Genomic DNA, 54,337 nt, shown 5'->3' with positions numbered 1-54,337 from the left:
GAAAATACCTGCGGGGTCTGTATCATCCACACTGTGCTTCTGTCCGGTGTTGTCTGAACGTACTCTTTTTCATCCGCGATTTTGATGGTGTCTTTGACCGGCATACCAACTACACATGCTTTTTCTTTCTGTACCTGCTCATACACACGCTCTATCATCTCCTCATCTACAAACGGCCTGGCACCATCGTGAATGAAGAGACAGCCTTTATTTTCTGCTGCCTGGATTCCATTCCAGACAGAAAGATAACGCTCTGCCCCTCCGGCAAGTATTTTTCTTACTTTTGTAAGCTGATATTTTTCTACAATCTCTTTCCGGCAGTATTCGATTTCCTGTTCTCCTGTCACTAACAGGATTTCGTCAATAAGAGGAGATTCCTGAAATGCGTGCAGGGAATAATAGAGGACCGGTTTTCCACACAGATCCAGATACTGTTTTTGTATTTTGGTCCCCATCCGCGTTCCTCTGCCTGCTGCCAGAACGATTGCTGTTACAAATTCTTTTTCTTTCATATCCTTTATCTTTCTCCGAGTTTCAGATTCGGAACTGCGTTTAGATCCAGCCCGTGCCTTGTTCCTGCCAGATATTCATAATATGCAGCCACTCCGATCATAGCTGCATTATCTGTACAGAAAATCGGTGACGGGTGATAAAATTTCACACCACGTTTTTCGCAAGCCTCCTGCATTGCCTGGCGAAGGGCGCTGTTGGATGCCACACCGCCTGCAATCGCAAACTTGTTCATTCCATATTTTTCTACTGCATGCATGGAGTTTTCTACCAAAACTTCCACAACCGCTTTCTGGAAGGATGCCGCAATATCTGCCGGATTATAGGACTCTCCTTTCATCTTGCATCCATTGATATAATTCAATACTGAAGATTTCAGACCGCTGAAGCTGAAATCATATTCTGAATCCATATGCGCCTTTGGGAACTGAATGGCATCCGGATTTCCTTCTTTTGCGATCCGGTCGATTTTAGGCCCGCCCGGATAACCAAGTCCGATTGCTCTCGCCACTTTATCGTAGGCTTCTCCCGCCGCATCATCACGGGTACGTCCCAGTATTTCATATTTTCCATATTCTTTCACACAGACCAGATGGGTATGTCCGCCGGATACCACAAGGCATAAAAACGGCGGCTCCAGGTCTGGATTTTCAATATAATTGGCGGAAATATGCCCCTCGATATGGTGCACCCCTACCAACGGAAGATTTTTTGCGTAGGCAATCGCTTTTGCCTCCGCCACACCGACAAGGAGAGCCCCCACAAGTCCCGGACCGTAAGTTACCCCGATTGCATCGATATCGTCCAATGTCACGTTTGCCTCTTTTAAAGCTTCCTCTATCACCTGATTGATCTTTTCAATATGCTTTCTGGATGCGATCTCCGGCACAACGCCCCCGTACAGTTTGTGCAGTTCAATCTGGGAAGAAATGACATTGGAGCGCACTTCTCTTCCGTTGTGGATCACTGCTGCCGCTGTTTCATCACAGGAGCTCTCGATCGCTAATATATTGATATCTCTGATTTCTTTCATACTGCAAACCTCTTTCTACTCAAATGCCAGTTCTCTGGACATTCTGTCTTTTCCTGCCTTGGCTTCCGGGAAGATCCGGCGCACTTCATCCATATACTCTTCCGGTCTTGTCAGGGACGGACTGTAATGTGTCAGCCACATCTCTTTCACCTGTGCGTCCTTTGCCAGATGCGCCGCTTCATAAAATGTCATGTGCTTGTATTCTACTGCTTTTGCTGCTTTTTCTTTTTCTCCATACATCCCTTCGCAGATAAACAAGTCAGAATCCTTCGCATTTTCCCGGATAGAGTTCGTCGGTCTCGTATCTGTTGTATACGTAAGTTTTAACCCTTTTCTCGGCGGTCCAAGCACCATATCCGGAGTCAGGATTCCATTTTCCGTCTCGATCGTTTCACCTTTTTGAAGATGCTTCCAATACTTCTGCGGAATTTCCTGTTCTTTTGCACGCTCCACATCAAATTTTCCTGCACGGTCGATCTCCATTGTATAACCATAGCAGAGAACGTTATGGTTCACCCGAAATGCTTTCAGACGATATCCGTTTAATTCGAAAGTCTGCTCTGCCCCTTCAATTTCTTTATAAATGATCGGAAACGGCAGTTCCGGAGCAATGACCCGCAGAGCAGATACCACACGCTCCAGCCCTTTTGGTCCGATCAAAGTCAGCGGTTCTTTCCGATCTGCATTTCCCATGGTGAGAAGAAGTCCAGGAAGCCCACTGATATGATCTCCGTGATAATGTGTAAAACAGATCACATCAATCGGCTTAAAGCTCCACCCTTTTTCTTTAATCGCAATCTGCGTTCCTTCCCCGCAGTCGATCAGCAGGCTGCTGCCGTTGAACCGTGTCATCAGCGACGTCAGCCAGCGATAAGGAAGCGGCATCATTCCGCCGCTTCCAAGCAAACATACATCTAACATATCATCCCTCTATTTCCACCGGTATCAGAAACGATTGGAGAAGTGCATCATAGCACGTTTCGCACAGATCAAAGGCATGTCTCTCTCCGTCTTTTTCTGAGAAATATCCCCACTCGTAGTCCACACGGAACACCCCTTTCATCTCATGTCCACCGGATACCGGAATTTCTTTTCCACATTTATTACAAATAATTTTACTGATTTCTTTTCGTTCTTTTAATTCATACTGGCGCATAAAATTTCCTCCTGTGATTTTCGGATTTTCTTTTTGCTACGCCTACATTATAGCCGGATATCGCCGCAATTCCTACTGGGAACTGCTTCCGGCACTTCCAGTGATTCTATAAGCATTCTTTTGAAATCCATCAGACATCTGCACCGAGCTGTCTGCTCATCAAAACCGCATCTTCAGACGGGTTAACATAAAATCCCTGTCGAATGCCATCCTCCACGAATCCGTTTTTCGTATAGAAGCTGCGCGCCGCCTCATTACTCTCCCTCACATCCAGAAGAAGCTTTTCCATCTTGTGTTCTTCACAATAGTGTTCAAGCGCCTGCATCAGTTTACCGGCAGCCCCTTGTCTGCGTGCTTCTTTCTGCACCGCAATTCTTGCGATCTCCGCTTCGTCCGCCGCATGATATGCAAGCAGATATCCCAAAAGATGTCCTGCTTTTTCCGCCGCAAAGCAAACAGACTGCTTCTGCTGCACAGTCTCCAACACGCTTTTTTCACTCCATGAATCCGAAAAAATCTGCTGCTCCATCTCCGCAACTGCCGCAGAATCTTCCACTTTCAACTCTCGTACTATAATCTCTGCTTCTTTCTCACGCTGAGCGCGTTCCCGCTCTGCCTGAGAAACACGCAGATAATCCGGACGATGCTCCTCTGCTGTCTCAAATTTTCCTGATTTGTAATACTGGATTGCCAAAGTTCCTACAACAGCAGCTCTCTGCCGGTTCATATACGCAGGTGCAAAAGAATACGGAACAGTCAGTTTTTCTGCCAGTACATTTTCATAGACCGGCACTCCGTCTCCCAAAAATACGACCGGACGGCGATAGCGGTTCAGCCGTTCTGCCAGTTCTTCAATAGAAACCGCCATCTGCATCTTGATCACCTGAAAAACCGGTTCTACCAGATTCCTCCCTTCTTTTTCTCCTGCTTTTTTTGAAAATGTATAAATTCCAGTATATACCTGATTACGTCTTGCATCCATGATCGGACAGATAATATCCTCACACCCGAACACATTATACGCAAGTCCATCCACAGTCGGCACATGGATCAATGGTTTATTCAGTGCAAGTCCCAGCCCTTTCGCTGTCGCAGAACCAATCCGAAGTCCGGTGAAAGATCCCGGTCCTCCTGCCACTGCAATCGCATCGATCGTACCCAGATCCAGCTCTGTCATCTTTACTACTTCATCGATCATAGGAAGCAATGTCTGTGAATGTGTCTTTTTATAATTGATCGTATATTCTGCAACAGTCTGAGTCTCTTCCACGACTGCAACAGTCGCAGTCAGCCCTGAACTGTCAATTGCCAATACCCGCATATTCTCTTTCCTTTCCTTTTCTTTTTTGTATCCTCTATGTTACCGTGTTTTTCTAAATTGTGCAAACAGATTTGCCTAAACTGTTTCCTCCACAGTAATTTTTCGATAATCAAACCCTTCTTCCAGATTCTTCTCGATCGTGATCTCCGTCCGTTTTTGGGGAAGTATCTCCTCAATTAAGTTTGCCCATTCGATCAGGGAAACACCTTCCCCCATCACATAATCTTCGAATCCCACTTCATCCATTTCTTCCACATCTCCAATGCGATATACGTCAAAATGATAAAACGGCAGTCTGCCTTCCTCATACACCTGTACGATCGTAAATGTCGGACTATTAACCGGCTCTGTAATTCCAAGACCGGCCGCAAAGCCCTGCGTAAACACAGTTTTCCCAACACCAAGATCTCCGGTCAGCGTAAACACCTGCCCCGGATATGCCTTCTCGCCCAGTTCTTTTCCAAGCTGAAATGTCTCCTGTGCGCTTCTTGTTTCTATTATCATCGCTTCTTCCCTCCATCAGACATCATTTATCTTCTATCATTTCTTATACAAAAAATCCGTATGCCGGGTACTTGAAATTTCCCCGTCATACGGATTTTACCACATTTTAGTGATGGAATAAACGAATTCCTGTAAATGCCATTGCCATTTTGTATTTATTACATGTTTCGATCACATTGTCATCTCTTACAGAACCGCCCGGCTGTGCGATATATTTAACACCGCTTCTGTGTGCACGTTCAATGTTATCCCCAAATGGGAAGAATGCATCTGAACCAAGTGCCACGTCTGTCATCTGATCCAGCCATGCTCTCTTTTCTTCTCTTGTGAATACTTCCGGTTTTACTTTGAAGATATTCTCCCATGCTCCATCTGCCAGAACATCCATGTAATCTTCTCCGATATACAGATCGATTGCGTTGTCTCTGTCCGCACGTTTGATTCCGTCTACAAACTGCAGCCCTAATACCTGCGGGCTCTGACGCAGGAACCAGTTGTCCGCTTTTGTTCCTGCCAGTCGTGTACAGTGGATTCTGGACTGCTGTCCTGCTCCGATTCCGATCGCCTGTCCGTCTTTTACATAGCATACAGAGTTAGACTGTGTATACTTCAGTGTGATCATAGAAATCGCCAGATCTCTTTTTGCTGCTTCCGGAATCTCTTTATTCTCTGTCACAACATTTGCAAATAATGCATCGTCGATCACCAGCTCATTTCTTCCCTGCTCAAACTGGATACCAAATACATCTTTGTGTTCGATCGGTGCCGGAACATAGTTTGGATCGATCTGGATCACATTATAATTTCCCTTTTTCTTCTCTTTGAGGATTTCCAGTGCCTCCGGCTCATATCCCGGTGCGATCACACCGTCAGATACTTCTCTTTTAATCAGCTTTGCAGTCGATACATCACACACATCAGAGAGTGCAATAAAATCTCCAAAGGAAGACATTCTGTCTGCACCTCTTGCTCTTGCATAAGCACATGCAAGCGGAGAAAGCTCTCCGAGATCATCCACCCAGTAGATTTTTGCAAGTGTATCGCTCAGAGGGAGTCCCACTGCTGCCCCTGCCGGGGATACGTGCTTGAAAGAAGTCGCCGCCGGAAGTCCGGTTGCTTTTTTCAGCTCGGATACCAGCTGCCATCCGTTAAATGCGTCCATGAAGTTGATATATCCCGGTCTTCCGCAGAGAACCTCGATTGGAAGGTCTCTTCCATCATTGACTGCGATCTTTGCCGGTTTCTGGTTCGGGTTACATCCATATTTTAATTCTAATTCTTTCATTTTCTTCTCCTTTATCCACACTCTGCCTCTGATTATTGATTTTTATTCACAATCTTTGTCTCGATATCCCCAGTTGCAATATCGATATAGCGAACGAACAGAGAAACCTTGTTCTCTTCATTCAGACTGTTCCACAGAAGATCTGTAAATTCTTCGATTCTGTTCGGTACAGAAATCAGTTTTGGCTCTCCTTCAAAACTCGGAAGCGGATTGCCGTCATGCATATATGTATGAATAAAGTGTCCTTCTCCGGCAACCGGGTTCTCGTATGCAAATGTGTAACGGTTGCAGGCATCCGGATTTCCGTTATTGCTCTTTAAGATGGACATTGCATAGTTGTATGTTCCATTCTCAAGATGCATAATTCCGGAAATACGAGGTGTATAGTTCGGACCATCCGGCTCAAACTCTCTGCTTCTGAGAGACTGTTCAAATGTCATCTGCTTGTCCATGCCCTCGTAGATTGTATCTGTCTGATCTCCGTTTGTCACGATCGTCTTATTGCCCAGTACACGAACCGGTGCATAAATGATCAGGCTCGGATCTGTCAGCTTGGAAGGATCAAATGCCTGTGTGCGGATTCCCTGTCCTTCTTCTACAAAAACACGATTGCGGCTGTTTTCGCTTCTTCCCATGATAAAATAAGCGGCAACCGCTTTTGTTCCATCTTCGCTTTTTCCAAGGATGATTCCTCTTCCCGGATAAGAATTACTTTTCAATTCCTGCTCGATTGATAACATTTTCATATAGATGGTCTCCTTTGATTACGAATTCTATTTATAAATACAGCCTTATTATAACTTTGAATTTATTAGAATTCAATATAAATCCACCTTTTCCAGAGCGTCTGTTACTTACTTTTCCTAATAATTACTTATTACTTTTCTGATACATGCCCCATGCACCTGGAAACATGTACCCTCGCAATGCGGTTATCTTTCACCTGTTCTACACGCAGCTGCCACTCACCTGCCAAAACAGAGGCCTGCTCATTTTCTTTTGGAATATATCCCAGATTTTCAATCATGTAGCCCGACAGTGTGTCATAGTTTTCCGAGAACAGAGACAACGGCAATTCCTCGTTCAAATCTTCCAGCAGGATACCTCCGTCTACCAGGTACTCTTCATCCGAAAGCTGCTGGATTTCCGGTTCTTCGACTTCATCTTCTTCGTGAATATCTCCCATGATTGCCTCCACCAGATCCTCTACTGTAATGATTCCGGAGAATCCACCATACTCATCCACCAACACCGCCATATGCCTTCTGGATGCCTGAAGTTCCCGAAACAGATCATCGGCATCTTTTGTATCCGGCACAAAAAACACATCTCTCAATAGCCCGCGGATCTCAATTTCTCCGGTCGTTTTTTTCCGCATTTCGATCATCACATCTTTGGCATGAAGAATTCCGATAATATTGTCCACAGTTTCTTCATAAACCGGAATTCTCGAATGTCTGGATTCCAGAACTGCATCCAGAATCTCCTCATCCGGATCCTCAATATCCACAGCAAACACTTCTCTTCTCGGCACCATCAGCTCTCTTGCGCTCTTATCGCCGAAAGAAAATACCGAGTTGATCATTTCCCGTTCGCTGTCTTCGACCGTACCGGATTCTGCTCCCATCTTCAGCATTGCTTTGATTTCTTCCTCTGTAACGATCTCTTCCTGATCTTCCGTCTTCATGCGGAGCAATTTTAACACTCCCTTTGTCGAGATAGAAAGCAGTTTGATAAACGGAGACAAAATCTTAGAAATATAATGGATCGGCATCACTGTGATCATACAGAACTGTTCTGCCTTCTGCAGCGCGATCCTCTTTGGCACAAGTTCTCCGAATACCAGATTAAAAAACATCAAAACAAGCGTCACTCCATTTGACGCAATCGCTGTACTATATGGAATTCCTCTTTGTTCCATCCATGCACTCAATACCGGTGAAATGCTCGACGCCGCTGAAGCACTGGAATAGAATCCGGCAAATGTAATTGCTACCTGAATCGTTGAAAGAAACTTCGTGGAATCTTCGAAAAGACCTTGGATAACGACTGCTTTTTTATTGCCCTCTGCGGCAAGACTGCGGATCCGGTTGTGATTCACGGAAACAACTGCCATCTCTGCTCCGGCGAAAAAAGCATTCATCAATGTGAAAAATAATAAGATACATAAGTCAAAAATAATCTTGTTCCCTGCAGGGTCTGCGTCCATAAAAATACTCCTCCTAAAAATCACTTCAAATTTTTAGGAGAAGTATATCACGAAAAAAATATGAAATCAAGAGGAAAGTTCCTCGTACCATTCCTGCACTTTCCCGGATTCTTCACTGTTGACAAAAACTGTATATTCCGGAAGTTTGATCTTTAAAACCGGTGTTTCTCCACGCCGGATATAAAACATCGCCTTTCCGGACTCTTCGCCTTTGAATTTTCCAAGAAGCTGGCGGCTGTCAGAAAGTCCGTTAATCCTCACAAAATCTTCTTCCGGCAAGTCTTCCAGAAGCTCTGCATCTTCTATCTCTTTCTTGTCAAAAGAAATCCCATATTCAGCACTTCTGACTGTCACCTGGTTTCCATCTATAGATAGCTGCGGACGGATAAAATCCATCCCAAAAAACACAACAACCAGCCACAAAACGCCGATGACGATCACACTCCCCAGTGCTCCTGTCAGATAACGGACACCCGGTTTTCCCATATTAAAAGAATAGTTCGAACTGCACATTCTGTCAGGAACCACCCAGCGTCTGTCCCGTGGATTGTTATACCAGCCATTTTTCCAGTAAATATCATCATCCACATAGGAAAGCGGCTCTTCTGTTTTCAAAAGCTCCTGCCGCTTTTTCATCATCCACAGGATTGCCGCAAGTATAAACAGACCGCCTGCCATGCTGAATATGACACAAATGATCGTATCCACAACATCCAGATATCCTTTACGGGAAATCTGCCAGAGAATTTCTCCCATACCGATCAGACTTGTATATGTTCCCACAAGCCAGATCCATGCCCACATTCTTCTCTCCCTGACATGGATCGCTGTATTGATCTGCGTATTTTCACTGTATGCGTCACACCGTCTGCGGTTGGTCCAGATGTGCAATACCCAGAATAAACCTGCCGTCAGCAGTGCCATTCCCGGAACCAGTATATTTGCTGCCTCTTCCTGTACCCATCTTCGCATCCCCGGCAAAAAACAAAGCCATGCCAGGATCACAACTGCAGGCAGATGCCAGACTGCCGGAATCCGCTTCTCCTCTGCCTTTGCACTTGCTCCGATATCGATCACAACGATGTCCGCACCTTCTGCTGCAAACCACTGATGCTTTACTTTGATGTCATAAAGTTTCCGATGATTCATACAGAGAAAGCCCATACTTCCGATCGTAAACTCAAAAATCCAGAACATCCATCCAAACATAAAGATGGAAGTATAGCTAAATGCCAGCAGACCTGACAGTACGGCACCTGCCACATTCCACCAGTAAAATTTTTTCATTCGAACTGCATACTGCTCCATCAATGACTGGACTTCCGGATCTTTCTGTGCTTCTTTTGGCATATGGATCCCAAAGAGCATACCGTTTTCATACTTCATCTTTGTTCCGTAAACCAGCGCAAAACATCCCACGACCAAGAGATTCACAAACAGAGCCATCACACACATCATAATCTCGTATCCCATACATCATGCACCGTCCTTCCCCTTATCCAAACTGGAGACTTCCGGTCTGCCCGGATAAATTCTCAAAAATTGTCTCACACAGCTGCAGAAACTCCTGCTCGTTCATTCCCTTTATTTTTGCCTCTGCACCCAGAAGTGCAAGCTCTCCTTCCAGTTTTTCCCGGAAAACTCCCGCCGTATCCTCCACCGGATTCACAACTGCACCTCTTCTTCTGTCAATCTCAATAAACCCTTCCGCCTTCAACAGCTGATAGGTTTTATTTACCGTCATGGTGTTGACTCCCGCATCTGCCGCCATCTGCCGAACAGTCGGAAGCTTTTCCCCGACCTTCAATGCACCCGTGCCGATTCCCATCACAATCTGATTGCGCAGCTGCACATAAATCGGAGTAGCACTTGCCATATCCAATCGAATCAACATCCCTGTAGTCCCCTTTCTTTTTATTTTTTCTTCTTTTTATCCAGATTTGCACAATAATCTGCGGCACCACAGTTCGGACACTTTAATTTATATTCTCCCCAGCTGTGTGTGGCAAGAAACAGATTTTTCCACTCTGTCCGAAACGTATGTCCGCAGTGACGACACTGAAATCTACTGCCCGATTCTCTGACTGCCTGGCGGTACAGCGCATAGCCGGTGAGCAATGCGCCTCCTAAAAAGATCACGATCCACATTTTTACGTTCCTCCGTTTCATTAAAAAAGTATCATTTGTATTATCTATTATAATACAAACGATACTTTTGTCAATCTATACGCCGCATCCATTCTAATATTGATTGAAGATATTTCGAATCTGTTTTACATCTTTTGTGATCGTCAGTGCAAGCATCAAAAGAACCCTCGCTTTCTGCCCGGACAACGTATTCGCTCCAATGCAGACATCCATCGGATCAAACACTCTGTCATCAAATACAATTCCCTGTGACACTCTGGATGCCCTGACAAACACTGTTCCTTTTTCTGCCAGTTTCTCCATCGTTTTCATCCATTTCCGGTTATAATTACCGCTGCCGGATCCCACGATCACGATCCCTTCATGGGTCTCTGCCAGATAATCCAGGATTTTCTCATCTGCGCCTGCATAAAAATAAACCACGGCTACTTTCGCCAGACTTTCCAGCCTGCGCAGAGCAAAAATAGACTGCATGGTATGTGTCTTAAAGCTTCTGGAAAAGAAATACGCAGTCTCATCCTGCATATATCCCAGGCAGCCGAATGCGTTCTGATCAAATGCATCTGTCTTGTAATTATTTACTTTCTGAATATCTCTTCCGGAATAGATTGTGTTGGAAAACACAGCCATCACACCCTGTCCTCTGGCATCATCGCTGGCCGCCAGACAGACTGCCTGATACAGATTAAACGGTCCGTCTGCACTGGTGGCTGTGGCCGGACGCATTGCTCCTGTAAGTACTACGGGCTTCTGTGTATATACTGTCAGATTTAAAAAATATGCGGTCTCATCCAGGGTATCTGTTCCATGTGTGACCACAATTCCATCGATATCCGGACGGGCTGCCAGCTCATTGAGCTGATTCGCCAGCGTGATCCACTTCTCTTCATCCATCTCATTGCTGTCCACATTAAACAACTGTACCGTCTCAATATCTGCAACATTCCGAATCATCGGGATTGTCTCCAGAATCGACTCCACATTCATCTCTCCCGCATGATAGACTGCCGTCTTTCCCGCTTCTCCGGTTCCGGCTATGGTCCCGCCGGTTGCTGCTATTGCAATTGTTTTTTTCTGTTTGATCGTCATTCTCTCTTTAGTCCTTCCTCTAGTGAAAATACTTTCTGTTCTGAGTATAACGTCAGTCAGAAAGATTTACAAGGAGGAAACAAAAACTGCAGTTTTAGAATATCACTGCATACGCAATATGAAATACGATTCCTGCTGCAAAAACAACAGATAAGGATCTGTGCAGAAACATCCAGACAGATTTTTTCATCCGGCTTTTCAGGCAGGCCGCAAGAAGCAGAACAAGCAATACCATCCATACCAGCTTGCCACTGATCATCCCCGGGTTCTTACCTGCCATAATCCCATGCATAAGTCCTATAACAAGCAGCAGCCAGCCATATAACACATGCGGCTTCAGCAGTATCCGAAGTCCTTTTATTTTCTGCCCTGCCTTTGTTTTTTTCAGCGGAGCTGCCAGACACAATATGCACAGTAAAACTGCTGCTGTACTTAATACTTTACCCAATACAAACATTTTTCATCTCCTTGAAATTACTTTCATTTAACTTTTATTAGTTCTGGCTAACTTATTATAACAAAAAATATTTGTTTGTAAAGAAAAATAGAGAAAAAAATGAAATTCACTTCCACTTTTCCTCTATTTCCAAAGTTTCTTTATTTCACAATGTAACCGAGTTCTCCTAACATCTGTATATCCCGCTCAATGGTGATTCCCGCAGTTGTCAGCATGTCTCCTGAAATTGCAGCATTTGCCCCGGATGTAAAGCAGGATCTTCCTTTATCCGGGAGAAGCCCTCTTCCTCCTGCAAGGCGAATCCATGCATCCGGAAGCAAAAACCGGAAAACTGCAACGATCCGACGCATTTCTTCTGTCGTAAGAACCGGATTATGCTCATAAGGTGTCCCCGGAATTGGATTCAGTAAATTTACAGGCATGGATTTGACTCCTAATTTTCGGACTTCCAATGCAAGATCGATCCGGTCCTCCACGGTCTCTCCCAGTCCCATAATCCCTCCGCTGCATACTTCTATTCCGGCTTTCCAAGCTGCGCGGATCGCTGCGATCTTGTCTTCATAAGTATGAGTGGTACAGACATTCGGAAAATTCTGTCGGGATGTCTCCAGATTATTATGCACTCTTGTGACGCCTGCCTGTTTTAATTTTCGAAACTGAGTTTCATTCAAAAGGCCGCCGGACACACAGACCTTGATCTTTGATTCTTTGTGGATTTCCCGGACGCTTTCGCAGACATGTTCCACTTCCGTGTCATTCAATGCTTTTCCGGAAGTTACGATCGAATAACGCAGGACTCCTCTTTCTTCATTGTATTTCGCCTGCTCTTTGATCTTCTCCACTGCAAGCAGCGGATATTCTTCAATTTCTGTATGGTAACAGGCTGACTGTGCACAATATTTACAGTTTTCTGAACATCTGCCGCTCTTTCCATTAATGATCGTACAAAGATCAAATCGATTTCCACAAAACTGGTAACGGATCTCGTCTGCCGCAAGGCATAATTCCTCCAATGGTTCCCCATATAACTGCAAGGCCTCTGCCTTTGCAATCTGATTTCCCTGCAATACCTGTTCCTTTATTTCCTGTATCAAACTCATTGTTCTGCCTCCATGCTGATTTCTTTTTTTCAGTATAGTGCATGGATGCTTGATTGTAAACTTATTTTTAATTTAAGTTTACAATCTTCTCTACTTTTCTCAAAGAAACATGATATACAGAGAACAATACAAAACAGAAAACTGCAATCAGTAACAGAAGAATTCCAAGCGCTTTGATTTCGATTGCTGTTATCCTCCCATCATTTGTATAATCCATATCGACGATGTCAGTCTTTGTACACTGTTTGCCAACACACTGGACAATGCGATTGAAGCATGTCAAAAAATAGAAGCTCCGGACAGACGAAAACTGGAATTGAAATGCCGCTACACGGAAAACGGATATTTTAGTCTGGAACTGATCAATTCTAAAATCAATGAAATTGTAGTCCAAAAAAATCAGTATATTTCTGATAAAGAAGACAAATCTGCTCATGGAATCGGAATTTCTTCTATTCGGGATATTGTCGAAAAATATGAGGGGACACTGGATATTTCTTATGATGATACATCATTTAAGGTTGTAATCCTGATTGGAGGATGAGATCGTTTATTGGGGGAAACATATTATTTCCCCTATTTTGCTACCTAAAACGCGCTGATTGGAAAACTATAAAACAGGAATAAATCCCCCATATTTCCTCACCATCTCATATGCCTGCTTATATTGGCGTCTGTCTGTATACCACTCCAGTACATACGGCACATGAAATACCGCAAAACCAACAGGCAGTCTTGCTTTCATTTTCTCAAAACAAGGAAACAAAAGTTTTTCATATTCCTCTTCCTTCAGATAATTCTCATGTTCCAAACGATAGCGGACCAGTCGACACATTTCCACTTCCAACTGCTTCTCATCATCTGGATCATCCCCGAATTCTCCCATCCTCTCTGCGCGTTTTACAGCTTCTATCCCCTCCGCTTTTCTTCCATACGCTTCACAACAGATTGCAAGCTTATGCAAATCTAATATCGCGGGTTCTTCTACTTTTGAAAAATAGTCGTACGCTTTCTTATAGCTTCCAAGCGCCACCCATGTAGATGCCCGATTATAGTTGATCACCTTTAATATTTCTGTCTGATGTAGGTCTCTTGCCAGACGCGAAGCAATTTGATACTCTCTCTCCATATTTTCCAGTTCCTGCTGATTACTGTAGCAATTTCCGATGATAATGCGGCACTGCAGCATCAGCATCGCCATCCCTTCCTGGGCTGCCAGATTATAGCCCATTTGCAGATAAGAAATAGCTGATGCGTAATTCTGGCCTGTCTCATAAAGAATCTCCCCTGCCCGCATATACATAAACGGAATTGGAAGCAATGTGATTGCCTCATCCAGCCTTCCCTGCAGCATACGCAGAACAGCAAGCTGCCTGAAATCCAGGTAACGTTCCAATCCCTCTTCTATTTCATCTTTACGACTCTCATATACTGCTTCCAAAATGCAGGCATCTGCGATCAACGAACTGGAATACAACTTTTCCTTTTTCTCTTGAAATATTTCTTTTTGTTTTAAAAATTCTTGTATAGGATGCGTAAATAGAAATTCATACTGTACTTCCACAAAACTTTCTAAATCCTTTGTTTCTTTGTCATCAATCCACGGTAACTCTAACCGTTCCAGCAAAAGCTTCAAAATCTCTTCTGATACTTCCATCTTTCCCTGTTCAATTTTGGAAAGATAAGATACTGCACATATCCCATAACACAGACCTGACTGACTCCAGTTTCTTTTGATACGTTCCCGGCGAATCCGCATCCCTATCATTTTCCATACATTTTTTTGTTCGTGCTCTAACATGTTCCTATTCTCCGTTCATTTGCTAGCTCCATTATATCATCCTGTACAAAGAATGGATTCTTTTTTCAACATCTCTTTCTTTTCGTCTTTTACCTGAAAACTTTCATAAAATTTTCTCAATTTTCCCTTATTTTCTTTCTTTCATTCTTCCTGTATACTAAAAAACAGGAGGTGATATCACGATATGAAGAATCCCTTATGGACCAGAAATTTTTCTCTGTTGATTGCAGCTACAACTTTTGGATGTATGGGAGGAATTGTGGGCAATTTCGCATTGTCATTTCTTGTTTTCGATGAAACTGGAAGCACCTTTGCATCTGCTCTTGTAATCGCAATCCAATTGATCCCCAATTTTTTAATCCCACTGTTGGTTGCTCCCTGGATGGACCGCTTTCCCAGAAAACCATTTCTTGTATTTGGAGATTTCATCAATGGAATCTTTTATGCTCTTATGGGAATCTATTTGCTGTTTTTCGACTTTTCATACGTTGGTTATCTTGGATATTCTTTGCTTCTTGCTACACTGGGAAGTCTGGATGAACTGGCATATAACAGTATTTTTCCAAAGATCATACCAAGTGGAATGGAACAAAAAGGATATGCCATTTCTTCCATGTTATATCCCCTACTGCGTGTGATCATGCTGCCTCTGGCTGCAGTACTTATGGATACGATCGGTATGCCGTGGCTTTTTATCGGACAAGGATTATTTTCCATATGTGCTGCACTCATTGAAAACACAATTCAGTTGACGGAAGAAACACGTGTGTGTGAAAAAACATTTTCTTTTCAGGTATGGAAAGAAGATCTTCAAGAAGTTCTCCGCTATTTTAAAAAAGAACGTGGATTACAGGCTATTTACTACTATATGGCAGCCACAAATGGGGTCGCTTCCGGATATGCTCCCATTCTGGTCGCATTTTTCCGTACCGCCCCCGGAATGTCCGCCGCACTTTATTCTTTATTTTCCATTGCTGAATTTTTAGGACGCACCATCGGCGGAGTGGTGCAGTACCGGATTGAAATTCCAAAAAAGAAAAAATTCTACGTTACTTTTGCAGTCTATACCTTTTACGAATGCATGGATCTTATTCTGCTTTGGCTTCCATATCCTCTTATGCTCGTAAACCGTGCCTTTGCCGGTTTTCTCGGAACAAACAGCGCCACCTTACGTGTTGCCGCCGTCCAGTCTTACATTCCGGAATCCATGCGCGCCAGAATCAATGCATTTGAAAATATGATTCTGATGGCTGTCAGCAGCATCCTTTCTGTAATTGTAGGAGCTACTGCTGAAATCTTGGATTATCGGCTCTGCATGTCTTTTTTTGCTGCATGCTCTCTTCTCATCTGTTTCTGCACAATTTTCAGATGCCGGGCTGATGTAAAAAAGGTCTATGAAACAGACAAAAACCTCTCAGGAGCCGACTGACTCCCAAGAGGTTCTTTGTTTCGTTTTATTTTAGTATGTAGTAAATCCACCATCACTTGCAACAATGGAACCTGTAATGTGTCTTGCCTCATCACTTGCAAAATACAAAATCGTTGCTGCCTGCTCTTCCGGTGTCGCATTTTTCTTCTGCAACGTCTCTGTCTTTCCAGACAACATAGAATTCTTCAGCCATTCCATCGGATCTTTTCCCTGTGCTGCAATCTCTGCCATTCTCGTCTTAATATCTGCTGAACTTCTCTCTGTAAGCGGAGTATCTGTTCCTGCAGGGCAAATCGCATTACACGTAATTCCTTTTGTAGCATAGTCCACTGCCACTGCTTTTGTCAGTCCACTGACTGCATGCTTACTTGCAACATAAGCTGCTGCGGAAGGGAATCCACGCATTCCCGCAACACTGGACACGTTCACGATGGCTCCACCTGATGGCTGCATCAGCTTTACTTCTTCTCTGCAGCAGAAGAAACAAGAATTCAAATTTGCATCAATTACCTGGAACCAGTCATCATCCTCCAGTTCTTCTACCGTCTTAGAAGCACCAACGATTCCCGCATTATTCACTGCAACATCAAGTTTTCCGTATTTTTCCTGGATTTCTGCAAAAAGTGCCTTTACTGCATCTTTGTTGCTGACGTCACATTTCATGAATTCTCCTTTTCCACCAGCTTCTTCCATTGCTGCTACAACAGCCGCTCCACGCTCTTCGTTGCGCCCCACCGCAACAACTGTTGCACCTTCTTTTGCTGCGCGAATTGCAACCGCTCTTCCAATTCCGGAAGTAGCTCCTGTTACCAGCATAATTTTCTCATCAAAACGTCCCATAATAAAACCTCCAAAATTCATTCAATAGTGCTACTATATCACAATCCGGCAACGCTTTCTATGAAATTTGTATAAAATTTTGTATTTTTGGGTTTTTTAGTTTGTCGTTTTGACGATTACCATAAATTCAGCAGATGCTGCATACTGAGCGTTACCACGGTAATGCCAAGCCAACATGCCATTCCCATTAAAATTGGCTTTCCGCCACCTTTGATCAATTTCACTACATCCGTATGAAATCCAATTGCTCCCATTGCCATAATGATGAAAAACTTGGAGAGCTCTTTTAATGGCTGAAAAACTTCTGTCGGTACTCCTGCTGCTGTTGCTGCTGTCGTAATCAGACTTGCTCCGATAAAAAACAGGATAAAAAATGGAAACACTTTCTTCAGAGACACTTTTTCTCCGCTTTCTGTTTCAGCCTTCCGCGCCCTGCGTAATGCAAGTATCAATGTGATGGGAATAATCGCCAATGTTCTGGTCAATTTAACCGTCACTGCCTTATCCAGTGTCTGGCTTCCCAGATGATACATGCTGTCCCACGTAGAAGCCGCTGCAGTTACAGAAGAGGTATCATTCACCGCAGTACCTGCAAAAATTCCAAATGCTTCCCCGGATGTTGTTGAAAATCCAAGCGCTGTTCCCAGTACCGGAAAAATCAATGCTGCCAGAATATTAAACAAAAAAATCACCGAAATTGCCTGTGCTACTTCTTCTTCATCCGCATCGATAACCGGAGCTGTTGCTGCGATCGCTGATCCCCCACAAATCGAAGATCCCACCCCAACCAGTGTAGAGATTTTTTCCGGAATGTTCATTGTGCGATGCAAAATATAAGAAATCACCAATGATGTTGTAATGGTGCACACAATAATCGGCAAAGACTGTTTTCCCGTCTCCATCACAACCTCCAAATTGAGTCCGAATCCAAGAAGTACAACGGCATATTGCAATATTTTCTTCGAAGTATATTTTATGCCACATTCCAGTGAATCCCGTTTTTTAATCACCAATGCAAGTATCATTCCAATTAAAATCGCAAACACTGGTCCACCGACGACCGGAAACAATTTTCCCAAAACAGCTGAAGGCACTGCCAAAGCCAGACAAAAAAGTAATCCCTTCCCGTTTTTCTTTATAAAGTCCATATTTGCCTCCTATCGTGCTGCATGAATTGCTGCAATCGTTCCATCTGCTACTGCTGTAGATACTTGTCGTACCTGTTTTACACGAATGTCACCAACTGCATATACACCGGGTATTTCCGTCTGCATATTTTCATCTGTCGTAAGAAACCCATTGTCCAACCTGATCTCATTATATAATTCTGTATTCGGAACCGTACCTACATACACAAAAATTCCACATCCCGGATCTTCAATTGTCTCAATTGCTCCTGTTTTCTCATCCAAGATTTCCAATGACTCTACTTTTTCCACTCCGTACACAGCATGAAGTCTGGCGTGAAGCCGTAATTCAATGTTTGGGGTATGTGCTACTTTTTCCTGAAATTGTGCAATGCATCCCAACGTTTCTTCAAAATGGATGATTGTTACTTTTTCTGCAACCCCCGCCAGATACAGTGCTTCTTTTACCGCTCCATCTGCACCTCCGATCACATATACATGTTTTCCACGATACTTCATTGCATCTTTTGCTGCATTCATTCCGATTCCTCGTCCTGCCAGTTCTATTTCTCCCGGAATCCCCAGTTTTCTTGGTGATGTACCATTCGCTAAAATTACCTTCTTCGCACAATAACATTCTTTCTCTGTATAAATCCTTTTTTCCACCCCGGTCAATTCTACTTTTTTCACCTCGGTCTTCAGGATTTCTACCCCTGCATTTTCCGCCTGTTTCCTCAGGCGCTTTGCAAAGCTTTCCCCGGTTTCCCCCTCTACAATTGCCGCATAATGTGTGACAGCGGACACTCTTCGAATCAGTCCTCCGACCTGATTTTTTTCTAAAATTAGTGCTTTTTGTCCTCTGCTCACTGCATAAATTCCTGCACTGATTCCTGCCGGTCCTGCTCCTATGATTATAACATCATACATTTTCATATCCTCCTGTTTTTCGCCTTCCTCATTTTACTTTTCCCTGTTTTCATATATACTATAAATCGCTCCTATTATTTTGTAAAATTATAAGTATTGATTATATAATAAATATTTGTTATGGTTTAAGTATAAACACATCTGAAAAAGGAGAAACAATTATGTTGGATTTTCGCATGGAAACATTTCTGACTGTATGCAACGATATGAACTTTACACATGCTGCCGAGCACCTGAATCTGACACAGCCCGCAGTTTCCCAGCATATTAAACATCTGGAAAAGACCTACGGTACCGAACTTTTTATAAGAGATAAGAAAAAGCTCAGACTAACTCCTGCCGGAGAAATCTTACGTTCTGCTCTGGAGACCATGAGAAATGATGAAAATACGTTAAAAAAACGGATGCAGGAAAGTATAGAAGAAAAAAAAGTTCTGACCTTTGGCGTAACAATGACCATTGGCGAATATGCGATCGTACCTGCTCTTTCCCGTTTTATCAAAACACATCCGGATATGGATTTTCACATCCGATATGGCAACACGCAGACCCTTCTCACCTATCTTCACGAAGGAACGATCGATTTTGCAATTGTGGAAGGATATTTTAGCGGTGATCATTACGAGACACGTGTCTACAAAACAGAAGAATACATTGCTGTTTCCTCCGCCCATCACACATTTTCAAAACCAGTACACAATCTCCGAGACCTGACATCTGAACGTCTCCTGATTCGAGAACACGGCTCTGGTACCCGGGCAATCCTGACCAAAACACTGGCATTGAAAAATATGTCTGTCAAAGACTTCCGACATCTTGTGGAAATCGAAAACATCCACACGATCGTCACTCTGTTAAAAGAAGATTGTGGAATTTCTTTTCTCTATAAATCTGCAGTGGAACAAGAATTAAATGAAGGAATGTTAGTACAGATCCCACTATCTGATTTCATGATTATGCACGACTTCACCTTTCTGTGGAATAAAAACAGTATCTTTTCGCAGGAATATGATGCTGTTTTTAAAGAATTGAGAGGGGCTGTTGCAAAATAGATGAGTAAACATCTATGGAGCAATAGCTCCCTTTTTATGCCTAAAAGTAAAAAACGGACTCCGAAGAGTCCGCAATCCATGGTATAATTAAGTATGACAAAATACATAAAATACCATAAAAATTATACCGAATTTGGCGAGCCTTATCAACTGGTTTTGCCATTAAATTTGGAAGGTCTAGTTCCTGATGATGATTCTGTGGAAGATCAACGGTTTTTCAACATTTCTGACACGTTTGCTTTTTCAACACATTCCACTACGTGGGATGCCTCCAGCGTCTCACTCAACACCCAGGAAATGATTTTTCTTGAATACAGATCCATCACACTGGTATAACCTTCTGAAATTGTACATCCCTTAACATTTAAGTAACTGGAAATACTTAATTTCACCAGATTCTCAAATGTTGGTGCTGTAAATACATTATAAATACAAGGCTTCACATTACTCCGCATTACACTTTAAAGCTACATATGTTCAATATAAAATTCATCCTGACAACTTCGCCCCTCATTTTTTAATAGTAATTTATGCTCATCATATGAACGCATTCCATTCACACGAAGTATTTCCCCTATATTCTGTCTGCTACTTGGAATGATTCTACTCTGTACCCAACGCATACTCCAATCTGAATTCATGGTTCGGATACCTTTTTTCAAAAGTAACGACATCATAAACGGAGCTTCCTTTGGCGTAACATTTTCCGGAATCTCAATTGTGTATTTCTTTGCTTTCTCATCATAATTTAATATTCCGACAATTTTATTTCTATTATTTCTCCTGATTGCGTACCTGTTCAAAAAAACACCACCTTTTCCAAATCATCTCCCATATTTTATTCCTATGACCCTCCGATAAAACATGCTTTATACCACTAAAAATATAATCCTGATCTTCTTTTTTTAATTTCCAAATCTGTAAATCGTATCCTTTTGGTATCAATGACAGATTATACTCTAAAGATTTTGATCCAATATAATTATTAACCGGAAAATCTCTCATCACGTCCGTTTCTTCCAGAAGTTTTTCATTACCATATGTTGAAAACAATAACGATACTCCCTGATCAAACAAAGGAGCTATTCTCACACTATCGTCTTCATCATTTCTTAACACTTCCAGATTGCTTCCATGACGGTCTCTATTGGCAATCAAATAATCAATGCAAAACATCTGGTACATATATAATTCCCAATTGTTTCTTATTGCAAATTCTAACGGAGATTCATTTCCTTCTTTTTGCAAATCATAATACAAATCATATGCCAACTTTTCTTCATTATCCTTACGAAAGTTTTCCGAAACAGAAAGCCATGTTTCCTGTTCTTTTCCATCTATGATAATCTGCGCATGTATCAATTTATATTTCACATGGGGAATTCTCAAAATATCCATTACTCGACTTACAATCAATTCATTTACACATTCATGCCCAAATACACCGCGATAACTATCATAATTCGATAGTTTATAATATAATCTTTTTCCATTCACTTCTTCATATGCTTTCAGAAAACATCCCGGGGTTCCCGGTGACATTCATCAATGCTGACACAAATTCACATCAAAAACTCCCCAAGACCGAAGTCCTGAGGAGTCGAAAAATCTTTTTTGAAATTGTACGTTCCGAAACGTATAATTAACGTTTTGAGAACTGTGGTGCTCTACGAGCTGCTTTGAGACCGTATTGCGCGAGTTTTTGAGCTGTTTTTCCTTGATATTCCGGGCTTTTCCGGCTTTCTGCTTCTCGGTTATCCGGTATGCGAACCACAAAAATTGTCCCGATTCTTTATGAATAGCCAGGCACTTTTATTGTCAGCCTTCCGTATCTTTCCGCAGTTCACTTTCTATCTCATCAATCGAAGGCAGCGAACCTTTAAAATTCTCCGGTATCAGTTTTGACAATTCATATGCTGACACACCCAGAGGCTGACTGCTTGCTTCCAGTGCGTACTGTGCTTTTATATCATCCTTGGATTTACACACTAACAAGCCAAGTGTCGGTTCATCTTTCTCTGTTTTTAACTGATGATTAACCGCCACTACATAGGTTCCCAGCTGGCCAGCATAAGATGATTCAAATTCCGTGACCTTTACCTCAACTACTACATAGCAATGTAGGTGAATATGGTAAAACAACATATCAATGAAGTTCTCTGTCGAGCCAATTTCAATTCGATATTCCCGTCCCACAAAAGCAAATCCATTACCCAGTTCCAAAAGAAACTTCTGAATATTATCCATCAGTGCATCCTTCAGTTCCTTTTCGTTATAGCTTTGGGTCAAGGTAATGAAATCAAACTTATATGGATCTTTTGTGATCTCCTGTGCCAAATCGCTCTGCATGGCCGGAAGTGTCAAATTAAAATTTGTGATTGCCTTTCCCTGCCGCTCATAAAGATCGGTATCTAAAAAATTCAGCAATACTGCGCGCGACCAATTATTTTGAATCACTTGATTTACAAAGAACAATGCTTTTTTCGGATTTCCATTGCACTTATCAATAATAATCTTATGATGTCCCCACGGAATTGCAAAAAGCGGCTCAATTTCTTCGCTTCTGAAATCTTCCCCAAGTTGGGGAAGATTTGAAACTTCGCTATATAGTTCTGCAAATTTCTGCATATATCGTAAGTTTGTCTCCGAAAATGACTTTACATCCGGCAGTTCTCTACGCAGATCACGACTGATTGTTTTGTAAAAACTCTGTCCATAAGAGAACTTATCTTTTCTATCATGAAGTTCTTTTCCTAACTGCCAGTAAAATCTAAGCATCTCATCATTCACTTTCACCGCAGCCTTAATCTGGCTTTGATGAAAGCGTTTACTCACTTCGGAAATCCACTCTCTATATTGAGCATCCACTTCTACTAATTTATCCATATCCATCCCTCATATCCGTATCAGAATACTGTGTGCGACAATTCCTGTTTAAAACTTGATATGCCAAACTGGCATTTCAAATATATTATTTATCCTGTATAAACGCCTGATTCACTACATCAAAAAGTTCTTCAGGTTTATTGTACTTTACCTTTGCGTAGATGTCCATAGTTGTTTTGCTGTTTTCATGTCCGGCAAGGTATTGTACTGTCTTTGGATCGACACCCGCGTAAAGAAGATTGGTGATGTAAGTGTGCCGCAGCTGATGGGGCGTCACATCGAAGTCCAGCGTATATTTGATTTTGGGTTGATTCTTTTGGGTCATGCCCAGCGTTGGAGTAACCGTATATTTGATACTCTCCCCATTTACATACTTATAATAGTTCCGGGGCTTAGTAGAGCGGACAACTACATACTGCCACACTCTTTGAAACTGCGAAGCAGCCAGCGGTTCCCCTTTGCTATCTGCAATCACATAATCTGATATGGAGTTTTCTTTCGCTTCTCTCAGACACTCTACCAAACACTTTGGTATCGGAATATCCCTTTTTGCCGCCGGAGTTTTTAGCACCGTAGAAATCACGGGTCTGTTATGCTCTGTACGCCATGCCCGCCTCACCGATAGATAAGGTGTATCCTCGTCCAGAAATACACAATCCCATTGCAGTGCAAGAATTTCTTCCCTGCGCAGACCGGAATACAAACCGAGCATAATAAACAAATATGGAGGCAGTCCCTTGACGGTATCCAGAAGCACGGCTACCTGCTGATCTGTCAATGCCTCCTTCTTTTTTGTTGGTTTTCCACCTTTACCGGATATTCCTGCACAGGGGTTGTGTTCAAGGAGTTGGTTTCTCTCTGCCGTATAAAAAATGCACTTGAGCAGCATATTGACCTTATTGTATAAGCCTTCCGATTTCTTTGACAATGGAACAAGCGCCAGCCGAATATCGTCAGCGGTCACTTCTTCCATATACATCTCTCCCAGAGGTTTTATGATATAGTTTGTCATATCCCTCGTATAACCTCTGAGTGTAGACGCAGACACCTTTGCCGACTGCATCAGCAGCCACTTCTCTCCATACTCGGCTACTGTCGGGTGCTGCCGGTGAAAGATAATTTCTTCCACCTGCTTCCGGGCCTCTAACTGCTTCTCATACAATTCTTCACAAGTAGCAGCATACAAACTCAATTCTTTGCCATCTGCATCCGTAATCCTGGTTCTGTAATACTGGATTCCTTTCAATGTAATGGTCCCATACTTCGGGATCTGTGTTTTCTTTTTTGCCATCTTTGATCGTCCTTTCTTGATAATGTGTAGTCTCCGTATCTACACTCTCTTTTTATCAGAAAGCCTCGATTTAATCAAAGATACGGCTGATGTAAAACAAAGAGCGAGACATCCTTGCCTCGCTCCTGCTTTACTTCCTATTTTATTATTACTGTGCTGTGTCCCAGCTTGCAAACGCGCAACTCATTGATCTGACCAGTTCATCCGGCCTGTTATACTTAACCTTTGCATAGATGTCCATGGTAATCTTGCTGCTTTCATGGCCTGCCAGGTATTGAACCGTTTTGGGATCTACCGACGCATGAATAAGATTGGTGATGTAAGTATGCCGCAGCTGATGGGGTGTTACCTCAAAGTCCAGACTGTAAACCACTTTTCCGTTATGAGCAGCCTTTTCTCCCAAGACAGGTGTGACAGTATGCTTTACTCTTTTTCCATCTTCATACCGGTAATAGCTCCGTTCCTTGACCGTTCTCGTAACAATATACTGCCACAGCCGCTTAAACTGCGTATAGGACAATGGATCGCCATCCCGGTTTGAAACTACATACTCCGAAGTCGAGGCTTCCTTTGCTGATTTCAAGCATTCAGCCAAACAAACAGGAAGGGGGATATTTCTCTCCGCAGCCTTGGTTTTCAATTCATCTGAGATCACCGGTCTGTTGTGTTCTGTGTGCCATGCCCGCCTTACCGTCAGATATGGAGTATCCGTATCCAGATATACTGAATCCCATTGCAGAGCAAGAATTTCTTCCCGGCGCAGCCCTGCATATAAACCAATCATGACAAAGACATAAGGCGGCAAATCTCGGATAGCATCCAAAAGGCGCTCTGCCTGTTCATCTGTCAAAGCCTGACGCTCCTCTTGAGGAACACCGCCACCTTTTGTTGTCAGATAAATCGTTGGGTTATGGTCAATGATCCTGCTTTCCATCGCTGCTCGAAAGATAGACTTGTAAAGGATCACCACAGATTTATAAACCGATGCGGATTTCTTGGAAACCGGAACAAGGGCAAGCTGAATATCATCCAGGCTAACCTCTCCCATCCGTTTATCTCCCAATTCCGCTATAATATGCCGCCTGACCTTTGAGGTGTAATCCGTCAAAGTAGTAGCTCGTACATGAACCGACTGCATCAGCAGCCACTTTTCACAATACTCTGCAACTGTGGGCGTTTTCCGATGAAAAGTGGCATTCTCAATCTGTTCCAATGCAAGCGTTTCTTTGTTATATAGTTCTTCAGGTGTTTTTGCGTAGAGAGCTACGAGCTTTCCATTCGCATCTTTGATTCTGGTCCTATAATATAGGACACCTCTTTTCATGACTGTGCCATATTGAGGAAGTATTATTTTTCTATTTGCCAATTCCTCCACCTCCTAAGAATAATCTCCAGCGCTGTACCTTTGTTTTATCAGACCTCTCTGATTCCATCAAGGATACGGACCGGCTCACGATCTTCCACTTCGAGGTTTACGGTAAGTTGTGCTTCTCTCAACTGGTTTTGCTCTGTGCGTGCATTTTGCGATATACTCCTGGAGACCTGCCGCAGTAAAATACACACAGCCATTCTGAACATACTGCACATAAGAGATCAAGCCGTTGTTACGGGCAGCATCCAGCGTTGCGATGCTGATTCCTAAGATTTCAGCAGCTTCTTTTCGTGTAATGAGCTTTTCCATAGACTATATTCCCTCCAATCTGTCAAGGTTATCATCGTGCTTTCAAAATCACATGAATACGCTGGCAGCCGAAACTGCCAGCGCATGGTATCTGATTTTGAATAGAAAGCGGCCACCCAAAAGAGCAGTCGCTTCCTATTTTAATATGACTTAATTCTCGTCACATTTGCCACGCAACCCTGACGATGGGAACATAGCAGGTCTCCGCTGGCGCGGTTGTCATAACTCCGCAGCGTCGTTTTACTCGTGCGCCGCAGGGTTCCCCCCAAGTCTTTAGGAGGCCGTGAGGAAGTATCTTTAAGCCCCCGTGCAGTCCTCGCGCCGGATCTGCCACCATCCGTTTTGTGAAATCGTAGATCGCTCCGAAACAGCTCTGTTCATCACCTCCCTGGGCTGCTCCATCTTCGCGGCGTTCCACACTCGCTCGTACACGGGTTATGTACCTGTTATGCTGTCTATGAAATTGTCAAAGTGCTGTTGAAGGGGGAAAACTTGTCCTTCTAATAGTAATGAAAAAAAGAGCAAGATTTTCGCTATGCTAATCAAACTTTTTCAAATTTTTAGCCAGCCATTTCAAACCGCGTTGGATGCTGTCATACACTCTACTGAGATCAACGCCTTCTGTCTTGGCAATTTCTTTAACTGTCATACCCAGATAAAACCGAGCATAAATCCTCTTTGCCTGCTTCTCCGGTAAGGCCATCACCGCAGAATAGAGCTGTTCTCGAAGCTGCTTTTCCTCCATGAGCATTTCTGGCGTCGGCGGCTGATACACTACCTGTTTCTCTATACCATTATCACAGTCCAGAGAATAGTACGCTTTGTAGTTATACATCTGGCGCTGGCGTGCAGCTTCTGCTCGCTTATCTGTCAGGAATACTTCTTGTACTTCACTGCTTACTTCTATAAAAACATCCGTTTTGTATATATCAGGATACAACTCCCTAAGATTGACTTTCTTCATTATGTACCTCCATTTCGATTCATGGGCGATTAGCGAGTGAATCGAATGGAGGTGGTGATCGGCAGCGACATACTTCGGGGGCTTTCCCGAAAAACCGATACCAAAAAGCGCCAGCTCCCCACAATTGGAAACTGGCGCAACAAAAATACCTACTATTTTGCTGATTTAGATGGAATGATAATACTGATTGATAGTCATACCTCCCCGGAGGAGGGACAAGACTTTTTTTAATTGATGAAGCTCATGGGTGCTATGAATGACGATAATTGCCATGGCGGTATCCTCCTGTGTACCGCCCTCTTAATCGCATGAGCATCGTTGGAAAAACAAAAAGAAACGGCGGCTCTGATTTCTCAAAGCCGCCACTTCATAGGTGCATAGAAATATGTCTGCTGTACGACGGCTTTTTTTCTTTTGCCATCGTTCGGCAGATTTAATCACATTTTCTATCTTACTTTTAATTCTATGATAAAAACCAAATGTTGCAGAAATCTCCTAATCGCTTTCTTTTTCAGCAAGAAAACAGGCTGAATTGCTTCATTTTTGTAGCAATTCAATTTTTATCTCATTTCCGGTCGAAGAATAACCCGTTTGAATAAGAACATTGTTGCACCAAAATAGGTCAGGTAGATTGCACAGAATAGCAGAATCGTCACCAGACCATAAAGAGGTACAAGTCCCTGCTGCAAGATTGCCTCTCCGAAAAAGAACTGTGCCCCTGCTATCAGCAAAATCGTCAGCAAAAGAGGGAATAGCAGTGGGATCAAAAAGACTGTGGACAGTTCCCTGCGAATCAGGGAAGCCTGCCTGTGGCCCGGTACACCCAAACGGTCAATGACTGCATAATTCTTCTGGTTTTTGTCTATGGCAGAAAGCTGCTCAAATGCAAGAACCGAGCAGGATAGGATGATAAAAATAATGCTTAAATACAATCCGCAGAACGAAATAGCTGTAAATCCAGTCAGCGAATTGGCAACACCCCACGCCTTTACTGTAACACCCATCGTTACTTTTTCCGGGAGCTGTTGACCGGACTGCAATTCCGGCTGCCATTTCCCACTGTTCAGGAATTGCTTCAAGTCGCTTTTCAATTCCGGGTATCCGCCATCTTCCAGTTTCATCGCCAGACGGATTTTTTCTCCGACTAATTGTGAAGTTGCTTCATCCGGCAGAACAAGTACATATCCCTTCGTTCCGGCCATTTGATACTGCTCCATCGGCTCCGTCAGGATTGGTGTCTCTGCAATAGTCAAGGTTCGACCATTTAATGTGATCTCCGGCTGCTGCTTCAAGCCCTGCCGGATTCCGTCCATATAGTTCCATGTATCACAATGAACCAAAAATTCGTTGTTGCCCATGACAACAGGAGAAAGCCCCAGGATTTCACGCAGATGGTTATAGTCGGACAAGGACAAGGCTTCAATCGGTTTTTCAGGAACCGCATACAGATAATAGCTCACAGAATCCTCGACTCCACAATGCTCCTCTGTAAAGGAAACGATGGAATCCATGTTGGATTTTTCTAAAGGTGCATCAATCGCCACGCCTGCATCATAGGGATAATAGGCTTTCATGTTGGCTTTGTAGCCTGCTCCCATTGTAAGCCCCACAAACATGGTTGCCAGGGATATGGTTAAAAGAATCGCCACCACAGCCATTGTCCGGCCAGCAGAATGGATGCGCCGCCCAATCTGCCCCAGGAAGAACAGATTTTCTTCTTTGTACTTATGGCGCAGATTTTGTTTTGCAAATCGGTGCAGCAAAAGCGGAATCTGGCGATGCAGCTCGTAAACACCCACCAGAATGAGCAGGCAGGCTCCGCCAAGGTACAAAAATGCTTCATTGGTTTGTGTCTGAAGCATCCGCCCAAGCAAAATCACGCCTGCAACCATTGCAGCGATTGAGAGCAATACTACCAAAAGACTATGGCGGAATGATTTGAAACGGTATTCTTCATTCTTGCGGTTATCATACAGCAGATCGATTACTTTCTGATGCCGGATAATCTTTGCTGCTCGGAGCATCCCAAAACCATACATCAAGGCAAAAAACAAAAATGTTACTGCCCATGCCTGGAGAGAAAAGGAAACCTGATAGGTATGCGGCACCTCAAAGATATTTTTTACCACCTGATTCAGCAAACCGGAAAGCCCTGTGCCAACCAAAGAACCAAGCAGAAAGGCCCCAGTGCCGATGATACTGTTTTCAGCAAGGAACAAATTCCGTACTGTCTTTGATTCCATGCCAATCAATTCGTAGGTTGCAAACTCCTTTTTCCGTCGTCCCAGCATAAAGCGGATCGCATAACCGATCACAAACGAGGACATAAAAGCAACCAGAGCTGACATAAGCAGAATTCCAGTAGTCAGCATCGACATATTTTCTGCCATAGCAAGAACATCTGATGAAAAGCCCAATGCCAAAAATGAGTACATCAATGCCGCAGTCAAGGTAAGCGTCACAAAGTAAATGATATAATCCCGCAGGCTTCTGCGAATATTTTGAATTGCTAACTTCCAGTACATCATCACACCCCCTCAATCTGAATTGGATGTGGATTTGCTGAATAATATCCATGTGCTGATATAATAGCAAACCAAAAGCAAAATAAGTACAGCGACCGTAATGCCCACTTGCAGGAGCAATTTATCAAATCCAATATAAGAAGCGATCTCATTTGAGACAGATTGAATAAAATAAGCTACCACAACGAAGGATACAATAACCGCTACTGTAATCGGTAAACCAAACCACACTCTAAGCTGTTTTCGCATCAATTTCTTTATATCGGATTCCTCTGTCCCCAATTTACGCAAAACTCCAAAACGATATTTATATTTTCCTGCATCTAAGAGTTGCTGCAAAGAAAGTATTGTGAGGCACATTACCATTAAAACCACAGCGCCATAAATCATCGCTGTCTTTAGAATGAAGTTCATACCCTTTGTTTCATTGATTTGCAGCGTACTCAATCGAATGGAATACCCAACACCCTTTTCCGAAAGTTCTGGATAGACCTTTATAAACCTGTTTTCTAAGGCCGCTGCATCTGAGTAGGAAAGTTCTTTTGATGTCTGGATATAACGGTTCCGCTTGACAGAAAGAAGGTTTTGACAAACACTATCTGGAAATACATATACAACTTGTGTATAGGAATTGTATAAGGTTTCGCCCATTGCCTCTTGATAACTGGCCTGTTCAGAAAGCGTTAACCTTCCTACATCGGTATCTACCACTGCATGACTGCGTATAAATTCTTCTTGTTCATCCGTTGTTGCAGTTGTATGCCATTGGGTCGTAAACTCATTTTCTTCAAGCGTAATAGCCTCATATCCCAGCATTTCCCTGATAGCATTATAATCGCTAAGAGAAATAGCAACCACAGGAAATTCATGTTTTACACGGTCATGAAAATCTTCACAATTTGGAAGATAAAGGCTAAAGGCACAGTCTGCGATTACCGCAATTCCTTCTTCCGTCAAAAAATCTGTGACCGCTTCATAATCGCCTGTTGGCAAATCCTTTTTTTCGTACACATCATTATATCGGGAATTGATCTGAACATCATACATGGAGCGACTATCCAAATACCCCGTACTCCATTCTGTCAGTACTGGTGCGATAATGAACATAAGAATGGCTATTGTCAGCGTAATGCAAATCAAGGTCATTGTTTTTGTCGTTGTTGTGAGCTTGGATATGATCTGTCCAAAGAAAAACAGGTTATTACCTTGATACCTGTGTGCAGGGGATTTGCTTTTCCATGCAACAATCGCGCTGCTGGACAGATAAATAATTCCGCATATCAAAAAAAGTAAATCTGCAACAACGAACAGCAAATATTGATTGATCGTACCAGCGCCCAGAGTTAGATAATACTTGCTTTCAAAAACCGGTACGAGAGCTGCAAGTACAGTATTTGGAACTGTGCAGGCTAAGAGACCGATAAGCAAAGTTTGCAATGTCCATACTTTCTTTTTGAGTAGCCAAACGAACGACCACAGCAGGGTGAGCGCCGGAAAAATGATATTTCCCCAAAACAAGATGTGGAGAGGAAAAGCAAATCGTGGATCAAAGAAAAAGATCATCTTTTGAATCCCTGTTTCCAACATCCATATAGAAAGCACCAAGTAGATCACAAGGATTGTCTGTATAAACCGGTTCTTCTTCAAATCAGGTTCATTTTGTCTGTCCGCAGACAGCATATCAATAATCTTGATCTTACGAATAGTACGGACATTGAACAGTCCAACCACGAAAAAACTGATTGTGAAAAAGCCGACTGTCCAAAGAACGGTATCGGGGAACAGTGTCCATGTCAGCTCATAACTATGACCATAGGAAGCGAGCAGCATAGCGGACATAAATTGCGAACACAACACACCAAGAGCAATACCAAGAGCAATAGATATAGCCCCCATCAAAAAAGTTTCTGCAAAAAAGAGCCAGCCGATTGTTTTTTGCTCCATCCCCATAATAGATTGTACGGCAAATTCCTTTTGCTTGCGCCGCAGCATATAGCTGTTTACATAGCGTATCAGGAACAATAACAACAGCGTGATCGCACAGACCGCCAATTTGATACCATCACTAAACGCTGTAATTTCATAAGCAGTTCCAATATCTGGCTGGTAGTAGCTGCTCGATATAGATAGAAACGCATAAAACAAAGTAACGCAGATCGTCAAGGTAACAATATAGATTAGATAGTCCTTTGCAGAGCGTTTCGCATTTCTAAAAATCAATTTAGCGTACATCGCTCATGCCCCCTCCCATCATGGTGAGGACATCCAGGATTTTTTCAAAGAAAGTCCTGCGGGAATCACCACCCTTACGGATTTCCATAAAGATTGCCCCGTCCCTCATAAAGAGAATACGATTGGCATAGCTTGCCGAGAAAGCATCGTGTGTCACCATCAGGATCGTGGCTCCGAGATCTTCGTTGATACTCTGGATCGTCGAGAGCAGCATCTGGGACGAGTGACTGTCTAACGCACCGGTGGGTTCATCCGCCAAAATCAGCTTAGGCTGGTTGATAATGGCTCTGGCACAGGCGCACCGCTGCTTCTGGCCGCCGGACACCTGATAGGGGTACTTATCCAGAATATCCGTGATATTCAGCTTTCCGGCCATTTCCCGCACCCGCCCATCAATCTCGCCTGCGGGAACCTTGTTGATGGTCAGCGCCAGGGCTATGTTTTCCGAAATGGTCAGCGTGTCCAGCAGGTTAAAATCCTGGAACACAAATCCAAGATTTTCCCGGCGAAACCGGGCAATTTGTTTTTCATTGATTTCCGTCACATCGGTTCCATCCAGATAGATATGTCCCGCACTGACGGTATCAATGGTGGAAATACAGTTGAGCAGGGTGGTCTTGCCGGAACCGGATGCTCCCATGATTCCTACAAATTCTCCCTCTTGAACGGAAAAGCTGATGTCCTGAATTGCTTTTGTAACATTCCCGCCATTTCCGTAATATTTTTGGATATGATCCAGTTTCAAAATTTCTTTCATTGTTATCACCTCTGATCTCTATTGTAAAATAAGAGCGGCTTCGTTTGTATCAAGTTTTCTTACAAAGTTCTAACAAAAATGTAAGAAGTGCAGAACGCTTTTCAGTCCTGCACTTCATGAATCAGACAGTTGATGTGAAAAGAAAGGGAAACGGCTGTGCCATGTTCCGACGATTCCGCCGCAATGCCAATGCCCAGCTTTTCACAAAGCCGTTTGCACAGATACAGACCAATTCCTGTGGATTGCTGAATCTTGCGACCGTTCTGGCCTGTAAATCCCTTTTCAAAAATACGGGGCAGATCGGACGCAGCAATTCCGATTCCATTATCCTCCACGACAAGGACAACCTGATCCTGCCGTTTATGGGTGGAAATGCGGAGAACCGGCTGTTCCGTACGATACTTGACCGCATTGGCAATCAGTTGATTTAGGATAAAACGCACCCACTTTTCATCTGAATAAACCGTATCCTGCATTTCCTCCACTTCCAGACGCATACCACTTTGGAGCAGCAGATATTTATTATCTGCAATCGCCCCATGCACCACTTGGGACAGCGCCATTTCCCGTACAGAATAATCTTTCTCTGTATGTTCGCTGCGGGCGTAATAAAGAGCCTGTTCGGTAAAGCGGTTGGTCTTTTCCAGCTCCAGCAGAAGTTCTTTTGTCCAGTCCATCCGATGATTTTCACATAGGAGTTTCATGGCAGTAATGGGCGTTTTGATTTCGTGAATCCATTGTTCAATGTATTCCTTGTACTCCAGGCGTTCCCGCTCGATCTCTCCAATCTGCTCCAACATGGATTTTCCGGCCATTTTCAAAAGCTGATAGTAAACCTGGTCCTCGGCCTGTTCTGGTAGCTCCATCACTTCGGAAATGAGGTATCTTTCGGAAAGCTGCTCCGCCATATCCAGAAGTTTTTTCATCTGCCGTTTCCGTTTCCAGTAAGTGAGGATAAGTCCCATCAGCAAAATCAATGCCCATACGATCAGGATCAATACTACTGCGGAAACCGAATTGCCGCACACCAGCAGAAATACAGTGAGCGCAGCCATACAAACAAGGTTTGTCAGCAGAAATGGCAGCCTGTTTTTCCAATATCGTCTGCTGTTCATATCGTGTACCCCTGTCGGTGCTTTGTCTTGATAAAATCCGTCAAACCAATGCTCGCCAATTTTTCCCGTATGCGGTTAATATTGACACTCAAAGCATTATCATCCACATACAACTGATTGTCCCACAAATACTCAACAATATCTCCGCGAGAACAGATTTTTCCTCCGTTCTTGAAAAGGTAATAGAGAATTTTCAATTCGTTCTTGGTAAGCTCTACGCTCTGTCCATGATAGTCCAGACTGCTGGATTCCAGATGCAGCACTGTATCTCCATAGACGATCTGTTCCCTTTGCTGTGCGGGATAGGCTTTCTTCAGCAGAGAAGCAATTTTCGCAAGCAGGATCGCTGTGTTATAGGGCTTCGTAATAAAAGCGTCTCCGCCCAGCATGATGCTATTCAGTTCGTCCATATCCGTGTTGCAGCTTGTCACAAAGATGATTGGCACTTCAGAAAATGTGCGAACCTCGGTGCAGAGAGAAAAGCCACTGGTTCCCGGCAGTTTGATGTCCAGCAAAATCAAATGTGGCTGTTCAGCTTTGATACGGTCGATCGCATCAGAAAAATTCTCCGGAGCCACCGTTTCATAGCCGTTGCTTTGCAGCAGCGTTTTCAATTCATTCCGTATCAACGGATCATCTTCTATTATCAATATTTTTTCTTTCATATCAGCCTCCGTAAAAAATGCGATATGCAGTTGCTCATTCTCCCATTGATATTCGAATAAGTCAAGTATATATGTTAAAGCAAACTACCCTTTAACCCTTTTTTGAAAACCAGTACAGCTCTTTCGGTTCCCCAAAAAGACATCGTAACAAGTCGATAGCTTTCCTTTTCCATTTCTTCTATTTTTGCATTGATTTTCTCTGTTACATTTTCCACGGTAATTCCTTCTACTAATTCTGTCCGATACATCATATTTTTACCTCCATAAGCACTCAATTCAAAACCAATTCGCTTTTTCTGCTTTGAATTGAGGGGTATCGCCTTCCTGGTATGGATTATAGGTATTGCGATTACACCCAAATTCTTTTAATGCCTTTATTTTATTGTCCTCTGTCCATTCAACCAAAGAAATGCCGTCAAATTCCTCTATACTTCCATTGTTCATTTCATTTTTGAAATACCACTCTACAATCGTTTGATCTCCCTTATGAAAAAATTGCTTGATTTCCCAAATAACTACCTTGCCACGGGTATTCCATTCCTGAAACCAATGCTTTACTGTTTTTCGGTTGTTATACTGGGGACTCCAGCTTTCTGTATAGATTACATCTTCTGTAAAAATATCATCAATGCCCATATCCTGCTGATTGAGCCACATATCAAACCATAGTCGGATTGTTTTTTCTCGTTCATTCATGATATGAACACCTCACCATTCTTTTGTCTTACCTTCGCGTTTGTTCTGCATAACCTGGGTTTGATATACGAGAACAGGAATCAGAGAAACCAAGGCAAGCACACCAAAAACTACCGAACATTTTGCAACCGCAAATATTGCGAACATAAGCAGGATCAGCAGCCACGGATTACGCAGATTTCTGTAATAGTTTTCCTTGTCCTCATAAGAAGTATGAAGTTCAAATGGCTTACCGTCATTATCTTTTTCTACAATCAACAATTCCCGATTAAAGGTGGTGACATTTGTTGCTATGCGTCCGCCTTTTTCAGCCCATGGCCGTAGGCGTACTTTACCAACAGAGTAGTTCAGGTTGATGTTTTTATAAAATACTTTGTAACCCATCCCCTCTAAAAACTCATGATAATCGGACGCGTTGGCTTTCGATTTTTGCCCGATAAACTCCACGCAGTATTTTACCTGATCCGGTTTACACGCCTCAAATTCATACAACATTTTTTCCGTCCGAATCAGACGATAGCCCTTTTCAGACATTTTATTCAACCAATGTTCCTGGGCAGTCAACAAACCGCCAAAGAAACGATAACACTTTTTGCTCATACTGCACCTCCAATAATTCCATTGGCCACTCCTACAAGTTCATTGAGCCTTATAAGTTCCTTTTCTGCAATTTCTTTTCCTTGTGTTGTGATGAGATATTCTTTTTTCCGTCCCGCACTATCTCCAAAAGGTGCAATCCAGCCTTTTTCCTGCAACGAGTTCAACGCACCATATAAAGTACCTGCCCCCAGCGTGAGCCGCCCTTTTGTACTATCTTCAATAAATTGCATGACAGCATATCCATGTTTCGGGGTATAAAGGGAGAGCAAAATAAAGAATGTCACCTCTGTGAGCGCACCACCTTTCGCATTGTCTCGCATAACACCTGCCTCCTTATTACGGTTACTGTAATAAATATATCACTAACCGTAATAGAAGTCAATAACGATCCAAAATATAACAGCAAACTTAAAAAGCGGGGCAGCACACGCCGCCCCGCCGATCCTATATGCTTATTCCATCGCTCGCATTTCTTCCACAAGCGATTGATTTTTCTGCCTGCGCATTGTCCAGAAGGACAGAATAACCTCCAGACCAAACAGCACCAGAACGAACAGACCCATTTGCAGGAAGGGGAAGGAATATGGCATGATGACTCCATGGAAAGTCATTTCACTGAATTTCCGGGCAGCAATCACTGCAATCGGGAGGCCCGCTGCCAGGGTTGCCAATGCAGCAAAAAACGCATAGCAGATCCCTTCATAAATGGTCATTTGACAAAGCTGTTTTCTGGTCAGACCGATGGCGCGAAAGACGCTGTTTTCCCTCTTTCTGGACATCTGATTGGAGAGGGTGGTGTTGATGAGATTGACCACGCCAAAGAGGAATACCAGCCAGGACAGTGCCTGAAGCCCTCCAAAAACGACCCTGTTTTCCATTTCCTCATAATCCTTATGTATCCCAATGGTGTCCAGTGCAAGGTCGGGATCAGAAGAAATGATCGCGCTCAGACTGTTTTCAATCTGCTCTGCCTTTTGGGGATCACTGACAATGCTCCAAGAATAATCAAAGCAATCGATCATGGGCATTGCTTCCTGAAACAGCTCTTTGGTTGCAACCATGCAGGTGCTGTCCAATGCCAGAGGACCATGACCATTTTTAAGCCCGTCGTTTAGGAACAGACCGGAAACAGTGACAGGAATCTCTTGATCCCCTATGGTAAGTTTTATAACTGACCCCACATCTACACCAATCATATCTTCTGCATATTCCATATCCAGTGCAATACTATGGGAATCTTGAGGTAAAGTTCCGGACACAAGCGCCGCTTCCATCTGATCCCTGTTTCTATCACTCAACAGATCGCACATTCCGCCGGAAGAACTCTCCTCATTCTCAAACCGCACATGAACCGCCTGACGATTCTCGATCACATCTGTCACGCCGTCCACAGCCAGCACCTCCTGCCGAAGCGCTTCATTCAAAGGATTTCCCTCCGACATTACCTCATATTCTGTTTTTTCAGAGTTCATATAGATTTTATAATCCCCATCCGGGAAAAACTGCCTTGCGATCCGCTCCGGCGAACGAACCAGAAGAACAGAGGCTGTCACCAAAAGGATTATCCCGCCCAGACTCAGGGAAGCCACGATACTGATGGTCTTTTTACGGTCACGCCTGAAATTTGCAATTCCCATGGAGAGGGGATTTAACCGCATATTCTTCTTATGGGTGTGGGCCTTTCCGCTCTGACTGCCGGTAAAGCGGACCGCTTCAATCGGAGAGATACCGGCGGCAATCTTTACCGGTCTGCGGATCGCAATGGATACCATAAACCTGCCAAGCAGCGCAGTCAAAACAACCGCAGCAGCATAAAACGGCAGATGAAACCCACGGGAAAACAGCGCAAACCCGGCTGCACATCCCAGCAAAATACCGATTCCGATACCAGCCCATCCTAAGAAACGGCCTTCCTTTTTGACAATACTCCGGATCTGCTTTGGCGTTGTGCCGATGGTCCGCAGCTGTCCATAGCTTTGGATTTTGTCATTGATCGAGATTCGGAAGATACTTTGTATCACAACATACCCTCCGATGATGACCAGGACTGCGATTCCGGCAACCAGCGCAAGCATACTGACATTCACCGGCTGCTTATAGAATTTCATATAGCTGAGGTTCATGACCGGCATTTCCAGCTGATATTCCTTGGCAATCTCCCGGCTACGGGCAGTCAGCTCTGTTTCATCCATCTGCTGCTCATTCTTAAAATGCACATAGGCACGATAATCAGCGGGGTCGTAGCCGCTCCATCCCTTCAGGGCTTCTTTGGAAAGAAGGATGGATGTGCCATTTACCTCTTTTTCCTTATAGCCTTCCATAATGCCAGTCACCGTGTATTCTCCGTGAAAGCTCTCGCTGCTTAGCATAACCTTTTCACCTATCCCGGCGTCTGCACCATAGTTGGAAAGGAAATAACGGCTCACCACCACCTCATCCTCCTTTTGGGGCAGTCGGCCTTCCAGCAACCTCATCTGGTCACGGGCAATATACATCGTTTCCTCATCACAATAAATATAGGAGGCATTGTATCCCTGCTCCGCAGGTTCCACAGCCAGCATATAATACTCTCCTACCCTTGAGAAGTCATCCAGCCCCTTCAGGGTGGACACATCTTCTTCGGTAATCCTGGTATAGACCGCCTCATAGGTATCCTCCACATGATTTTTCTCTATCTGCCGGGTAGACAAAGCCATCACAATCGAAAAACAAATCAGACAGGATGCCAGCGCAACGGCGATCACCACCATGAGATTCCGACGCTTCTCACTTTTCAAACTTTTTCTTGCCAGTTTCCTGACAATATTTCCTGTATCATTCTCAAATGGTACTGTCATTTTGATCATCTCCTTTAAGTCTTATATTCCTGCTGTCAACAAAGCGGCGGCTTCATATCGGAAGCCGCCGCCTCTGGTTAGTCCATGGTCTTGATCCGCTCCACAAGGGAAAGCCGTTTAGAGTAACGGACAGCAACCACAGAGAAGATTCCGGTCACGACCAAAAGTGCCAGAACAAAAACAACCGTTTCCATCAAAGGGAATTGATAGGACAGTTCCCCGAAAATATTAAAGCTGCTGATCACATAGTCAAAAATCCAGCCCAGGATTCCGCCAATGCCAACTGACAAAAATACCGTAACCCCTGCGTACCACAGGCATTCTGCGATCAGCATACGGGAAACCTGCTTTCCGGTCATTCCCACAGACTGCAAAATCCCAAGCTCCTGCTGCCTTGCCAGCAGATTGGTCATCAGGGTGTTGACCAGATTTACCATGGAGAACACAAACAGGAATGCCAGCAGCAGATAAACACCGCGGGTCATCATCTTTAGCTGCGATTCCAGGGATGCCGCATGGTCTGCTCTGGAAAAGACCGTCAGCACCGGATTTTCCAGCAGGCTGAAAATAGACGCCCTGAGCGCATCCGAGTCCTCCGATGTATGGACATTCCAAACAGCCTCCCTGTTCTCAATGTCCGGGTAGAGCTGATCGGCCAGTTCTTCTGTAAGGGTAAACAGTCCCCATGCGCCGGTGCCCGATGTCACTGACGGTTTCGCAATCCCCATGACCGTTACTTCTATGGCCTTACCGTCCATGGATTCAAAGGTCAGCACATCCCCGACAGCAGGCGTATAGCCATAAAACATACTTAAAAGATGATCTTCCGAATCAGTCACGACCACACCGTTGTTTGCGGCAAGCTCCTCATAATCTGCGCTGCCCTGTTCCAGATTTTCCTCCGGCAACCACTGTTCCATCTGCTCTCTGTCAAATACAGGGAACTTTAATGCAACACTTTCCTGAGGAAATTTCACCGTTGCGGATGTTACTTCATGGCTGGTGATAGATTCCACACCATCTATGGCAAGAAGCTCCTGACGAAGTTCTTCTGTCAATGGATTTTCCCGTGCGATGGCAGGCAATCCTTCCGCGCCTCCCGAATCCATCCAGCTGACCTCATAGTTACAGTGATCTCCCATGGCTTCTATCGCCATCTTTTCGGGACTGATGGAGTTAAGTACCGTAGCGGCTGTTACCAAAAACACACCCGTCAATCCCAAAGATACCAGGGTGATGACCGTCTTTTTCCTGCTCCGCCTAAAGTTCATCTGTGCCATAGAGAACGGCGTAATGCGGTGGTTTTTCTGATCTTTCCGGTCTGTTGCCGTTTCATAACCACTGGAGCGGACCGCTTCGATTGGGGATACCCTCGCCGCCATGCGGACAGGCGCATGAATGGACAGAAATACCGTCAGGGCGCAGGCTGCTGCGGTCGCAGCCAGATAAGGCAGATTGCCCATCCAGCTCCAATGTGCCGGGAAAATAGCAAACCCGATACCCCCTCCAACCAAAAGCCCCAGCGGGATACCGCAAAGAGATAACAGCAATCCCTCCCGCCGCACGATCCGCCGGATCTGTTTTGGTGTTGTGCCGATCACTTTCAAGCGTCCATATTCCCGCATTTTGCCCTTTACGGAAATGAAAAAGATACTGTAAATGACCACGGCACAGGCAACCAGCAAAAGGATTGCCACGGGAATGTAATATTTCATCACGCCGGACTTAAAGCCCTGCATATCGAAATAGTTGGAACTGTAAAAAATCTGATCCTCTGAGACATCGTTGGCAGAAAGGAATGCTGCAATATCCGCCTTGAGCTGCTCCAGTTCCATACTATCAGCACCAGTATAACGAAGCCGAAATTCAAACAGCGGCTCTCCCTGCGCCATCTCCTCCACAAATGCTTCAGATACATAAAGCTGGAACATACGGGAGTCATTCTCCACATCCATGATACCGCTGACGGTATAGGTCTGCTTTCCGTTTCCAAGATTCACTTCTATGGTCTGCCCGACTTCTGCGGGGATTTCAAAATAATCAAGAAAGGCCCGTTCTACCAGAATTTCATTGGCAGCCTGCGGAAGTGTCCCAGTAAAGGAAGGCTTCTTACCCAATTCCATCCAGTTGGCATCCGCATACTCCACAGTCAGAACGCTGTCACCATAGCGGGCGGAACCATAATTCTGAGAAAGGCCCCAGCGTTCCACTTCCGGGCAGGCTTTCAGTTTTTCAATCGTATCACGGTCACAATGTACCACAACCGCCTGATACTGTCCCCGAATGTCCGCCTCCAGTTTTCTGTCACTTCCCGCTCCTGCGCAGAAAATCGCTGCCATCAGGGCAGCCGCCAGAGCAATCGTTACAATCACAAACAGGTTGCGCCGCTTGTCTGTCTGAATACTCCTTACCGCCAGTCTTTTAATAACCGGCCCTGTATCATTTTCAAAAGGCAATGTCATGTCTGCCACCTCCTTTATCCAACGATTTTGCCATCCTCAATCCGCACGATACGGTCTGCAAGCTGGGCAATGGCATCATTATGTGTGATCATCACCAGCGTCTGGTTAAATTCACGGCTTGTTCTCTGCAAAAGCCCCAGCACATCGGCGCTGGTCCTGCTGTCCAGGTTTCCGGTGGGTTCATCGGCAAGGACGATAGCGGGCTTTGACACCAAAGCGCGGGCGATAGCCACACGCTGCTGCTGGCCACCGGAGAGGTTGTTTGGCATATTCTTCAGCTTATCCTCCAGTCCCAGCATGGACACCACATCCGCCATGAATTTCTGATCCACCGTATCCCCATCCAGTTCCACGGGCAAAACGATGTTCTCATGAACATTTAGGATCGGCACCAGATTATAGTTCTGGAAAATAAAGCCGATATTGCGGCGGCGGAAGATGGTAAGCTGCTCATCGTTCATCTTCGCCAGCTCCTTATCCCGCACCATCACGCTGCCGGAAGTGGGGGTATCCAGGCCGCCCATCATGTGAAGCAGGGTGGACTTACCGGAGCCGGAAGTGCCGACCACCGCCACAAATTCGCCTTCCTCCACAGAGAAGTTCACGCCATCCAGGGCGCGGGTAATGTTCGGCTCTGTGCCGTAGTATTTTTTAAGATCAGTTGTCTGCAAAATTTTCATAACAGTTACCTGCCTTTCTTAATTTGTTGAGTATAGGGTAAAGGGCAAATGTTGCAGAATTGTCCTAAATGGCATGAAAATCTATGGTGAATTGCTTCAATTTTAGGACAATTCATTTTGCAGTAAGACTCACACATTTTCATCCTTTAAGACTTCTACAATAATATCCCTGCGGATTCTTCTGGAAGCCGCCCTGTAAATCCCACTGATGACCACTAACACCAGGACAATATAGGCTGCCAGCCCTAATAACGGAAATACCTGAATGAACTCCATGAAAGTCACATCCTGCATCCACATCAAAACTGCGGCGATCAAAAACAGGATCGGCAATCCAATGACCAAAGGCTTTCCTCCAAGGAAGAACCCTTCTATATGCAGTAAACGGTCAAGACCTTTTCTATCCAACCCCACAGAACGCAGCATGGCAAATTCCTTTCTTCTCTGATACAGACTGTTCAGAATCGCCACTGCTGCCGATGAGATTCCAATGATACCAAATAGTGCAGTCAAACTGTAAACGATCAGCATGGTCGCATCGGTCAGCCGCTCTCTGTCCAAAGCGCGCTGAGTCTTGCTGGAGGTATAGAAATCACTCGTCCCCAGATAAGTACCACAGATATGCTCTGCCTGCGCCTGTACTTCGGCATCCAGCCCATCTTCCACGAGAAGATTCATGTAAGTTCTGTAATTGTAAACCGCACGATCCTCTCCGAAATTCTGGATAATCTCATAGTATTGATCCATCGGCACCAGAATGGGCAATGTATAAAAGGCCATATTACGCCCAATCTCCGGCATTTCAGAAAGTGCAGATGACACCGTCACATCAAAACGGTAATCCCCCTGAATGGAGTCCAGGAACTTCTCTGTTACTTCTAAAGACTGACCTTCTTTGAGTTTTAGATATGGAACCATATCTTTTTTGGCTTCATAACCTCTGGAGTCAGGATTTTTCACAACAGAATTGACAATGAGCGCAGCACCCTGTTCAGAATAAGGCACCCCTGACTGCATGAGATAATTTTCATAGGCGTCCTGTTCCAGACCGATCAATACACATGGGATACGGTAGCGACCATCGCGCTTTGCTACATACTCACCAGCCGCTTTTGTGCCAAATCCTCCAGAGGAAAGAAATTCTTCCGACAGCTCACTTTCTGAAACCCAGAGCGCACAATTCGCCATCGTATAGGTGGCCTGTTCTTCTATATGAGGCAGCTGCTTCAATTCATCCATAAGCGCTGGCTCTATTTTCTGACCAGATTCCATGGTAAGATTGACATTAAAGTGGCTGTCCTGTTCTGCTTTTGTATTGTTAATATCTGAAACGGAAAAAACAGCCAGAAAACTGAACATCAAAAGCATACACAGACTCAGCGTTACCGTACAGGTACGAAACAGCCTCTTATTAGCTGTCATGGAGTTTGCAGAAATATTTCCAAGGAATCCAAAGCACTTTTTCAGAATCGGATGCTTTGCTGATTTTTTCAAAGAAGGATTGTTCCAGCTTTCTTTGACCGCTTCAATCGGGCGAAGTTTTCCCATCTGCCGGGCAGGACCAGAAGCAGCCAGGCGAACCGTCAGGAACGAGAGAATCACGGAAACCACTGCGACCCACGGCGAAAAGGAAGCTGTTATCCGGCTCCCTGTCACTTCCTGTGTCAGGTCAGAGTATGCTGCCAATACGCCATAGGAAAAAAGGTATCCAAGTCCCACAGAAACCAGAATGGGAAGCACAGACAGCCAGCGCGCCTCATATACGATCATCATGCGGATCTGCCTAGGCGTCATTCCAATGGATTTTAAGATTCCCAGCTCCTTTACCTTGCGTTTCGCAGAAATAGAAAAAGCGCCCCGAATGATATAGGCAAATACCGCCATAGATGCTGCCATGGCCAAACCCAGCGCAAGCGCAAGTTTGGGAAGGTCACTGCTTAGGAAATGTCCCGGCGCATAAATTCCATACATCCCAAGCAGGGCTGTGTGGTAACGGAAGGGATAGTCACCAAATTCATCCAGCTGCAAGCCAATGTCCTCTGCTATCTGCGGGATGATTTCATAGACTTTTCGCGGCTGTGTCACTTGAAGATAAGCAACGATCCCCGTGTCCTCCGATAATGTGGCAGTGTCCAGCCACCCATACGCAGGGTAGCCATTGTATGCGCTGGAAACAGTCATATCAATCTCACCAACGATGGTGTACTGCATTTTTTCTGTTTTCACAAATTCTTCCCCGCTTTGAATGGGGGAAAGAAAATCCACAGTTGTAGTTCCAATCCTTCGTTCGCCCAAATCCAGGTTCAGCCGGTCTCCAATCTCAACAGATGGATTCTGCTCAAAAAAGCTTTTTCCAACCACAATCTCTCCCAGCGCCTGGGGAACCCGTCCGCGCAGGATCAGATTCTTTTCCCGCATACCGCCCCAATAGGCTCCATCACAGTTTTGGATCAAAAGATAGGGCAGGCCGGATGCAGTCGGCAATAAGGCGGTCTGATTATCTCCTTTTACCATGATGCTCTGGATATTTTCGTTATTCCGAATCAAATCCAGCTGGCCGGCATGAATCTCCAAAAGCTGTGCATCCCAATCACCGTAGGCTGCAATCTCCTGCTGCACACTTTGATTCCAATAGCTTTGGACGAATGTGCATAACGAACACAAAAAAGTTGATGCGATCAATATGGCTACCATGATAGAAATGGATGTACGCCGGTTTGCTTTCATATTCTGTTTCGCCAGCCGCTTTACAATCCGGCTGGTATCATTTTCAAATGGTAATGTCATAGTCCTTCACTCCTTTCGCTATCATCCTAACCCCCAAATGTTGCAGAAATATCCCAAAGGCTCAACAGTTTAAGGGTGAATTGCTTCAATTTTAGGACAGTTCTAATTGCTTAATCTATCTCTCTCAACTGCTGCACAATAGACTTTTTCTCCAAAAGATGGATCAGAGCTGCAGCAATTAAAACAGGAAGCAAAATTGCCACTATCATATATCCAGCAAAATGTACTGCCGGGAAATGCCACACCCAAGTATCGTCGCCAACATAATTCAGATAACGAATAATCCCATAACCGACCGCAGTTCCAATCAGGGCAGTGATACAAATGTTCCAAAAAGCCAGCAAGATGCCTTCACACTGCACTGTCTGCCTTAACTGCTTTTTGGCCATACCAACAGAGCGAAGAACAGAAAATTCGTGTTTGCGGGAGAGTGTCGTAGCAATCAGTGTATTTACCAGATTGATAACTGCAAACAGCATGATAAATCCACACAGCCCCCATATCACAAGGCTGGTGCGTTGATACATAGCCTCGCTGTCTTGATAGTAGTCATAGAGAGATTCCATTGTTACCATTGGTGTGGTATCAAGCAGATCATTCATAGTTTCCCGAAGGGCTGGCTCTTGTGAAAGGTCATCCATACGAACCAGCAACTGACTGTTGAAGTTAAAGCCAGATGGCATCATTTGATTCATTAGTTCTTCTGGCAGTAGGAAAAATCCTGTTTTTCCAAAAATTTTACCTCCACCATCATCTTCAAAGATACCATCGCTGATTTCTCCAGCAATTCTAAACTCTGTCTCCTGCTCCCGTATCCCATCAAACCAGCGGAACTTCACCGTATCTCCAACATGAAATGTCCAGTCGTAGATGTAGTCTGCATATTCATTTCGCAACACCAGAATCTCATGACTTTCAGACATAGTTGAATAATCAGCCGTGCCAGTCACCAAATATTTTTCCAAGAGGGCCTGCTGATCTGGTGTGAATGGGGTAATATTTTCTTTTTTAGTCACTCCGTTGTATTCAAATTTTGCCTCTAATGTTTTATATTCCGAAACTTCTGCAACACCCTCCATCTGCGCAATGGTCTGTATCAAATCTTCCTTCAAAGGATTCTTTAACTGGACTCCAGTTTGTCCATGCGGGTCATTCTTGATCGCATTTCGGGAAAGCTCAACTTCAAATTCTCCATATTCTAAAAGCCCATGTCTTGCAAGGCGCTCCATATCCAGAGAAGAAAGGAGTGTTGTTCCGCCCATAAACATGATTCCTGCAATACCTAACGAAAGAACAGTTACAATCCACTTTTTCCGGTTACGAGAACTTCCCATAATAGCCAGTGAAAAAGGGGTGATTTTCCGATGCAGTTTCTTTGAAACAGCAGGAAAACTCTCATATCCGGTGTTTTTTGCTGCCTCAATCGGTGAAATGCTGCCTGCAATTTTTGCAGGCTTGCTCATAGCCAGCCATACCATGCCATAGACAAGAAGGAAAATTACAATACTGGTTATTGCGGTATTACCCCAGCTCCATCCGTTTGGCTTGAACAGAAAGGCTGCAATCCCACCGATTACCAGCCCCAAAGCTGTACCATAAATACAGAAAATCCTACCTTGTACCCGAAGAATTTTCTTAATCTGTTTTGCAGTTGTTCCCATTGTACGCAACTGCCCAAATTCCCGCACCTGATTATGCACATAAATATAGAAAATACTGTAAATCACCAAATAACTAACAAAAAGTACAGCAAAAGAAAAGATCATAACAATCTGAATATCTTCCCAATTCGGCTCCAGAGAGGAAAGAAAACCATCGTTCGGATCAGAATTTTGCGCTGGAATACCATAGTCAGCTTCAATCTGCTTGGTCATGGCCTCAAATGCCTGCTTGGACATTTCATCAGCATGAGCAAATTGAACAGCCAGAGCTGTTACAGAATGCTGGAATTGGCTTCCCGCTTCCGTATATTGTTTGGAACAGAAAAGGGAGTAGACCCGTTCTGTGGAACCACTGTCTGTAAGGCCTACCACAGTAAAGTTTTCCTTATTTCCATCATAAAACGGGATTGTGATTGTTGCCCCCAACTCCGCTGGAAGCCCCAGTTGCTCCAAATATGCCTTATCCACAGCTACATCATAAAGGTCTATGGGATACTGCCCTTCCACAATTTCATCCATAACGATTTGGCTGTTATTTTGCTCGATATAGACAGGGATCACCAGATAGTTTTCAATCTGCGTATTGGCCGCCTGCATATATATCTTTGAATCCGAAATTCTTTCATCATGCCGCAGGGTCTGCATCTGTTCATCGTTCAGATTGTGATATAACATCTGACTTGACACAAGCAATTCTCGTTTTGCTTCGGTTTCCATCCCAATCACAGACAAAGCAAAGCCAGACAGCAAGGCAACTGCCAACGCGATGGTCAAAACAGATAAAAATGTTTTAACCCGGCTTTGACTGATACTGTGCTTGGCATACTTTTTGACAATCCGGCTAGTATCATTTTCAAATGGTAATGTCATAGTCATTCACTCCTTTCTCTGTCATCTTAACCCCCAAATGTTGCAGAAATATCCCAAAGGCTCAACAGTTTAAGGGTGAATTGCTTCAATTTTAGGACAATTCATTTTCATGTGTCTCTTTTATAAAGCCAGATAGATATAAGAAAAACCATTGCTAACTGAATTACAACAAAAAACAGCGTCAGCCAAACGCTCTCATAATAAGAAATATCTGTCCAGAAGAGCACCAGATCTGCCAGAGCCACCACACCAGCCGACCATCTGATTTTTCTCGGAAAGAAGTGCCGGAGCAGCAGCACAACAACAACCGGCGGGATCAGCAAGCAAGCTGCATTGATGAGTAATGTCTTTGTGATTTCCATAAGGCCACCTCCAAATTCATGATGTTGCTGTCAGCATAAATCCCAAATGTTGCAGAATTGTCCTAAAATCCGTTGTCCTCTAAAAATTTTTCAAAAAAGGCAGCCTGCCAAACAGACTGCCTCAGAATTATTTTATGGGCAGGAACACGGAAAAAGTTGATCCTTCCCCAACTTTAGACTCGACGGTAATATAGCCGCCCTGCATGGTAATGATCTCACGGGCAAGGTATAAGCCGATTCCGACCCCATCTATATCATGCACCGCTTCATCCCGATAGAAGCGTTTGAAGATCGTGCCCTGAGAATGCTCCGGGATGCCTCTGCCTGTATCCGTCACATCTATCCTCAAATACATTTCCCAATCCCGTACCCTCACCTGGATGCTGCCACCGGCAGAGGTGTACTTTACCGCATTATCCAGAATGTTAAACAATGCTTCGGAAGTCCAGCGGCTGTCATGGGATATTGTCAGATCAGATGGGCAGTCCACCGACAGGCTGATCTCTTTTTGTTCCATCGGAGCCAAAACACCATTGATGGCGCTCACCAGCGTATCCCCGATCACAGCATCTTGTTTCTCCAGCGTAATGACACCCGTTTCCAGACGGGAAGTTTTCACCATTCCCTGAATGAGAAAATCCAGTTTATCCAGCTGTGTGCCTGTGGCCTGCAAAAACTCCTTGCGCTTTTCTTCTGTCAATGGCCTTGTCAGCATCGTATCGTTGATTAGCTTCAAATTTGCGATGGGGGTTTTGGTCTGGTGGGAAATATCCGATACCAGGGATTGCAGTTCTTCCTTTTCTCCCTCTGCCGTATGTCTGGTTTTCTGCATCACATTATAGAGCCGTTCCAGACGATGGCTGATCCGAGACAGCAGTGTTTCCGCTTCATAGTCTACCTGAGGCCGGTCTGTACTGTCCATCATGTGATCCAATGTCTGGCACAAACCATCGGTGAACAGAGAAAGTTTCTTTTGAAAATAGTTCAGAAAAACCATGCCCCAAATGTAAAATGCAGCTGTCAAAATAATGCCGCAGATGACAACACGCACATCTTTCGTCAACAGGAAAAAAATCAACAGCAGCAAAGCGGCAGTGAGCAGAGTCCCCGCCACAATTTTTCTCAAAAATGCCCTGACAGATAAATTTTGCAGCTTCATCGAGGCTCACCGCCGATCCACTGATAGCCCATTCCATAAGCTGTCTTAATATATTTCCTCTCGTCTGTTTCGATTTTTTTGCGGATACGGCTGATGATCGTCGTCAGCGTATGCTCATCCACAAAGTCCCCATCAATGTCCCACAGCTTCTCTAAAATCTGCCGCTTGGTCAGAATAATCCGGGGGTTCTTTACGAACAGGAACAGGGTGCGGTATTCCTTCGGTGTAAAGTCCAAGGATTCTCCGGCAAGGGACGCACTTTGTTCGGAAAAGTCGATTTTCAGAAAGCCATCATCAAACAGATCATGCCGGGGTGTCCGCAGTTCCAGATTTGCAAAAACCGCCGCTACTTTTTTGCAAAGCACCGTCACAGAAAATGGTTTGGTCACATAATCCGCACCGCCGACTTCATATCCCTTGAGCATATCGCTCTCCTTATCATTGGCTGTGATAAAGATGATATAGGTATGCTGACCGCGATTCCGGATTTCTTCACACAGATCCAGTCCGCTGCCATCGGGGAGGTTAATATCCAACAGTGCCACATCAAATTCATTTTCCCGTAGCTTTCTTACCGCGCTGTCAAAATTAAAAACAGAAATAACCTCATATCCATCAGAGGTCAGATTGTATGCCAATGTCCGATTCAAAAGCTGATCGTCCTCTACAATTAGAATCTTCTTCAAGACATTCACTTCCTTCCTTATTTTTCAACTATATTGATAGGATAAACACAAAATGTTACAGAAATGTCCTAAATCTAAAAATCAAAACATTTTTTATTTTTCCTTACTATCAACATTGTAACATAGCTCATCAAGGATACAACTGCACTTTTTCTATTCCCTCTCACAAAATCAGTATAATCGTATCTGTCAACAGGCATAATAAGGTTATTCCTTTGTGCAAATCGGCACGATAGAATATATTTGAGGTGAACGATTATGCCGATTGATGATTTGACCGCTTTGGGGCAAAAAATGCGGGAAGCCCGAAAGAAAAAAGACCTGACACAACAAGAACTTGCGGATCTGAGCCATGTATCTATCAAGCAAATTGCAAAAATAGAAAAAGGAAAAATAAATCCATCTTATTTGATTTTGAAGGCGTTGGCAAAGGTTCTTCCGATCTCTCTGGACACTCTGATCAATCCAGATGTTTCTCCAGAAGATGAGGGAGCCACTCAGATGAAGATGCTTTATTGCAGCTGTCCGTCAGAAATGCGTGAAACCCTCTTGCGCCATACGCAGGAGACCGCGAAAGAACTAACAGAATTATCCGAGAAATTTGAAACGAATTGAGCCGGTGAGTGAAATTTGACTGTTTCCTCACTGGCTCCTTTCATTTCTGCGAAGAAAGGGGCAAGCAATGCCGGTGTTAATACACACCGACCCGCAGAGCGCAAAATCCCTCCGTGATTTTCCTCTCCGCTTGCTTGTTGAGGGCAGCGCCCCCAAGCCCCTTTGAACACAGAATTTCATTCTGTGGCTGCGCGTTCTGCGAACGCTTTTGACCAGGACCAGCTTACCGCTGGCCGTGGTCTTTTTCTTTTTCAACATCCTGTTCTACCTCCATTTTCAGCACTCGATCTACATTGGCCTTTGCCGTTAAAAGCTCCCGCATTTCCTCACGGGAACGCCGGTACTCGGCATAGGTCTTTTTCTTTTCTTCCAGCAATTTTGTGTACTCCGTCTGCAACTCCTTGACCTTAGGCAGCTTCTTAACGCCCATTTCATCAAAGGCATTCTTGGCAGCCTGGTGGAGCAGAATTTCTTCCTCATGTTCTTCCCGGAATTTCTTAGAGTAGCCAGCCTTGCGGTATGCCACATAGACCTCACGGGTCTTGGCATAATTTACGATGTGAGTACGCAGAACAGCAATCTCTGCCATGCGCTTTTCAGCCGCTTTGATCTGCGCCGAAAGCTCATTGTGATGTGCCGTGGCAGCCGCAGCCTTTTCTTCTAAAATCTCATACTCCAACAGGTTATGCTCTGACAGGTAATTCATGGTCTGCGCCATCTGCTTGAGGTTGAACACCTTAGCCCATCGAGCATAACCGGCACCTTTTCCAGCCTGCAATTTTGCCTGAATGTCCACCAGCAGATTGACCTTCGGCGGCTCTGCCTGTGTAACTGTTTTTTTTCGTGGGGTATGCGCTTTCTTCCCGGAGAGAACTGCCTGCAAATCTTCCAATCCATATCCTTCGCCCAGGCTGTCCATTCGGGCTGCTTTCTCCCAGCCGGGGAGCTTCAGGCGATACGATTTTCCGCGCTTTGATACTTCACAGCCGGACTCTTGCAGCAGCTTCAGCAGTTCCTCAAAATCAACAGGGCTTTGTGATAATGCGTTGTCAATCGCCACACGAAGCAGCTCTCGGTGAGAGGGCTTTGCCTGATCGCCCAGCCATTTGTTATAGCTCTTTCCGTGAGGTTTCGGATTCTCTACAATGGACAGTCCGTTTTCGATGCAGATGGTGTCACTTAGCCGACGAACCGCCTTGGTGCTGCCCCAAAAGTTTCGGAATTTCCGGTCATATTCTAAGCTGACTGATGACCAGATAATGTGATTATGAATGTGCGATTTGTCTATGTGAGTACAGACCACAAAGGCATGATTACCCTTGGTGAATCGCTTGGCAAATTCCACACCCAGCCGGTTAGCTTCTTCCGGGGTAATCTCTCCGGGGCGGAAGGACTGGCGCACATGATAGGCAATCACATCATCTGCGCCACGCACTCGTCCGGTAGCGGCAATGTACTGCCGCTTTGCCAGAAGAAACTCTGCATCCGCAGTCCGGCTGTCACACGCATAGCCGGTAATGAGCCTGCCGTTATCTGTTTTCTTTGGATTGGCCACATAGTCGATGATGTCACTGATCGCCCGACTTTCTGTGCGGCCCTTGCCGACATGAAGCGGCATGATTCTTGTGGTTGCCATAGAAGGGACCTCCTTTCTCATAAGCAGAAAAGATATTTTTTGATTTTTCATGGGGATTGACATATTTTCTAAAGTTGCATATAATAATAGTACAAGGTGGGCAACGGCGTGTGTCTGCCAAAGCGTTGAAGCATAATAGCGTACCGGAATGCCTTGTTATGCAGAGCTTTCAGTAGGGGTTGTGCAGTAACCTCAAACCGGAGTAGGCTGCAAAGCCGAAAGAAAATGCTCAAAGCCGCCTTGCGTTGCAGGGCGGCTTTCTTTATGGACAGAGAGGTTTTATGGATAAATTACAAAAGTGTGCAAAAGCATTTGAAAAATTATTGGAAATACAGTATCGAATTATTATTGGCCGAAAGGGAAAAACCGTAGAGTTAGTGATTGGCTTTTCCAAATTGGACTTTCATCATCTGATGGGGCTTGGAAAACTAAAAGATTTGCGGATAGCAAAACAAAATCGCGGCTCTGTATTTGATGAAATCATAATCGGAAGCACCACCTATGAGACTTTAGCGAAAAGCCGTTATCTGCCTCAAATTGAAAATCGGTTTGAACCGTTGGCTTTGATTGAACAACTCTTGGACGATAACCGTCTGGTGTTCCGTTACAATGCAAAATTAAATCAGTTCTCTTTAATTGAAGCGGACTATTTATTATCAACTCCGTTGGAAAACAGCGACATTTACATTTTTATTGCAGAACACAAGGACACCGGAAAATATTTCTGTCGGTCTTTCTTCCCGAAAGAGAAGAAAGATTACACAGAGGGACAGCCGCGCTATACCATGCTCTATAAAGAAAAAAAGAATTTAACTACCGGAGAGACCGTCATCCAATATGACCGCCTAACCCCGAAAACACAAACATAATTTTCTAAATAATTCAAGGAGGTATAACCCAATAATGCAACCAATTTCTGTCGAAGCGTTTGCCAGTATGGTCATGAAGAATAATAAAGGCTATCGAAAAAAGGAACTGGTAAAAACGCTGAACGAAACACTTACTGCCAAGAAAAACGGTGCAAAATGTATTATCTGTGGCGCACCGATTTGGGCAGCGGGAAGTGCCATCACTGGTAGCAACCTGTGCTTTACCTGTACAACAGGTGAAGCGAATGACAGCGACGATTATGAGATAGAGTAACAGGGTGTCGGGAAAATTCCGACACCCTGTTACTCTTATTCATCCTCTGATAGTACATTGTGTTGATCTGCCATTCTAACTGCCGGACGCTCCACGCAGACTTTACACATTCCTCCATATAAAAGGTTCGTGCCTGTTCATCTGGTATGCGCATCAAAAGGCGATAATGCGACCAACCTAATTCAAGACACAGTGTGTCTCGAATTGGGAATGTACAGTAGAACTGCCTCATCTTACGAAGATTTGATTTGTCAAAACCTTTTCCAAACTCAGCATATATTCATAAAAAGTAGGTTTTACAATTCCTCTGGCAATCGCCTGAGAGGTTTGTAGCATCCCGTCCAGCTGTGCAAACCGTTCCAATTTTGTCATGCCCCATCACTTCCTTTCGTGCTACCATTACACATGAATATAGCACGAAAGTAAATACACAAAAGAGAACCTATTTTTTGCAAAATTATACACTATAATATTAGCGTGCATCCATACACACTATCCTTTTTGAAAGATATGAATCACAACTTAGTGGGTGACATCCACCAAGTTACCCACCAAGATGCTGAACTATCAACGGTATCTGAGCAGATTTTGGCTTTCTGCACAAAAACAAAATCAAAGAAAGAGCTTGCAGCATTTTGCGGCTTCAAAGATCTAAGAAATTTCACCTTGAAGCATATCAATCCGCTTTTAGAATCTGGGCAATTGGAAATGACGATTCCCGATAAACCTAAAAGTCGTAATCAAAAATATATTACTGTTCATTCTGAATAAACAAGAAGCAGGACATTGGGTCTCATCTCCCATTGTCCTGCTTCTTTTTCATTTCAGATTATATTCACATCATTTACCCATACACCCTATCCTGGATCGCAAATTTCAAACTCTGTACCTTGCCCAATAACCAAATCGCAGCCAGCGGCAATCCCATGGGGCTAATCAAAAATGCCATGACCAAAAGAATCACACCGTTCTGCGGAGAATAGGTAAGCAGCACAGCCACGCCAAGCAGAGCAATCACGGTACTGAGCAGGCCAAGCACCAGACCGGATATGTAGATCAGCCCCGTGCAGAGCCAGACAAAAAGCGTCAGCACCAAAATGACCGGTGCAGTTACGATCATCAGCAGGCATTTCAAAATCTTCATCCCAATTCCTCCTTCCAGCGATCCAGATACCGTTTGCACAGGGTATCCGCTTCTTTTATATCATCTTCCGTCAGTTCCCGTCTGCCTTTGGTCAGTTCAATCTCCAGATAAGTCTGGTAATCATCGGATAAGAGGTCAAACAGTTTCCTGGGAGTATGGCACACCTCGCCGGTGCAATAATGAAAGTCCTGGTCAAACTCAACCCTTACACATCCATGACGGCTGATATAAACTTCGATGGTCTTATCTGCGGCCAGGTAGTCCGCAAAAATCTCTAACACTTTTTCAAAGGTCAGCATCTGTTTTCACTCCTTTGCTTCTATTCTATTTCATATTATCCGGTATGGACAGGCAAAAGACAAGGATACCGGCAAAAAGAAAAAGCGGAGGGAGGTGCGGCGAAAAGAACGCCGTTCCTCCCTCCGCAAATGGAGTGTCTATCCCTGTTATGAAAGTTTAGAAAGCTGGGTAAGGATTTCCTTCACGCCCTCCCATAACTGTTTCTGCCGCTGGGATATATCCTCCAAGTCAGCATCATAAACCCGCCCGGTCTCATGCACTTTACGGGTCAGCTGATTTAAGTTGTTGCTGGAATATCGCATAAGGGAAACCAGTTCTTTCAGCTCCGGTAAATCCAGCTGCACCACATAGCCATCCAAAGCCATCTTCCGCAGATAGGCACTCAGGTTTTCTGTCCCATATTGTTGCATCTTTTGGCGGATCAGCTCCAGTTCCTCTGCGGACACCCAAAACAAAACCGGAACATCCCGCTTACGCTTTGCCATAGTTATCGCTCCGGTTCCCGTTTTTTCGGGGCGGCAGGCTTATGGGCAGGCAGTTCCTGCTTGAGCTTATCCCGTACAGAGGGACGAGACGGTTGTATCTTTTCTCCCTG

Annotated in this window: 60 protein-coding genes (2 of these 60 running past the window's edge); 8 read left to right on the top strand and 52 right to left on the bottom strand. The window is 44.2% G+C overall.

Going from position 1 to position 54,337, the window contains the following annotated elements; genetic code table 11:
* From ispD to FXV78_RS17890, 16 genes are all read right to left on the bottom strand, one after another.
* A protein-coding gene (gene ispD / locus FXV78_RS08870) for a 2-C-methyl-D-erythritol 4-phosphate cytidylyltransferase (protein WP_004840929.1) crosses the window boundary here: on the bottom strand, nt 1–512 show its 5' portion. It extends 196 nt beyond the left edge of the window; 512 of the gene's 708 nt are visible here — the first part of the coding sequence; the start codon lies at nt 510–512; the stop codon falls past the left edge of the window.
* Between the two features lie 5 nt (nt 513–517).
* Complete coding sequence (gene tsaD, locus FXV78_RS08865; protein ID WP_004840931.1) at nt 518–1,543, bottom strand: tRNA (adenosine(37)-N6)-threonylcarbamoyltransferase complex transferase subunit TsaD; 1,026 nt, start codon at nt 1,541–1,543, stop codon at nt 518–520.
* A 15-nt stretch (nt 1,544–1,558) separates the two neighbouring features.
* Nucleotides 1,559–2,464 carry a ribonuclease Z gene (locus FXV78_RS08860; RefSeq protein ID WP_004840932.1) on the bottom strand — a complete coding sequence of 302 codons (906 nt, stop codon included), beginning with the start codon at nt 2,462–2,464 and terminating at the stop codon, nt 1,559–1,561.
* A gap of 1 nt (nt 2,465) precedes the next feature.
* Nucleotides 2,466–2,699, bottom strand: a complete 234-nt coding sequence (locus FXV78_RS08855) for a hypothetical protein (protein WP_004840934.1) — start codon at nt 2,697–2,699, stop codon at nt 2,466–2,468.
* Between the two features lie 130 nt (nt 2,700–2,829).
* Nucleotides 2,830–4,020, bottom strand: a complete 1,191-nt coding sequence (gene tsaB, locus FXV78_RS08850) for a tRNA (adenosine(37)-N6)-threonylcarbamoyltransferase complex dimerization subunit type 1 TsaB (protein ID WP_004840935.1) — start codon at nt 4,018–4,020, stop codon at nt 2,830–2,832.
* Between the two features lie 75 nt (nt 4,021–4,095).
* Entirely contained in the window at nt 4,096–4,524 is a 429-nt protein-coding gene (gene tsaE / locus FXV78_RS08845; RefSeq protein ID WP_004840938.1) for a tRNA (adenosine(37)-N6)-threonylcarbamoyltransferase complex ATPase subunit type 1 TsaE, read from the bottom strand.
* A gap of 106 nt (nt 4,525–4,630) precedes the next feature.
* Nucleotides 4,631–5,809: a phosphoribosylaminoimidazolecarboxamide formyltransferase gene (locus tag FXV78_RS08840; protein WP_009245326.1), complete on the bottom strand. Its 1,179-nt coding sequence runs from the start codon at nt 5,807–5,809 to the stop codon at nt 4,631–4,633.
* Nucleotides 5,810–5,841: 32 nt separating this feature from the next.
* Nucleotides 5,842–6,555 (bottom strand): IMP cyclohydrolase, encoded by a 714-nt coding sequence (locus tag FXV78_RS08835; RefSeq protein WP_004840942.1) that lies wholly within the window; start codon nt 6,553–6,555, stop codon nt 5,842–5,844.
* 131 nt (nt 6,556–6,686) lie between these two features.
* Nucleotides 6,687–8,018 carry a hemolysin family protein gene (locus tag FXV78_RS08830; RefSeq protein WP_004840943.1) on the bottom strand — a complete coding sequence of 444 codons (1,332 nt, stop codon included), beginning with the start codon at nt 8,016–8,018 and terminating at the stop codon, nt 6,687–6,689.
* A gap of 66 nt (nt 8,019–8,084) precedes the next feature.
* On the bottom strand, nt 8,085–9,491 hold the full coding sequence (locus tag FXV78_RS08825) for a hypothetical protein (protein WP_004840946.1): 1,407 nt from the start codon (nt 9,489–9,491) through the stop codon (nt 8,085–8,087).
* 22 nt (nt 9,492–9,513) lie between these two features.
* Nucleotides 9,514–9,912 (bottom strand): GntR family transcriptional regulator, encoded by a 399-nt coding sequence (locus FXV78_RS08820; RefSeq protein WP_004840948.1) that lies wholly within the window; start codon nt 9,910–9,912, stop codon nt 9,514–9,516.
* Nucleotides 9,913–9,932: 20 nt separating this feature from the next.
* Nucleotides 9,933–10,166: a hypothetical protein gene (locus tag FXV78_RS08815; protein WP_009245330.1), complete on the bottom strand. Its 234-nt coding sequence runs from the start codon at nt 10,164–10,166 to the stop codon at nt 9,933–9,935.
* A gap of 93 nt (nt 10,167–10,259) precedes the next feature.
* The gene (locus FXV78_RS08810; RefSeq protein WP_004840952.1) at nt 10,260–11,255 is read right to left on the bottom strand and encodes an asparaginase; all 996 of its coding nucleotides are present in this window, start codon (nt 11,253–11,255) and stop codon (nt 10,260–10,262) included.
* A 94-nt stretch (nt 11,256–11,349) separates the two neighbouring features.
* The gene (locus tag FXV78_RS08805) at nt 11,350–11,712 is read right to left on the bottom strand and encodes a hypothetical protein (protein ID WP_004840955.1); all 363 of its coding nucleotides are present in this window, start codon (nt 11,710–11,712) and stop codon (nt 11,350–11,352) included.
* Nucleotides 11,713–11,852: 140 nt separating this feature from the next.
* Nucleotides 11,853–12,812, bottom strand: a complete 960-nt coding sequence (bioB, locus tag FXV78_RS08800) for a biotin synthase BioB (protein ID WP_004840956.1) — start codon at nt 12,810–12,812, stop codon at nt 11,853–11,855.
* 67 nt (nt 12,813–12,879) lie between these two features.
* Nucleotides 12,880–13,095, bottom strand: a complete 216-nt coding sequence (locus tag FXV78_RS17890) for a hypothetical protein (protein WP_039959324.1) — start codon at nt 13,093–13,095, stop codon at nt 12,880–12,882.
* Here FXV78_RS17890 and FXV78_RS08795 point away from each other — a divergent pair.
* Nucleotides 13,012–13,356: an ATP-binding protein gene (locus FXV78_RS08795; RefSeq protein WP_081448179.1), complete on the top strand. Its 345-nt coding sequence runs from the start codon at nt 13,012–13,014 to the stop codon at nt 13,354–13,356. The genes FXV78_RS17890 and FXV78_RS08795 overlap by 84 nt on opposite strands.
* Before the next feature lie 66 nt (nt 13,357–13,422).
* Here FXV78_RS08795 and FXV78_RS08790 read toward each other — a convergent pair whose 3' ends face one another.
* A complete protein-coding gene (locus tag FXV78_RS08790; RefSeq protein WP_004840962.1) occupies nt 13,423–14,613 on the bottom strand; it encodes a helix-turn-helix domain-containing protein in 1,191 nt (396 codons plus the stop codon).
* Between the two features lie 184 nt (nt 14,614–14,797).
* On the opposite strand from FXV78_RS08790, the gene FXV78_RS08785 reads away from it, so the two are divergent.
* Nucleotides 14,798–16,042 carry an MFS transporter gene (locus FXV78_RS08785; RefSeq protein ID WP_004840963.1) on the top strand — a complete coding sequence of 415 codons (1,245 nt, stop codon included), beginning with the start codon at nt 14,798–14,800 and terminating at the stop codon, nt 16,040–16,042.
* A 30-nt stretch (nt 16,043–16,072) separates the two neighbouring features.
* Here FXV78_RS08785 and FXV78_RS08780 read toward each other — a convergent pair whose 3' ends face one another.
* The 3 genes from FXV78_RS08780 to FXV78_RS08770 all read right to left on the bottom strand — a co-directional run bounded on the left by FXV78_RS08780 (nt 16,073) and on the right by FXV78_RS08770 (nt 18,936).
* Complete coding sequence (locus FXV78_RS08780) at nt 16,073–16,882, bottom strand: SDR family NAD(P)-dependent oxidoreductase (protein WP_039959325.1); 810 nt, start codon at nt 16,880–16,882, stop codon at nt 16,073–16,075.
* 116 nt (nt 16,883–16,998) lie between these two features.
* Entirely contained in the window at nt 16,999–18,030 is a 1,032-nt protein-coding gene (locus tag FXV78_RS08775; protein WP_004840967.1) for a YeiH family protein, read from the bottom strand.
* Nucleotides 18,031–18,039: 9 nt separating this feature from the next.
* Nucleotides 18,040–18,936: an NAD(P)/FAD-dependent oxidoreductase gene (locus FXV78_RS08770; protein WP_039959326.1), complete on the bottom strand. Its 897-nt coding sequence runs from the start codon at nt 18,934–18,936 to the stop codon at nt 18,040–18,042.
* Nucleotides 18,937–19,097: 161 nt separating this feature from the next.
* On the opposite strand from FXV78_RS08770, the gene FXV78_RS08765 reads away from it, so the two are divergent.
* A complete protein-coding gene (locus FXV78_RS08765; RefSeq protein WP_004840971.1) occupies nt 19,098–19,988 on the top strand; it encodes a LysR family transcriptional regulator in 891 nt (296 codons plus the stop codon).
* 206 nt (nt 19,989–20,194) lie between these two features.
* Here the strand turns inward: FXV78_RS08765 and FXV78_RS17885 are convergent, their stop codons facing one another.
* The 8 genes from FXV78_RS17885 to FXV78_RS08720 form a co-directional block, all read right to left on the bottom strand.
* Nucleotides 20,195–20,431, bottom strand: coding sequence for a hypothetical protein (locus FXV78_RS17885; protein ID WP_004840974.1), 237 nt, complete (start codon nt 20,429–20,431; stop codon nt 20,195–20,197).
* A gap of 24 nt (nt 20,432–20,455) precedes the next feature.
* The gene (locus FXV78_RS08755) at nt 20,456–20,791 is read right to left on the bottom strand and encodes a hypothetical protein (protein ID WP_004840975.1); all 336 of its coding nucleotides are present in this window, start codon (nt 20,789–20,791) and stop codon (nt 20,456–20,458) included.
* The gene (locus tag FXV78_RS08750; RefSeq protein WP_131588772.1) at nt 20,763–21,485 is read right to left on the bottom strand and encodes a HipA domain-containing protein; all 723 of its coding nucleotides are present in this window, start codon (nt 21,483–21,485) and stop codon (nt 20,763–20,765) included. Before FXV78_RS08750 ends, FXV78_RS08755 begins: the two co-directional genes overlap by 29 nt.
* Nucleotides 21,486–21,806: 321 nt before the next feature.
* Nucleotides 21,807–22,880, bottom strand: coding sequence for a PDDEXK nuclease domain-containing protein (locus FXV78_RS08745; RefSeq protein ID WP_004840978.1), 1,074 nt, complete (start codon nt 22,878–22,880; stop codon nt 21,807–21,809).
* A gap of 79 nt (nt 22,881–22,959) precedes the next feature.
* Nucleotides 22,960–24,165 (bottom strand): tyrosine-type recombinase/integrase, encoded by a 1,206-nt coding sequence (locus tag FXV78_RS08740; RefSeq protein WP_004840979.1) that lies wholly within the window; start codon nt 24,163–24,165, stop codon nt 22,960–22,962.
* 148 nt (nt 24,166–24,313) lie between these two features.
* On the bottom strand, nt 24,314–25,531 hold the full coding sequence (locus FXV78_RS08735; RefSeq protein ID WP_039959327.1) for a tyrosine-type recombinase/integrase: 1,218 nt from the start codon (nt 25,529–25,531) through the stop codon (nt 24,314–24,316).
* 84 nt (nt 25,532–25,615) lie between these two features.
* The gene (locus FXV78_RS08730) at nt 25,616–25,846 is read right to left on the bottom strand and encodes a helix-turn-helix domain-containing protein (RefSeq protein WP_002571063.1); all 231 of its coding nucleotides are present in this window, start codon (nt 25,844–25,846) and stop codon (nt 25,616–25,618) included.
* A gap of 538 nt (nt 25,847–26,384) precedes the next feature.
* Nucleotides 26,385–26,810: an RNA polymerase sigma factor gene (locus FXV78_RS08720; RefSeq protein ID WP_004840986.1), complete on the bottom strand. Its 426-nt coding sequence runs from the start codon at nt 26,808–26,810 to the stop codon at nt 26,385–26,387.
* A gap of 45 nt (nt 26,811–26,855) precedes the next feature.
* Here FXV78_RS08720 and FXV78_RS08715 point away from each other — a divergent pair, with 45 nt between their 5' ends.
* The gene (locus FXV78_RS08715) at nt 26,856–27,041 is read left to right on the top strand and encodes a hypothetical protein (RefSeq protein ID WP_004840988.1); all 186 of its coding nucleotides are present in this window, start codon (nt 26,856–26,858) and stop codon (nt 27,039–27,041) included.
* 329 nt (nt 27,042–27,370) lie between these two features.
* Here FXV78_RS08715 and FXV78_RS08710 read toward each other — a convergent pair whose 3' ends face one another.
* The 17 genes from FXV78_RS08710 to FXV78_RS08635 form a co-directional block, all read right to left on the bottom strand.
* Nucleotides 27,371–29,335 carry an ABC transporter permease gene (locus FXV78_RS08710; protein WP_039959328.1) on the bottom strand — a complete coding sequence of 655 codons (1,965 nt, stop codon included), beginning with the start codon at nt 29,333–29,335 and terminating at the stop codon, nt 27,371–27,373.
* A gap of 12 nt (nt 29,336–29,347) precedes the next feature.
* Nucleotides 29,348–31,567, bottom strand: a complete 2,220-nt coding sequence (locus FXV78_RS08705; RefSeq protein WP_004840996.1) for an FtsX-like permease family protein — start codon at nt 31,565–31,567, stop codon at nt 29,348–29,350.
* Entirely contained in the window at nt 31,557–32,324 is a 768-nt protein-coding gene (locus tag FXV78_RS08700) for an ABC transporter ATP-binding protein (RefSeq protein ID WP_004840998.1), read from the bottom strand. The genes FXV78_RS08705 and FXV78_RS08700 overlap by 11 nt, the downstream gene beginning before the upstream one ends.
* A 101-nt stretch (nt 32,325–32,425) precedes the next feature.
* Nucleotides 32,426–33,439, bottom strand: a complete 1,014-nt coding sequence (locus FXV78_RS08695; protein ID WP_004841000.1) for a sensor histidine kinase — start codon at nt 33,437–33,439, stop codon at nt 32,426–32,428.
* The gene (locus FXV78_RS08690) at nt 33,436–34,104 is read right to left on the bottom strand and encodes a response regulator transcription factor (RefSeq protein WP_004841001.1); all 669 of its coding nucleotides are present in this window, start codon (nt 34,102–34,104) and stop codon (nt 33,436–33,438) included. Before FXV78_RS08690 ends, FXV78_RS08695 begins: the two co-directional genes overlap by 4 nt.
* A gap of 74 nt (nt 34,105–34,178) precedes the next feature.
* Nucleotides 34,179–34,355, bottom strand: a complete 177-nt coding sequence (locus FXV78_RS17880; protein WP_002578900.1) for a hypothetical protein — start codon at nt 34,353–34,355, stop codon at nt 34,179–34,181.
* A gap of 25 nt (nt 34,356–34,380) precedes the next feature.
* The gene (locus tag FXV78_RS08685; protein ID WP_004841005.1) at nt 34,381–34,800 is read right to left on the bottom strand and encodes a nuclear transport factor 2 family protein; all 420 of its coding nucleotides are present in this window, start codon (nt 34,798–34,800) and stop codon (nt 34,381–34,383) included.
* Nucleotides 34,801–34,812: 12 nt separating this feature from the next.
* Complete coding sequence (locus tag FXV78_RS08680; protein WP_004841006.1) at nt 34,813–35,400, bottom strand: DUF2812 domain-containing protein; 588 nt, start codon at nt 35,398–35,400, stop codon at nt 34,813–34,815.
* Complete coding sequence (locus FXV78_RS08675) at nt 35,397–35,720, bottom strand: PadR family transcriptional regulator (protein ID WP_004841007.1); 324 nt, start codon at nt 35,718–35,720, stop codon at nt 35,397–35,399. Before FXV78_RS08675 ends, FXV78_RS08680 begins: the two co-directional genes overlap by 4 nt.
* Nucleotides 35,721–35,852: 132 nt before the next feature.
* Nucleotides 35,853–38,237 (bottom strand): ABC transporter permease, encoded by a 2,385-nt coding sequence (locus FXV78_RS08670; protein WP_039959329.1) that lies wholly within the window; start codon nt 38,235–38,237, stop codon nt 35,853–35,855.
* Nucleotides 38,238–38,314: 77 nt separating this feature from the next.
* Nucleotides 38,315–40,699 carry an ABC transporter permease gene (locus FXV78_RS08665; RefSeq protein ID WP_004841010.1) on the bottom strand — a complete coding sequence of 795 codons (2,385 nt, stop codon included), beginning with the start codon at nt 40,697–40,699 and terminating at the stop codon, nt 38,315–38,317.
* A 14-nt stretch (nt 40,700–40,713) separates the two neighbouring features.
* Nucleotides 40,714–41,379, bottom strand: a complete 666-nt coding sequence (locus FXV78_RS08660) for an ABC transporter ATP-binding protein (protein WP_003501940.1) — start codon at nt 41,377–41,379, stop codon at nt 40,714–40,716.
* 129 nt (nt 41,380–41,508) lie between these two features.
* A complete protein-coding gene (locus tag FXV78_RS08655) occupies nt 41,509–44,166 on the bottom strand; it encodes an ABC transporter permease (protein ID WP_004841011.1) in 2,658 nt (885 codons plus the stop codon).
* A gap of 110 nt (nt 44,167–44,276) precedes the next feature.
* A complete protein-coding gene (locus FXV78_RS08650) occupies nt 44,277–46,697 on the bottom strand; it encodes an ABC transporter permease (protein ID WP_039959331.1) in 2,421 nt (806 codons plus the stop codon).
* 107 nt (nt 46,698–46,804) lie between these two features.
* Nucleotides 46,805–47,059: a hypothetical protein gene (locus FXV78_RS08645; RefSeq protein ID WP_004841013.1), complete on the bottom strand. Its 255-nt coding sequence runs from the start codon at nt 47,057–47,059 to the stop codon at nt 46,805–46,807.
* A gap of 127 nt (nt 47,060–47,186) precedes the next feature.
* Nucleotides 47,187–48,218: a sensor histidine kinase gene (locus tag FXV78_RS08640; protein WP_004841015.1), complete on the bottom strand. Its 1,032-nt coding sequence runs from the start codon at nt 48,216–48,218 to the stop codon at nt 47,187–47,189.
* Nucleotides 48,215–48,904 carry a response regulator transcription factor gene (locus FXV78_RS08635; protein ID WP_039959333.1) on the bottom strand — a complete coding sequence of 230 codons (690 nt, stop codon included), beginning with the start codon at nt 48,902–48,904 and terminating at the stop codon, nt 48,215–48,217. Before FXV78_RS08635 ends, FXV78_RS08640 begins: the two co-directional genes overlap by 4 nt.
* 258 nt (nt 48,905–49,162) lie before the next feature.
* On the opposite strand from FXV78_RS08635, the gene FXV78_RS08630 reads away from it, so the two are divergent.
* Nucleotides 49,163–49,519: a helix-turn-helix domain-containing protein gene (locus tag FXV78_RS08630; RefSeq protein ID WP_004841020.1), complete on the top strand. Its 357-nt coding sequence runs from the start codon at nt 49,163–49,165 to the stop codon at nt 49,517–49,519.
* A gap of 223 nt (nt 49,520–49,742) precedes the next feature.
* Here the strand turns inward: FXV78_RS08630 and FXV78_RS08620 are convergent, their stop codons facing one another.
* Complete coding sequence (locus FXV78_RS08620) at nt 49,743–51,155, bottom strand: relaxase/mobilization nuclease domain-containing protein (protein WP_039959334.1); 1,413 nt, start codon at nt 51,153–51,155, stop codon at nt 49,743–49,745.
* Between the two features lie 281 nt (nt 51,156–51,436).
* Between FXV78_RS08620 and FXV78_RS08615 the strand changes: the two genes are divergently transcribed.
* Both FXV78_RS08615 and FXV78_RS08610 read left to right on the top strand, forming a co-directional pair.
* Nucleotides 51,437–52,024 carry a PBECR4 domain-containing protein gene (locus tag FXV78_RS08615; protein WP_004841023.1) on the top strand — a complete coding sequence of 196 codons (588 nt, stop codon included), beginning with the start codon at nt 51,437–51,439 and terminating at the stop codon, nt 52,022–52,024.
* A 34-nt stretch (nt 52,025–52,058) separates the two neighbouring features.
* Nucleotides 52,059–52,298 carry a hypothetical protein gene (locus FXV78_RS08610; protein ID WP_002570978.1) on the top strand — a complete coding sequence of 80 codons (240 nt, stop codon included), beginning with the start codon at nt 52,059–52,061 and terminating at the stop codon, nt 52,296–52,298.
* On the opposite strand, the gene FXV78_RS18840 is transcribed toward FXV78_RS08610, so the two are convergent.
* Nucleotides 52,246–52,530 carry a DUF1016 N-terminal domain-containing protein gene (locus tag FXV78_RS18840; RefSeq protein WP_233447367.1) on the bottom strand — a complete coding sequence of 95 codons (285 nt, stop codon included), beginning with the start codon at nt 52,528–52,530 and terminating at the stop codon, nt 52,246–52,248. The two genes, FXV78_RS08610 and FXV78_RS18840, sit on opposite strands and share 53 nt — an antisense overlap.
* Complete coding sequence (locus tag FXV78_RS17875; protein WP_004841025.1) at nt 52,527–52,670, bottom strand: hypothetical protein; 144 nt, start codon at nt 52,668–52,670, stop codon at nt 52,527–52,529. The genes FXV78_RS18840 and FXV78_RS17875 overlap by 4 nt, the downstream gene beginning before the upstream one ends.
* Before the next feature lie 138 nt (nt 52,671–52,808).
* On the opposite strand from FXV78_RS17875, the gene FXV78_RS08600 reads away from it, so the two are divergent.
* Nucleotides 52,809–53,069, top strand: a complete 261-nt coding sequence (locus FXV78_RS08600; RefSeq protein WP_004841026.1) for a Fic family protein — start codon at nt 52,809–52,811, stop codon at nt 53,067–53,069.
* Between the two features lie 73 nt (nt 53,070–53,142).
* Here FXV78_RS08600 and FXV78_RS08595 read toward each other — a convergent pair whose 3' ends face one another.
* From FXV78_RS08595 to FXV78_RS08580, 4 genes are all read right to left on the bottom strand, one after another.
* On the bottom strand, nt 53,143–53,442 hold the full coding sequence (locus FXV78_RS08595) for a CD1845 family protein (RefSeq protein ID WP_002570980.1): 300 nt from the start codon (nt 53,440–53,442) through the stop codon (nt 53,143–53,145).
* Nucleotides 53,439–53,741: a hypothetical protein gene (locus tag FXV78_RS08590; protein WP_004841029.1), complete on the bottom strand. Its 303-nt coding sequence runs from the start codon at nt 53,739–53,741 to the stop codon at nt 53,439–53,441. The genes FXV78_RS08595 and FXV78_RS08590 overlap by 4 nt, the downstream gene beginning before the upstream one ends.
* Nucleotides 53,742–53,888: 147 nt before the next feature.
* Entirely contained in the window at nt 53,889–54,227 is a 339-nt protein-coding gene (locus FXV78_RS08585) for a plasmid mobilization protein (RefSeq protein ID WP_004841033.1), read from the bottom strand.
* Between the two features lie 2 nt (nt 54,228–54,229).
* A protein-coding gene (locus FXV78_RS08580) for a DUF3848 domain-containing protein (RefSeq protein ID WP_004841035.1) crosses the window boundary here: on the bottom strand, nt 54,230–54,337 show its end. 711 nt of this gene lie beyond the right edge of the window; only the last 108 of its 819 coding nucleotides appear in the window; its start codon lies off the right edge, out of view; the stop codon is at nt 54,230–54,232.

Source organism: Mediterraneibacter gnavus ATCC 29149 (assembly GCF_008121495.1).
Classification (GTDB): Bacteria; Bacillota; Clostridia; order Lachnospirales; family Lachnospiraceae; genus Mediterraneibacter; species Mediterraneibacter gnavus.
This window is presented reverse-complemented; position numbering and strand designations above follow the sequence as displayed.

Bases quoted from the DNA above. Each gene is read 5' to 3' on its own strand.
- tsaD (WP_004840931.1), bottom strand. From the start codon at position 1,543: ATGAAAGAAATCAGAGATATCAATATATTAGCGATCGAGAGCTCCTGT.
- FXV78_RS08860 (WP_004840932.1), bottom strand. From the start codon at position 2,464: ATGTTAGATGTATGTTTGCTTGGAAGCGGCGGAATGATGCCGCTTCCT.
- FXV78_RS08855 (WP_004840934.1), bottom strand. From the start codon at position 2,699: ATGCGCCAGTATGAATTAAAAGAACGAAAAGAAATCAGTAAAATTATT.
- tsaB (WP_004840935.1), bottom strand. From the start codon at position 4,020: ATGCGGGTATTGGCAATTGACAGTTCAGGGCTGACTGCGACTGTTGCA.
- tsaE (WP_004840938.1), bottom strand. From the start codon at position 4,524: ATGATAATAGAAACAAGAAGCGCACAGGAGACATTTCAGCTTGGAAAA.
- FXV78_RS08840 (WP_009245326.1), bottom strand. From the start codon at position 5,809: ATGAAAGAATTAGAATTAAAATATGGATGTAACCCGAACCAGAAACCG.
- FXV78_RS08835 (WP_004840942.1), bottom strand. From the start codon at position 6,555: ATGAAAATGTTATCAATCGAGCAGGAATTGAAAAGTAATTCTTATCCG.
- FXV78_RS08830 (WP_004840943.1), bottom strand. From the start codon at position 8,018: ATGGACGCAGACCCTGCAGGGAACAAGATTATTTTTGACTTATGTATC.
- FXV78_RS08825 (WP_004840946.1), bottom strand. From the start codon at position 9,491: ATGGGATACGAGATTATGATGTGTGTGATGGCTCTGTTTGTGAATCTC.
- FXV78_RS08820 (WP_004840948.1), bottom strand. From the start codon at position 9,912: ATGTTGATTCGATTGGATATGGCAAGTGCTACTCCGATTTATGTGCAG.
- FXV78_RS08815 (WP_009245330.1), bottom strand. From the start codon at position 10,166: ATGTGGATCGTGATCTTTTTAGGAGGCGCATTGCTCACCGGCTATGCG.
- FXV78_RS08810 (WP_004840952.1), bottom strand. From the start codon at position 11,255: ATGACGATCAAACAGAAAAAAACAATTGCAATAGCAGCAACCGGCGGG.
- FXV78_RS08805 (WP_004840955.1), bottom strand. From the start codon at position 11,712: ATGTTTGTATTGGGTAAAGTATTAAGTACAGCAGCAGTTTTACTGTGC.
- bioB (WP_004840956.1), bottom strand. From the start codon at position 12,812: ATGAGTTTGATACAGGAAATAAAGGAACAGGTATTGCAGGGAAATCAG.
- FXV78_RS08790 (WP_004840962.1), bottom strand. From the start codon at position 14,613: ATGTTAGAGCACGAACAAAAAAATGTATGGAAAATGATAGGGATGCGG.
- FXV78_RS08785 (WP_004840963.1), top strand. From the start codon at position 14,798: ATGAAGAATCCCTTATGGACCAGAAATTTTTCTCTGTTGATTGCAGCT.
- FXV78_RS08780 (WP_039959325.1), bottom strand. From the start codon at position 16,882: ATGGGACGTTTTGATGAGAAAATTATGCTGGTAACAGGAGCTACTTCC.
- FXV78_RS08775 (WP_004840967.1), bottom strand. From the start codon at position 18,030: ATGGACTTTATAAAGAAAAACGGGAAGGGATTACTTTTTTGTCTGGCT.
- FXV78_RS08770 (WP_039959326.1), bottom strand. From the start codon at position 18,936: ATGTATGATGTTATAATCATAGGAGCAGGACCGGCAGGAATCAGTGCA.
- FXV78_RS08765 (WP_004840971.1), top strand. From the start codon at position 19,098: ATGTTGGATTTTCGCATGGAAACATTTCTGACTGTATGCAACGATATG.
- FXV78_RS08745 (WP_004840978.1), bottom strand. From the start codon at position 22,880: ATGGATATGGATAAATTAGTAGAAGTGGATGCTCAATATAGAGAGTGG.
- FXV78_RS08740 (WP_004840979.1), bottom strand. From the start codon at position 24,165: ATGGCAAAAAAGAAAACACAGATCCCGAAGTATGGGACCATTACATTG.
- FXV78_RS08730 (WP_002571063.1), bottom strand. From the start codon at position 25,846: ATGGAAAAGCTCATTACACGAAAAGAAGCTGCTGAAATCTTAGGAATC.
- FXV78_RS08720 (WP_004840986.1), bottom strand. From the start codon at position 26,810: ATGAAGAAAGTCAATCTTAGGGAGTTGTATCCTGATATATACAAAACG.
- FXV78_RS08715 (WP_004840988.1), top strand. From the start codon at position 26,856: ATGGAGGTGGTGATCGGCAGCGACATACTTCGGGGGCTTTCCCGAAAA.
- FXV78_RS08710 (WP_039959328.1), bottom strand. From the start codon at position 29,335: ATGTACTGGAAGTTAGCAATTCAAAATATTCGCAGAAGCCTGCGGGAT.
- FXV78_RS08705 (WP_004840996.1), bottom strand. From the start codon at position 31,567: ATGTACGCTAAATTGATTTTTAGAAATGCGAAACGCTCTGCAAAGGAC.
- FXV78_RS08700 (WP_004840998.1), bottom strand. From the start codon at position 32,324: ATGAAAGAAATTTTGAAACTGGATCATATCCAAAAATATTACGGAAAT.
- FXV78_RS08695 (WP_004841000.1), bottom strand. From the start codon at position 33,439: ATGAACAGCAGACGATATTGGAAAAACAGGCTGCCATTTCTGCTGACA.
- FXV78_RS08690 (WP_004841001.1), bottom strand. From the start codon at position 34,104: ATGAAAGAAAAAATATTGATAATAGAAGATGATCCGTTGATACGGAAT.
- FXV78_RS17880 (WP_002578900.1), bottom strand. From the start codon at position 34,355: ATGATGTATCGGACAGAATTAGTAGAAGGAATTACCGTGGAAAATGTA.
- FXV78_RS08685 (WP_004841005.1), bottom strand. From the start codon at position 34,800: ATGAATGAACGAGAAAAAACAATCCGACTATGGTTTGATATGTGGCTC.
- FXV78_RS08680 (WP_004841006.1), bottom strand. From the start codon at position 35,400: ATGAGCAAAAAGTGTTATCGTTTCTTTGGCGGTTTGTTGACTGCCCAG.
- FXV78_RS08675 (WP_004841007.1), bottom strand. From the start codon at position 35,720: ATGCGAGACAATGCGAAAGGTGGTGCGCTCACAGAGGTGACATTCTTT.
- FXV78_RS08670 (WP_039959329.1), bottom strand. From the start codon at position 38,237: ATGACAGTACCATTTGAGAATGATACAGGAAATATTGTCAGGAAACTG.
- FXV78_RS08665 (WP_004841010.1), bottom strand. From the start codon at position 40,699: ATGACATTGCCTTTTGAAAATGATACAGGGCCGGTTATTAAAAGACTG.
- FXV78_RS08660 (WP_003501940.1), bottom strand. From the start codon at position 41,379: ATGAAAATTTTGCAGACAACTGATCTTAAAAAATACTACGGCACAGAG.
- FXV78_RS08655 (WP_004841011.1), bottom strand. From the start codon at position 44,166: ATGACATTACCATTTGAAAATGATACCAGCCGGATTGTAAAGCGGCTG.
- FXV78_RS08650 (WP_039959331.1), bottom strand. From the start codon at position 46,697: ATGACATTACCATTTGAAAATGATACTAGCCGGATTGTCAAAAAGTAT.
- FXV78_RS08645 (WP_004841013.1), bottom strand. From the start codon at position 47,059: ATGGAAATCACAAAGACATTACTCATCAATGCAGCTTGCTTGCTGATC.
- FXV78_RS08640 (WP_004841015.1), bottom strand. From the start codon at position 48,218: ATGAAGCTGCAAAATTTATCTGTCAGGGCATTTTTGAGAAAAATTGTG.
- FXV78_RS08630 (WP_004841020.1), top strand. From the start codon at position 49,163: ATGCCGATTGATGATTTGACCGCTTTGGGGCAAAAAATGCGGGAAGCC.
- FXV78_RS08620 (WP_039959334.1), bottom strand. From the start codon at position 51,155: ATGGCAACCACAAGAATCATGCCGCTTCATGTCGGCAAGGGCCGCACA.
- FXV78_RS08615 (WP_004841023.1), top strand. From the start codon at position 51,437: ATGGATAAATTACAAAAGTGTGCAAAAGCATTTGAAAAATTATTGGAA.
- FXV78_RS08610 (WP_002570978.1), top strand. From the start codon at position 52,059: ATGCAACCAATTTCTGTCGAAGCGTTTGCCAGTATGGTCATGAAGAAT.
- FXV78_RS18840 (WP_233447367.1), bottom strand. From the start codon at position 52,530: ATGAGGCAGTTCTACTGTACATTCCCAATTCGAGACACACTGTGTCTT.
- FXV78_RS17875 (WP_004841025.1), bottom strand. From the start codon at position 52,670: ATGACAAAATTGGAACGGTTTGCACAGCTGGACGGGATGCTACAAACC.
- FXV78_RS08600 (WP_004841026.1), top strand. From the start codon at position 52,809: ATGAATCACAACTTAGTGGGTGACATCCACCAAGTTACCCACCAAGAT.
- FXV78_RS08595 (WP_002570980.1), bottom strand. From the start codon at position 53,442: ATGAAGATTTTGAAATGCCTGCTGATGATCGTAACTGCACCGGTCATT.
- FXV78_RS08590 (WP_004841029.1), bottom strand. From the start codon at position 53,741: ATGCTGACCTTTGAAAAAGTGTTAGAGATTTTTGCGGACTACCTGGCC.
- FXV78_RS08585 (WP_004841033.1), bottom strand. From the start codon at position 54,227: ATGGCAAAGCGTAAGCGGGATGTTCCGGTTTTGTTTTGGGTGTCCGCA.